Below are 57,671 nucleotides of genomic sequence, written 5' to 3'. Positions count from 1 at the left end.
TATTCATCTGTCTCTCCTTTTGCGATCAATCTATGAATAATTACTATAGTAGAATATAAAAGTTTTTAGTTAAAATTTTTATGCACACATACTTTCTTTAAATACCCTAAGTATTCGATTGTTAACCTTTTTTTATTTATGTTTCTTCATCTTTTTTTGAGAAAAAATGAGCGTTAAATACTGGAAGGACGGGGTTTAAGAGGGTTGGGGTCTTAGAAAGCGGGATTATTTTTCCAAAAAAATAACCACCGGTGAAGGGTGGTTATAATTAAAAGCTATATCTTTTTTACAAACTCGGACTTTAATTTCATCGCGCCAAATCCGTCAATCTTACAATCAATATCATGGTCACCTTCGACGAGACGAATTCCTTTTACTTTTGTCCCGATCTTAATAACAGAAGAAGTTCCTTTGACTTTAAGATCTTTAATAACAGATACAGTGTCACCGTCTTGAAGGATGTTTCCGTTGAAATCTTTTACAACCTTTTCTTCAGATTCACTCTCTGTTTCTGGAGCCCATTCATGAGCACACTCGGGACAAACGAGAAAAGCTCCATCCTCATACACATAAGCAGAGCTGCATTTCGGGCAGTTTGGTAGGTTAGACATCTATGTAGTCCTCATTTCTTATAGTTATTGTTCATTTTACCACACTAAAATTTAGCTAAAGATGACTTCAGCAGTATCGTTTTACTCGTAATCTTTAATGTGAACATCAAAAGTGCATTACGCTTTGAATCCACATACCTGTCCACTATAATTGAGTTATCATAATAATCAAACATCTAACATCATGGCTTTTCGTGTTTTGCAATTTTAAGTTCCAAAAAAGGAAGGGGAAATTGTAATGGAAAACAACAACAAGCCCGATCAAAAAGAACACACATCTGCAGGTCAATGTCCTGTTACACACCACAAGGATAGTGCGATTACGACTTCAAGAGCGCCACATGGTACGACAAATAAGGATTGGTGGCCGAATCAACTCAACCTGAACGTTCTTCGCCAGCATGACAAAAAATCGAACCCGATGGGAGAAGACTTTAATTATCGTGAAGAGTTCTCCAAACTGGATTACGATGCGCTGAAGAAGGACCTTCATGCATTGATGACGGACAGTCAGGATTGGTGGCCGGCGGATTATGGTCATTATGGACCTTTCTTTATCCGTATGTCTTGGCATGCGGCAGGTACATATCGTACGGCTGATGGACGTGGTGGTGGCGGATCAGGTTCTCAACGCTTCGCACCTCTAAACAGCTGGCCAGATAACGTAAATTTGGATAAAGCTCGCCGTCTGTTATGGCCGATCAAACAAAAATACGGAAACAAGATCTCATGGGCAGATCTCCTTGTTTTCACAGGTAACGTAGCCATTGAATCCATGGGGCTAAAAACGTTTGGTTTTGCTGGCGGTCGTGAAGATATTTGGCATGCAGAAGAAGATGTTTATTGGGGAACGGAAAAAGAATGGTTAGCGGACAACCGTTATTCGGGTGACCGTGAGCTTGAAGACCCGCTTGCTGCGGTTCAGATGGGTCTGATCTATGTGAATCCGGAAGGACCGAACGGAAAGCCTGATCCTCTCGCGAGTGCTCGTGATATTCGTGATACGTTCAGCCGTATGGCGATGAATGACGAAGAAACGGTTGCGCTTATCGCTGGTGGTCATACGTTCGGAAAAGCCCATGGCGCAGGGGACCCTTCTCTTGTAGGTGACGATCCGGAAGCAGCAGACATTGAAACACAAGGACTTGGTTGGCTGAGCCGTCACGGCAGCGGAAAAGGCCGCGATACCATTTCGAGTGGTGTTGATGGAGCATGGACGTCGAACCCAACACAATGGGATAATGGATACTTTGATCTTCTGTTTGGTTACGAGTGGGAGTTAACGAAGAGTAGAGCAGGCGCTTACCAATGGAGTCCTGTTGATATGACAGAAGAACACATGGCTCCAGATGCAGAAGACCCTTCAATCCGTGTGAAAACGATGATGACAACGGCTGATATGGCATTACGTATGGATCCAGAGTATGAAAAAATTTCTCGTCGTTATTACGAGAACCCAGAAGAATTTGCCGATGCTTTTGCACGAGCGTGGTTCAAGCTCCTTCACCGTGACATGGGGCCAAAAGTTCGTTATTTAGGTCCTGAAGTACCAGACGAAGATCTCATCTGGCAAGACCCGGTTCCGAGTGTAGATTATGATCTATCAACATCTGACATCGCTCAGTTAAAAGAAAAGATTCTAAATACAGGATTGTCTGTCAGTGAGCTCGTCAAAACAGCCTGGGCTTCAGCAAGCACGTATCGCGTTTCTGATATGCGCGGAGGTGCGAATGGTGCACGTATCCGCCTAGCTCCTCAAAAAGGTTGGGAAGCGAACGAACCTGAGCAGCTGGAGAGAGTGCTAGGAATCTATCAAGATCTACAAAACCAGCTCGACACGAAGGTGAGTCTTGCGGACTTAATCGTTCTTGGGGGAAGTGCTGCTGTTGAAAAAGCAGCAAAAGATGCTGGCTTTGATGTTACCGTTCCTTTTACACCTGGACGCGGTGATGCAACGCCTGAACAAACGGACGCTGTTTCGTTTGATGTACTAGAGCCGGTATCAGACGGGTTCCGCAACTACCAAAAGAAAGAATATAGTACAAGTCCTGAAGAAATGCTTGTAGATAAAGCACAGCTTCTAGGTCTTTCTGCACCTGAAATGACCGTCCTCGTAGGAGGTCTGCGTGTTCTTGGGACAAACTATAAGAATACGAAACACGGTGTATTCACAGACCGCGTTGGCACGTTAACGAATGACTTTTTCGTAAACTTGCTCGACATGGGCGTGGAGTGGAAATCAACAGGTTTTAACGAGTACGAAGGCCGCGACCGTAAATCAGGAGAAGTGAAGCGAACAGCTTCCCGCTTTGATCTTGTGTTCGGGTCCAACTCAGAACTTCGCGCACTCGCTGAAGTATATGCGCAGAACGACAACCAAGAAAAATTTGTACGCGACTTTATTGCAGCATGGGTGAAAGTAATGGACGCTGATCGATTTGATGTTAAATTAAAATAATAAATAATGAACGCACCTAATCACAATGTTTGATGCAGAATTTGCTGCTTCAGAGCTCTTGAAATTAGGTGCGTTTTTTGCCCATAAAAAAAGACAGGGTGACTCCCCGTCTTAAATGTCTAGCATGTATTTATTTACCGAAACGCTTTCGATAACCACATTTTCTGCAAAGTTCCTCTACCGCTTCTCTTCGTGAAAAACCATCCACGATATTTTTTGCTCGGTCACCTTCAATAATCGTTGAAAAGTGTGTATCATTGATATTTCCTAAGTTGATAACACCTTCTCCATCTAAACAGCAAGGAATGACCGTTCCGTTCGCCAAAATGCCCGCTTGATTGCGAAGACCGTAGCAGAATCCTTTTCCATCGTCCTCTTCTTCATGCAGTGCCGGCCATTTAAACTCGTAATCTTGATTGATGAAAATTTGATCCGCTAGTTTGATACCTTTACCCGGCGTGAGCTTTTCTTCAATTTTAAATCCGAGATTAAATTCGTTTTCAATAATCTCAAGCAGCTGACGGTTACGCTGTTTTTCCAAGTTTGTCGCATTGTCTTGCGTCAGGTTCCAAAGCCTTAAAGAAACAAATAACGAAGACTCTCTCGTTGCTTCTTGTACAAATGCAAGGATCGTTCTAACGTATTCTTCTTTGTCCGTCATACTCTGACCAACGTGGCCATCAAAGCTATGAAGGGAGAAATTCATCTGTCTGAGCGCAGGCTTATTGATGAGCTTGTCCCAGTTCTTTTTGATGAGTGTCCCATTCGTCGTGATATTAACTTTAAATCCTCTTTCATGGGCTATGTCCAATAACTGATCGATTTTTGGATGAAGCAACGGCTCACCTTTTACATGCAAATAGATGAAATCAGTATAAGGTTTGATCTGGTCTAAACGTTTCTTAAAATCATCAATGGAGATGAACTGTTTAGCTCGTTCAGTTGGAGGACAAAAATGACACGCCAAATTACAGATACTCGTAATCTCTATATAAAACTTCTTAAATCTTTTCATGGGTATTCCTCATTTCGCAAACTCATGATACATACACTAATACTCACTTAAGCCACAGTGCACATAAACAACCTGCTTTTTTAACTCTTTCTTATTAGAGCACAATTCATTAAAAAGATAAACGTGTTATGAGGAAATTAACAGATGAAAACGAAAGGTTGGTCGTTCGGTTGTTCTTTAAATATCTAAACGTAAACGCAAAAAAGAAGAGAAATCATCTCGTTTCCCTTCTTCGTCAGTCACTATTTCATCATCCTTTTTCTATCATCTTTGCGCTTGTATGAGTATTAGATATCGGCGCGTTTTTACCCACATATACAGAAACGACGACAATGACAGCAGTGACGAACGTCATCGTTGTGATTGATTCTTCTAAGAAAAGAGCTGAGAATATAATCATCAGAAACGGTTGTAAATATTGCAGCTGGCTGATCCGCGCAATTCCCCCTAATGCCATGCCCGCGTACCAAGCGACATAAGCTAAGAACTGGCTCACCACCGCTAAATAGATTAAACTGCTCCAAGCTTGTACGGGAGCATGTAACATCTCAGCAGAAATACTAAGCGCTACTGGAATAACAAAGATGGGTGCTCCTATTAGGATGGCCCATGCAATGACTTGCCAGCTTCCGATCTCCTTTGACAGCTTGCCTCCCTCTGCATAACTAAGACCTAAGATGATGACGGCCGCTAATATTCCTGCATCCTCAACTTGAAGAGAGCCAAAGCCTAGGGACCCTGCATATAAAATAACCGCTCCCGAACCAACCAAACTGGATATCCAGAACCGTATAGATAGTCTTTCTCCCGCTCTGTACATCGCGATACCAGCGGTTGCTAATGGCAATAGCGCTACTTCCACCGCACCGTGGGAAACCGGCAGCGTCTTCATGGCCCATGAAGTGAGTAAAGGAAAACCTAGCACTGCCCCTGCTGCAACGATCAGGATGCTTTTAAACTGCTGTACACTAGGTATTTTTTCCCGTCGCCCGATCAGGATAACGGCCACTAATAATGCAGCGATTACCGTTCTCCCTAATCCAACAATTGTGGTTCCGAAATGCTCAACAGCGATAGTCGTCGCGGGCAAGGTAAGACTAAAGCAGATCACACCCGCTAAGCCTAGATATAATCCTATCTTTTCTTTTTCCAATTTCCTTCCTCCCCGACTATAATGGATATAATCACATACTATTAGAACGTGATAGATGATACTATTGCTGTTTTCATCCACTGTCAGGGTACAGTTAGAGGAGAGTGAAGCAGGATTGAGTCCAAAATATAGAATCGTTTTAGAGGACATTAAGCAGCAGCTAATAGACGGGAAACTAGCAGCCGGCCATAAGCTACCCTCTATCCGACAGCTATCTGATACATATAACTGCAGCAAGAATACGATTATTAAAGCATACAATGAGCTGCAAAAAGAGCATTTGATATATACCGTGCCTCAAAAAGGCTATTATGTTGTCAATGCGTTTCGACGGCCTGAAGATCAGCCTGAAATGATTGATTTCTTATCTGCTGGACCGGATAAAACGCTGTTGCCTTACACTGAATTTCAACACTGTTTAAATCAAGCGATCGAACACTATAAGGAAGAAATTTTCACCTATACCGATCAACAAGGTCTTCCTTCATTGCGAACCCAAATTACTAAAAATCTTCAACTTTCTCAAGTGTTTACAGATCCCAAGCAGCTCGTCATCGTTTCAGGATCTCAGCAAGCGATTCATTTATTAACTTCTCTCTCTTTTCCTAATAACAAAAAGAATATTTTAATTGAACAACCAACCTATTTCGGAATGATTGAAACGCTTAAACTGAACGATGTGAAGACCTTTGGCATTGAATTATCCATGGACGGAATCGACTTAGAACACCTCGAATCTATGTTTAAAAATAACGAGATTAAGTTCTTCTATGTCATTCCTAGATTTCAGAATCCTCTTGGCCATTCCTATACGAATCGTGAGAAGAAAAGAATCGTAGAGCTGGCAGCTAAATATGATGTCTATATCGTAGAAGACGATTTTCTAGGCGGACTAGAACAGGATAAGAAAGCCGATCCGTTTTTCGCTTTTGATACATCAGGAAGAGTCATCTATATACAAAGCTTTTCAAAAGTCTTTCTTCCTGGGCTCCGAATTGCGAGTGTTGTCTTGCCCAACAACATGATTGAGAGCTTTTTGCGTTATAAGTTTAGCGCTGACTTTAACAGCCCCGTTCTCTCCCAAGGTGCCTTAGACATTTATTTAAAAAGCGGAATGTATTACAACCATCTGAAAAAGATTAAGAACACTTATTTTCATAAAATGAATGAACTCAAAAGGGCATGTGAACAGTTCCTTCCTAAAGGGACGCACTATACGAAGCCTGATACGGGTTTTTACCTTTCCATCTATTTGCCTCCTCACGTATCAGCCAAAAAGCTTACATCCCTTTTACGAATACAACACCTTTTACTTGATGATGGAGAAAGAATGTTTCTGCCTGAATTCAATCAAGACAACCTTATCCGCTTGTGCATTTCTCAAGTTGAAAAACATCAAATACAACCCGGAATAGAAAAAATAGCTCACACCATTCGTGAATTGAAAGACAGCAGGCATTTCCATCAAATATCGCTGATTTAATACTGCAATTTAAGATAGCCTTACATGCTAAAAGGACAGAAACACAGGAGTAAATGCGTTTCTGCCCTTTTATTTATTCATTCATAAACGTTACTTTGGCGATTTTTTATATGCATACAGGAAATATAGCAAAACAAACCAAATCGGTGTCAGCAATAACGCCGGACGAGTAGCTTCTGCCACAAGCAATACGATTAAAATGATCCCGAACAATGCGAGTACCACATAGTTAACGAATGGAGCAAAAGGTGCTTTGAACGTTGACTTTTTGTGCAGGTCTGAACGTGACTTACGGTATTTAATATGGCTAATTAAGATCACGCTCCACACCCAGATGAAACAGATGGCACTGATGGTTGTTACGATGCCAAAAGCCTGCTCTGGAATAAGCTTGCTGAGGAGTGCTCCCACTGAAACAACTACAGCCGAAACCCAAAGCGCGTTTCCAGGTACCGCATTTTTCGTTAGTTTCTTAAAAGATCGAGGTGCCTGCTCACTCTTGCTTAACGTAAATAAAATGCGACTCGTTGAAAATAATCCACTGTTGCAGGCAGATGCCGCTGATGTCAGCACAACAAAATTAATGATTCCAGCCGCAAGCGGAATTCCTATCAAGCTGAACGTTTTAACGAACGGACTTTCCGCTGCGTTTAGCTCTGTCCACGGATTGATGCATAGCAGCACGATCAATGCGCCAACGTAGAAAAATAGAATGCGAAGTGGTATTTTATTGATCGCAGACGGAATATTCTTTCTCGGATCAGATGTTTCTGCTGCCGCCACACCGACCAACTCCACTCCGACAAACGCAAACACAACCATCTGAAAAGAGAGTAAGAACCCAGTCATCCCATTAGGAAACAAACCTCCATGATCCCACAGATTGTTTATAGAGACCGTTCCCGCATCCGTCTGGTAGCCCATAACGAGTAGGACAACGCCAATCACAATCAACGCTAGAATCGTAATCACCTTGATCAAAGCGAACCAAAACTCCAATTCCCCGAAAAGCTTTACCGTTAACAGATTCAGCCCAAGTAAAAGAAGCAAACAGACAATCGCCGGGACCCACTGCGGTATGTCAAACCAATATTGAACATAAACACCGACCGCAATCACATCGGCCATCGCTGTCATGATCCAGCAGAACCAATACGTCCATCCTGTGATAAACGCAGCTCGCGGTCCTAGATAGTCTTCCGCAATATCGGTAAACGACTCATAGCCTTCCTTCGAAAGCAGCAGCTCTCCTAACGCTCTCATCATGAAAAACAGCGCGATCCCAACGATTAAATAAGCAAATATAACAGACGGCCCGGCAAGTTGAATCGCTTTTCCTGAACCTAAAAATAATCCCGTACCAATCGTTCCGCCAATGGCGATCAGCTGCACATGACGGTTAGCCAAATCCCTCTTCAACTCTTGCTGTGACACGTATGAATCCTCCTTCTAAGATGCAAATACAACGAAAAAAAGAGACTGGAAGAATCTCCAATCTCTTGTACATTAGAATATGAAAAAACATTCACTGCGCTATAAATGACAAGCACAACAATGTCAAAATTCAATACTCTTCTGTCCGTTTGCCTGAGATTGTGAACCCTTCGGCGCCGCTTAACATGCGGTCTCTCCAGAAGCTGCTCCTGCTGTAGTACGACCTACAGCAATCATAGCTTGCTATCTTTAATATATATTTCTAAATAATTCCTTATACTAGTACGAACTTAGGAGAATGTCAACCTATAACACAGTGTTCACTTTTTTTTATTAAACTTCATTAAAGCCAATGTGGCTAAAAAAATGATAAAAAATGTGCTAACCACTACTGTCCAGTTCATATCGTTCTCCTCTCACCCTTTATCTATCTCTCTACCCTGGAAAAGGAAAACAAAATCAATCAGGTAAATTGTGTCTTCTATCAAAATCAATAAAGCCAGAGACTTGATAATATCTCTGGCTTTTACTTGACGATCACTAGTGACGTGGCTTTTCTCTGAACCAGAGCGTAGCTATCCATTTCTCACCTTTTGTTAAGGGACGAGAACCATGAAGTGAAAGATAATGTGGGTGATCTGTATTTTTTATACAGTTTTCAAAAACGAGTAAACTCCCTTCTGTAGGAGCTACTTCAAAATTTAGCGATGGAAAAAACGTTTCTCCTCCTCCAGTAGTCACAGAGTTTAAATAGAGAAGGGCTGTTACGATTCGTTGTCCTCCATTCGATAAATATGTTCTCCCTAACTGAGTGGAGGGACTAAACGTATCATAATGAGCATCAAATTTTCCGCCGACCTGATACCTAACCACTTGTAACTGTTCTGCATGAGTAAGCGGCTTGTTTACGATAGAGGCAACGCGCTGTGCAATCTGATGAACCGTTTCATTTAACAGATGAGGAAGCCATGCTTGATCTGATTTTCGTATGTCCGCTGTTCCAACGACCGTTGACGGCTTTAAATGTTCTTTGGCTAAAGCTATTAATTGGTGACATTCACTAGTGCTCAATATATTTTCGTATTTCGCAACAAAAGGTATTTCACTGTAAACAATAGAAGGCTCTTTCAACTTAATCACCTACATATCCTAAATTTACAGCTATCCTATGCCCTACCCATAGTGACCGTGAACCTAAATTCTTTTTGTCGTTGACAGGAAACTCCGTTAGAATAAACTCGGTGTTGGGTTTATGGGGTAGTTCTTCTACATGTAATAATTTACGACTTTTTTAAACACTCACTAATGGAGTTTTATAATAAGACTAATACTGTACATTGTTTCATTTAATTAACTGATCTTCGGTGGTGTTAAATAAAATGGTAACTACTCCATGAAATAATAAACATAAAATAGTACACCCTGTGCAGGTTTTTACAATTTTGTTCAATTATTTTTATAAACAACATTATAAAATTAAAAAATGCCTGCCCCTTTTAGTAGTTGGGACAGGCCTCTGTGTTTGCATTTACTCATTTTATAGTTTCGGATACACGACGGTCCCATCCTCTTCAATGATTGGCATGGCTCCCCACTGTCCCAATTCATGAGGGACTATCCTAGGATCTCCCTTGGAATGAGGTATGAGATGACGCACATCCCATCCATTTGCCTGTAGCCAGTTGCTGATAAGCAGACGGTGGCATCTTGCCGGGTGATGTTCTGAACACATATAAACCAAATTAATGAAGCACGAGAACCGTCCCTGTGCTTCCGCTTCTCAAGAACTTTCTTGATCCTAGATAATCTTCTCATTCTCATGTTTTTTCAGGACAAGCATAAGATGGTAGAAGAATTAATTGAGAAAGGAATACCTATCTATGATCTCATTTCGAAAAATGCTAGGAGCCTCATTATATGCCACCATGTCCATCAGTTTTTGGGGAATATCTTTTGTCTCGACTAAAGCAGTGCTGGACAAGCTTGATCCCTTTACTCTTCTGGTCATCCGTTTTGGTATAGGTGCATTGTTTTTATTGATACTTATCCTTGTGAAAAAGAAACATTCCATGAAACTACCGATCCAGTATATCCCGCACTTAATTGTATTAGGGATTCTTGGTGTTTTTCTTCATCAGGTCATTCAAGCGAGCGCACTTCTATCTATTGATGCATCCTCTGCAGGCTGGCTCATTACGTTCTCTCCGGTTTTCACCGTCGTTCTTTCCATGGTCTTTCTGCATGAAAAGTTGACAGTTCCAAAGGCTGTTGGAATTATTTTGGCCATTAGTGGTGTGTTGTTGGTCACAACAGCAGGTGGAGACAGGTCCTTAGGATTCTCAATCAACATCGGGTATCTATTGATGGTTCTCAGTACTCTAAATTGGGCCATTTATTCAGTTTTACTAAAAAGCCTAAAGGTGCCATTGCCTGCATTGGTCCTCACCTTTTACATGAGTGCTTTGGGACTTTTGCTTACTCTCCCATTCATCTATCAGAATAAAAGCTGGGAAAAGCTTGCTCTTCTAGATGGAGTAGAATGGGCTCATCTTATTTTCCTTGGAGTCTTTGTATCCGGTATTGCCTACTGGTACTGGGCAAAAGCATTGGAGGTGTTGGAGGCCACTCAAGTATCGGTTTTCTTATACCTCGAACCAATCTCTACACTAATAGCAGCCGTGCTACTTCTACACGAAAAGGTTATTTTTACCAGTTTATTAGGGGGAGCAATCATCATTCTTGGGGTTATTTTCGTAAATGGTCATCTAGTTGGACTGGTGAATCGATGGAGTGCGAGGAGGTAGAGTTACTTCTTTTGATCTCTTTTTTAAAACAAACGGATAGCTTTGAATTACAAAATGTATGAAGCACCTTTATAAAAATTCTTCCTAATGTTGAAACTGTAAAGCAAAAAGATTTACTTCATACCAGTATAAATAAAATTTCCAATAATTTATGAAAATTCTCCTATTGAAAGAAGCGTCAAAGACATTGATTTGTACTGTGACGCTTCAAAAATTAAACTATGTGCTTACTTGTGATACGGTTCCCCACGATTAATCCGAAAAGCCCGATAAATCTGCTCAACAAGCACCAACTTCATCAACTGATGCGGATACGTAATCTTCCCAAAAGAAATCTTCTCATTCGCACGTTTCATGACAGCATCACTCAAGCCTAAAGAGCCTCCAATAACGAAGGCAACCTTGCTTTTCCCATAAGTCGCAAGCTGATCTAAATTCTTAGCCAAATCCTCAGATGACACAGCCTTTCCTTCAATTGCCATTGCAATCACATGAACATCTTGGCCGATCTTTGCCAAAATTCTTTCACCTTCAGCGTTTTTAACCATGATCATCTCTTGATCACTTAGTGTTTCCGGTGCTTTTTCATCAGGAACCTCGATAATGTCTACTTTTGCATAAGGTCCTAATCGTTTTAAATATTCATCGATACCTAGTTTTAAGTACTTTTCTTTTAATTTCCCTACGGAAACGATTGAAATATTCACTTGTTGAAAACTTCCTTTCAAATAAGTTATCCCCAGAACTTATCCACATATGCACAATTAGTGCTATATCTTGTAGGCGTTCATATGTTCGACACTTTATATACACCTTTGTTATCGCAGTATTCACAACCTGTTGATAACTCGTCATTCTCTGTTAGTAACTCTACTACAGGTGGCGTTTCAAACTCATCCACAATGATGTCAATCGCAAGCTCAGCATGGTCTTTGCAGCAAATAATAACCAAATCTTTTCACTCCTAACTTATCCACAATCCTTCTTCTTACACTAACGAATTTACAGCTGTGTGTAAACAATCCGCTACAATAAAGTTGTCCACATGTGGAATCAAACTCTTAATTTTTTTCTTTATAGGGTGGGTGGCTTTCAATTTCCTTTTCCTTTACTTCACCGACAAGTTGATTGTAGTGCAAGGTGCGAGACTCTAGGCTAGGACAAGCGGGCAGGTGAGACCCTTAAGGGCGCGAAGCGGCAAGGGGCTCACCGCCTGCCCCGCGGAAAGCGAGCAACCTGAAACGGAAAGCAACTCACTCTCAAAGTCGCCTAAGCACCAACAAACAAAAAAACAGGAGACCCTTAAGCCCCCTGTTTCCCGCTTTTATTGAGATTGCTTACCACCGCTCAATTCAACTTTCACGGTCTTCTTCTTTCCATCACGATAGAACGTCACATCCACCTCATCACCAATCTTCGCTTTTGTATAAAGGAATTTACGAAGTGCGATTGGGTCTTTGATCTTCTCTCCACCCATTTCGACAATAACGTCCATTTCCTTAATACCCGCGCGTGCTGCTGGTGAAGCTGATGTGATCTCCATCACAACGACACCTTCTTGTACGCTGTTTGGAATCTTCAGCGTTTGTTCACGCTGATACGTGTTCACTTGAGAAAGCGGAATGATGTTAACACCTAAGAACGGTCTGCGTGTTTCACCATACTTCTCAAGGTCTTCGATGATCGGTTTTGCCACATCAGAAGGGATAGCAAATCCGATTCCTTCTACTTCGTTCTGTGCGATTTTAGAAGAGTTGATCCCGATCACCTGACCGGAAATATTGATTAAAGCCCCGCCGCTGTTCCCCGGGTTGATCGCAGCATCCGTTTGAATAACTTCAGCTTGCCAATCTGGGTTTCCGTCTTGATCCAGATCAACTGGAATCGAACGGTCTGCACTTGAAACAACACCTTGTGTAACAGATCCAGGGAAGTTACCGAGCGGATTACCGATGGCGATAGCAGGTTCACCACGTTTTAAGTCACCCGATACTCCAAACTCCGCTACACTGTCGACTTTGCTGCCATCGATTTCAACAACAGCTAAGTCCATTAAAGGATCAGTTCCGCGTAATGTGCCTTTAAGCTTCGTTCCGTTGCTAAGCGTGATCTCAATTTGGTTCGCGTCTGCAACAACGTGGTCATTTGTTACCACATACGCCTTGTTGCCTTCTTTTTTATAAATAACACCTGATCCCGTGCCCGCTGGCTGCTGGCTCCAAAAATCGGTCTGCTGAATGTTGATAACTTCGACTACCGCGCCAGATGCTTTATCAACGGCATCCGTTACATTCGTAGTCAAATCCACATCCACTTTTCGCTGCTCCACATTTTCGTCAGTGCCTAGACCGTTTTGTTCCTCATTCGGAGGATACAGATTGTCTGGTAAGAGACCAGCTCCTCCTAGTGCAGGTACTGTAAACAAGACAAGCAAACCGCCTAGAATGGCTCCTAGCAAAGCTGGTAGAAACTTTCCTCCACGGTTTCCTTTTTGTCGAGATGGTTGTTGATAATCATCATCGTAATAACCCATACGTTCCTCACCGTTCCTTTCAACAATTAAATGGATGAAGTCATAACCTAGTATAAGCAATTAGTCCTGAAATTATGGACATTTTGGGTTATTTTTCATAATTTCCCACACTTATTGTTATTTCCGGAAACGGCTTACTTTAAACAAGTAAGTATTTTATACTAAAGCGAGCTTTGTTGGCTGACTCGCATCTGTATCGTGCAGAATCACTTGTTCACCCGCTGAAATATCATACGTTTTTAACGTCTGTTCAACTGCTAAACGAGCAATATCCTTCATGTTGTTATCTTTACTTAAGTGAGCAAGATAGATGTGTTTCGTCCCGTCACCGATTACATCAGCGAGAGCATGTCCACAATCTTCGTTTGAAATGTGACCATGGTCTCCTAGAATACGACGCTTAATGTTCCACGGATAACGTCCCATCATAAGCATGTTGATGTCATGGTTCGATTCGATCACAAGCGAGTGGCTGTCACGGATGATGCCTTTCATACGATCGCTTACATAGCCTGTATCCGTCATGAGCGCAAGCTTTCGGCCGTTATGGTGGAACACGTAAAACATCGGTTCCGCCGCATCATGAGACACGCCAAAAGATTCAACTTCTAGATCTTTGAACGTTTTCACACTTTCCATCTCAAACTCAAACTTTTGCTCGGTCGCCACTTCGCCAATCAAGCCGTTCATGGCATTCCACGTGTTTTTGTTCGCATAGATCGGCAGCTTGAACTTCCGAGCCAGCACTCCGAGTCCTTTTATATGATCGCTATGTTCATGCGTGACGAGGATGCCGTCAATGTCGGCCACCTCACCACATGCTGCTTTTTCAAATAATATTTGAATCTGTTTAGCACTTAAGCCTGCATCCACGAGCAAGCGTGTTTGTTCGGTTTCAACGTAAACGGCGTTTCCCGAACTGCCGCTTGCAAGAACGCTAAATTTTAAACTCATAACCGCATGTTCCTCTCTACTCTGCCTTTTCCGTCAAAACTTGAATGGAACTGTCAGTCGCATTAACTAAATACTGTCCGTCCTTGGTTTCTATGAACCATGTAGGGGTATAAACCTGAACTTCCCCTTCACCTACGAGGCTATAGTGGCCAAGCTCTACTTTTTGTATATGATCACCTTTTTGAAGGTTTGTTTCTAGTAATTTCTCAAGCGCCTTACTAGGTGAGATGATCTGTTGAAAAGCTCCCTGTCTCGTAATAAAGAGATAGGTCTGCGTAAAATTAGTAAGATTGCCCTTGTCATCAAGCTTGAACCTAATCATCCCGTTCGGCACATCGAAATCTTTTCCGTCAGAAACAATGCCAAAATTAGTAGGATTATAGAAGACTTTTTTCTCTTGATAGACTTGTGTAAACCAGACGATGTTGCTCTTTTTGTCCCACTCATAAAAAGCGTATTCTTTCCCGCGGGTAATGTTCTCTTCTGCAAATTGATTAAGCTCTGAAATCAGATCTTTCGTATCCTTTTTCGGCAGATCCATCGGTTTACTAAGATCATAGTGAAGAGTGATGTCTGTGCTCGCTTCCTTATCCAGCGATACGTTTTTTGCAGGAGATTTCTTCTCTTCTTCAGAGAACTTGTAACGTTGTGCACTGATCAAGGTTTGCTTTTCTTTATATTTCGGCAGCTTTTCCGAAAGGGATATTTCATTGTTCGCTAACCGCTCTTCTAATGGCTGATCGGTCAGCCTCGAAATATTATTGATATCATTCTTTAGATAAAGCTGATACCCCAAGAATAGGTTTAAGACGAGAAAGGTAAGGATAAAAATGCTTTTTGTTCGTTGCCAATTCAATTAGAATCCTTCCTTTCCAGTCGGTGAAAATAATGGTTGCCATCCCTTAGCATCATAGTTGATAAACCATTGTGGCTCTAGTTTATAGACATGTGGTTCCTTTTGCTTTCTCATGGTGAGTCCAATACGAACATCTTGAACATAGTTTTCGTTGTACTCTTTTTCTTCAAGCTCTCTTTTTACCTCTAATCCTGACTGAAGGGTGACCTTCTGTGAGAGATAAGACTTTTGATCAAGTTGTAACTGAACGAGGGAACGTTGATATTCTTTAAGCTCGTTTTCATACCACACTAAGTTCATTTGCATCTCAGGATCCAAAACAGGCAAATTCTCAGCAAAAAGCCAGAAGTTTGCGGAATACGTTGATAGACCGGAGAGTATATATGGGTTGCCCCAGCCAGCATGCGTATTGATATATTCTAAAGATTGATAGAGTGGCGAAATGTTTGGTGTTGTATTCGGATTTCGGTTCCCTGCAAAGTTTGTGAACGTGAAACGATTTTGCAATTCATTCACAACCATCGCCGCTGTTCCATCAGCATAAGTGATCTGATTTTTATCAGAAGCGGTTTTTACGGCTAACGGGTCTTTGAACAATGCTTTTTTATACATTTCATACGTATCTTCACCTGTTGCTTTTGAAAAGTACGTATAGCGAGTTAAAGAAAGAGAATCTTTAGGAAAGTAAAATCTTCTTAAGATCTCAGCTTGTCCCTCTTTCCCATCATCCTCAATATCATAATGAATATAAGGAATTAAGTTTCCTGTATCTACCCATTTATCCATATCTCTTATTAGCGGATTTAGTTGATTATTCATTGCCCTAATCTTTTGCATCTTATTTTGTTGATAAGAGACAAGATAACCCTCAATACTATCCGTCATTTTATCTTGATATAAAAAGATTCGATCCACGTTTTGTGGTTTAGTGGCTTGGATCTCGGATTCGATGGAGAAGACTTCTTTGTAAATATCCTGACTCATTCCTACTGGGAAAACAATCTCCACATATTTGTTATCTCTTAAAAACTTTTCATCGGGATCAAACGGCTGATTATTTTTAGAGCCTGTATCAAATGTGAATTTCGTTTCATTCAAGCCGTTATGAAACTCTTTAATCAAATTGTTCGCTTCAAGTCCATATAACTCATCTCCACTATGGTAGATCACCTGTGTAGGATAAACGAGTTGTTTCACGCTAGCTTCAACATCTACTTCCTGCTTCTTAACGATACGAGCTCCCTCTAGCGATGGATAGCTCGGTTTGAATGTCCATAAGCTCCATGTAAGAACAAGGCTCAATCCGATCAAGAAAGTGAGCGCGATCGACTTGATATGTTCATAGTTCTTTTTGAAAAAAGTGATCACTTCTTTTGCGTGTGTAATCCACTTTAACCAGTTCATTGTTGCAGCCCCTCCTTAACCTTTTTTAAAGGAAGAGTAAAGTGGATGGTCGTTCCTTGGCCCCATTCACTTTCTGCCCAGATGTCTCCGCCATGCGCAAGGACGATTTCTTTTGCGATCGCAAGACCTAGGCCTGTGCCTCCGATATCTCGAGAACGGGCACGGTCTACTCTAAAGAATCGATCAAAGATCTTAGAAACGTTATTCTTCGGAATCCCAACACCTTGATCGGAAATACTCACCTTCACTTTGCGCCCAATTACGGCCGCGTTGAAGGTGATCGTTCCACCTTCAGGAGAATATTTCATCGCGTTCGAGATGATATTATCAAGCACTTGTGTCATCTTATCCGTATCCAACTGAACGTTGATCTTGTGCTTAGGCAGGGATCTGGAAAGTTCGATGTTTTCCTTTTCCAGCATCTCAAAACGATCGATGATGCCGTTCAAGAACTCCACTAGATCAATCTCAAAAAAGTTAAATCGATAATCTTTGCTGTCCATTTTGGATAATTGAAGGAGATCGGTTACAAGCCTGATCATACGTTCTGTCTCATTCTGAGTAACCTCTAAGAAACGTGGAGCGATGTTCTCGTCTTGCCACGCCCCTTCAGCTAACGCCTCAAGATAACTTCTCATTGTTGTCAGCGGTGTTCTTAGTTCGTGTGAAACGTTGAATACAAACTCACGTCGCTCGTTATCGATCTGTTCTTGCTCCGTTACATCATGAAGAACACAAATAAGACCATTGATTGGCCCATCATCTTTTTGTATCGTGGAGAAGTTTGCTCGCACCACATAGTGCATATCATCCGTACTAAAATCGAGCAGCATGGATTCGTATTCGTTATAGAGCTCTTCCCATGTGTATTCCGTATTTAAACGCAATAGCTCCATCAGAGGCGTTCCTAGCGCGTTCTGTCTAGAAATATTCAGCATCTCTTCCGACCGGTCATTCATCAGGATGATCGCTCCGTCACGATCTGTCGCGATCACACCATCTGTCATATACGTAAGAACGGAACGCAGCTTTCTACGCTCACTCTCTGTAATAGCCGTTGCTTCTTGCAGCTTTGTTGTTAAGTTGTTAAAGGTCATAGCAAGCTGACCGATCTCATCATCTCCATACAGCTGAACCTTACGAGAAAAATCCCCTCTTGCCATTACAAGAGCTTGCTTTCTCATATCTGCCATAGGACGCGTGATCGTACGCGCCAAAAAGACCCCTAGCAGTCCGGTAATGATAAGAGCAATAACGGTTCCCGTCACGAGAATGCTATTGATACGTGCAATCTGTTTAAAGATGCCTTCGATAGAGGCTACTAAATAGATGGCACCAATGTTCTCACTTGTAGCATCGATCTTGATCGGTTTAGCGAGCACCATGACCCGCTCTCCTTCATGAAGCATGATCTCATCATCGACCGTTCCTTCAAGAGCCAGCTTGATTTTCGGGTTAAAGCTGATCTGCCCCACCAACTGCCTTTTATTACTCGCAAGTACCATGCCATCTTCGTCAAGCACTTGAATTTCTTTCTCTTCGAACTCCTCATCAATTAACGCTTGAATATCTTCTTCAAGCGTTAGAGGAGGTTCACTCGTTTCATCTTTTTTGACCTTGTATCGATCTTTATCCTTCAACTTCTGCTCAATGTTGAACTCTAATAAGTTCACTCTATCGTAGAGTGATTTAGAAAAGCTCTGCCGAAGATCAGATTCTAAGTTGTTGATAAAATAAACACTGATCACTTGCATGGCTATTAAGATGAGCAAAACATAAATCAATACAAACTTAACGTGTATTGATTTAAAAAAATTGACTTTATCCATCATGACTACTCCTGATCAGGATTTCTTAAGTAATACCCCACTCCACGTCTTGTGATGATCCATAATGGGTGACTTGGATTGTCTTCTACTTTTTCGCGAAGACGACGGACCGTAACATCGACTGTTCTAACATCACCAAAATAATCATATCCCCATACCGTTTGAAGCAAGTGTTCACGTGTCATCACTTGTCCGATATGTTTTGCTAAATAATGCAGCAGTTCAAATTCGCGATGTGTTAACTCAATCGTCTCACCACGTTTGGTCACGATATAAGCATCTGGATGGATCGTAAGAGAACCGATCGTGATCTCATTGTTCTCATCGACTTCACGCTCAGATTCCTGTTGATGACGGCGCAGGTTTGCCTTCACACGTGCGATTAATTCACGCGTGCTGAACGGCTTCGTCACATAATCGTCCGCACCAAGCTCTAAGCCTAATACTTTATCAATTTCAGAGTCTTTCGCTGTAAGCATGATGATCGGCATATCGTACTTTTTACGAATCTCACGACAAACTTCCATACCGTCTTTTAGAGGAAGCATGATGTCTAGTAAAATCATATCCGGCTTCTCTTTTTCTACCTTTTCTAACGCATTGATGCCATCATACGCGCAGCTTACAGTAAAGCCTTCTTTTTCAAGATTAAACTGCAGAATATCTGCAATGGGTTTTTCATCATCCACAACGAGAATTTTCTTATCCATGGGAACGCTCCTTCTTCGGAAACTCTATTTTATATATAGCAGAATATTTTGTAGTATCGATTATATGGTATCTCTACTATTTTATCACAGTTGAAACTTTCTCCATACTACTAGCAAAACCTTCTAATTTTAGACAAAGAAAAGTTGGTTTCACATAAGATCACCGTCGAAAGTTCGCTGTTTGAATTACATCCTGAAAAATTATTGTATTAGATTTGAGCGTGAAAAACCTCCCAGGAAGCTATTGTTCCTAAGAGGTTTGTTTATTATTTATCTTCATTGCAATGTTGGTTGTAGTGTAGGATGCGAGACTCCTGTGGGACAGGTGGGCAGTCCGAAGAGTGAAGTGGCTCGTTCAGACCCGACAAGCAAAAGATGAATGGATTAGAAGGCGCACTTTGCCTTCTGAGCCATTTAACTTTTGACCTCGAGGGTCTAGCCACTGCAACTTGACAGGTGAGACACTTAAAAGTGAAACGTACGAATGTGGCTCACCGCCTGCCCCACGGAAAGCGAGCATCTGAAACGGAAATCAACCTACTTTCACATTATTTTAATTTTCACTTACAAAATCAGCTGGATCTTTAAGAACACCGTTCTCATACACTTCAAAATGCAAATGAACACCAGTCGATTGACCCGTTGAACCCATCACACCGATCTTGGACCCCTTCTGCACCACAGCACCTGCTGAAACAGAAACAGAATCAAGATGTGCATAAATGGTTCTCATGCCGTTATTGTGATCGATGATGATCTTGTTTCCATAATCACCATCCCATCCTGCAGAAACAACTCTACCGTTGTCAGCAGCTAGAATTGATCGTTCTGAAGGTCGAGCAATATCCATCCCTTTATGCTGTTTACCCCAACGCGTGCCTTTATGGCTGGAAATGTATCCACCTACAGCAGGCCATGAAAGAGTGCCTGTCCCTTTAGAAGGAATCACTTTCGTACCAATCTTTTGGATTTCTGTAACCGGTGCCTTCACTTGCTTCTTCTCTAAAATCTCTTTTTGTAGCACTTGCTTATCAGCTTTTCTCGTTGTATACGTAATATCTTCTAAGCCAACTTGCCCTTTTTGAACCGTTTTGACCTGTCCTTTTTCTAACGTACTATCTTCTTGTTTCTCAACCTGGAAAGGGAGTTCGTTTTGAACGCGTGTTGCTTCATACACAAGGACTTGGGTAAAAGGCTTTTTCTCTGTAACCGTTACTGCCTGTCCTGTACGAACAATAGGTACTAACATAAGTCTAGGGTTCAGCGTGAAAAACTGATCCATCGTTAAGTGATATTGTTCTAGGATAGATTGAACCGTTTCTCCTTTTTGAACCATATGCTCTTTTTTGTTTAGACTGCCTTCTTTTAAAGAAGAAATGGCATCATCTACCGTAACGAGCTCACTAATAGATGTTTGGGCTTTTTGAATAAGAACTGGCTCTGAAAAGTCGATATCTACCACTTTACGTTCTCCCGGCTTTAAGTCCGGTACTTCAAGCTTTTCATTCTCAGCTTTCTTTTTTTCAATGTCATCGAGCTCGGCCTTTGAAAGATGTTCTAGCTTTAACTTCAGCAACGTATCCTTCGCTTCTTTTTTGCTAGAAACATAAGCAACAGTTTGCCCACCAACGACTAAGCGATAAGCTTCAACTTCAACCGTTAGCTGCTCCTTCAAGTTCTCTCTTACTTCCTCATTATCAAACTCTGGTCTGAACATCTTTTCAGGCTTAAGCTCGATAGATTCTCTCACCGCAAAAGCAAAGTTACTCTTTTTCCCTTTTGCTTGTTGGAGAATTTGGTCGACTGTCTCATCGACAACACTTTCATCACGAACCGTTCCAACCTTCTTTCCGTCTACATAAACGTGATACACCGTTTTAATCAACTGGTTATCATCGCTGCTAGCGGATGTATTCGATGGATTCAGCGTGAATGCTGATACTATTAAAATCACTGCAACAAACTGCAGTGCGATATATTTAATCAATCTTTCAGTGGTTTTTCGACTGTTCACTTTTTCTATTTCCCCCTAAAGATTCTCTCTGTGATCTCTAAAATACGCCTAAAGACCTACTACTTTTTATGCCTTTAGCACCTCTAGTATCCTATCACAAGGAATTTCGCTTTGTCAGAATTTCAGGGATTTTGTAATGCAACTGTAAATAAACGACATAAAAAAGAGTATAAATTCACCGATTTATACCCTTTTTTAACACCTATTCCGTTATTTTGATGCGCTCTTTAATATCTTCTTTTTGAACATACACAACAAGGAAGCTGATCGGAATCAAGAGCAGCGTCTCTAGCCATTGCTTTTCAAACAGCCAGTAGAAGAAAGGTGTGAGAGCAAAAGCAAAAAGTCCCGCTACGGTTAAACTTCTTTTAATCCCATAAAAGAGTAGAAACGCAGCTGCTACAAGGGCAGCCGATATCGGGTGAAAAATAATCATCCCCCCAATAAAGGAAGCCACTCCCTTCCCCCCATGAAAACGAAGAAAGATCGGATAGAGATGTCCTATAATCACGGCTAAAAAACCGAGAAGCTGTATATATGGTGGATATTGAAATTGTATCCCTGCCCAAACGACTGCTGCCGCTTTTAGAATATCACCAGCTAACGTGAGTACGAATCCTGATGGCCCTAAAACTCTGCCAGCATTCCGTGCTCCTATATTTCCGCTGCCTAACAAGCGTAAATCAACGCCTTTTATAAGCTTTGCTACAAGAAACCCTGTCATGATGCAGCCAACAAGGTAACTCGCGATCAAATACAGCGCCCATTCAAATTCCATCTGTATGATCACTACCTTCCTCATCCCAATTGATACACTATATTCGAACGATTGAGTACTTATCCCTCTTTAACAGCATTAAATGTCTATCGTAAGTGTGAAAGTGTTATAAATCTTAGTGTGAAGAAGCTGAATGGTTCTGTGCATTAATCTCTGCCCGCTTATTTGGAGGTCTATCGGTGTTGTTTTTGTGGGGAAAGGGGCTAGCACATATACCTAGGAGGGTACTCGAAATAAAAATTAAGCTTATTCTGGATGGAATTAAGTTAAAACGAAAAAAAATTAAGTCAAAATCGATCGCAATTAAGTCTAAAAGACAAAATAAAGGCCATTCGATCATTTTCGACATTCCCGTCTCCGCTCCATACCCCTCACCAAAGTCTGCCACACAAACACAAATAAAAAAAGCATGCTCCCTTTTCAAGGAACATGCAACATGTTTTAGGATTTAAAGTAAAATGGTGGCTCGAGACGGAATCGAACCGCCGACACGAGGATTTTCAGTCCTCTGCTCTACCATCTGAGCTATCGAGCCATAAAAGTGGCGGACCCGACCGGGGTCGAACCGGCGATCTCCTGCGTGACAGGCAGGCATGTTAACCACTACACCACGAGTCCACTTTTAAATGCTTTTATTTACTTTAAAAGAAAAATGGTGACCCGTACGGGATTCGAACCCGTGTTACCGCCGTGAAAGGGCGGTGTCTTAACCGCTTGACCAACGGGCCACTTTTTTTAAAAAAAGTGGTGAGCCATGAAGGACTCGAACCTTCGACCCTCTGATTAAAAGTCAGATGCTCTACCAACTGAGCTAATGGCTCGTGCTTTGTTTTAAAACGTTTGTCGTTTTTTCACGACAAGTGTTACTTTATCACGATATCGAAGCTTTGGCAATATGTTTTCTATATATTTTTCAAAAAAACTTTCAAATGCTTAAAAATACTCACGAAAGCATTCCCCATTCATCAAAAATAAAGCCCCTCGTTTCAACAAGGGGCTACTAGTTATTTAAGCAAATACGCCACGTACCATATTTGTTTGTGCACGATCTGGTCCAACAGAGAAGATAGAAAGTGGAATACCAGTCACTTGCGAGATGCGCTCTACATAATGACGCGCGTTTTCTGGAAGCTCACCAAGATCCTTCACACCTGTAATATCTTCTGTCCAACCTGGCATCTCTTCATAAACAGGCTCACATTGAGCAAGCTCTTTAAGGCTCGCTGGGAATTCATACGTTAGTTCGCCTTTGTATTTGTAGGCTACACAGATTTTCAACGTTTCGATACCTGTAAGAACGTCGATTGAGTTCAAAGAAAGATCCGTGATTCCTGAAACACGACGAGCATGACGCACAACCACTGCGTCAAACCAACCTACACGACGAGGACGTCCCGTCGTTGTACCGTACTCACGGCCAACTTCACGAATTTGGTTACCGATCTCATCATGAAGCTCAGTTGGGAAAGGACCATCACCAACACGTGTTGTATAGGCTTTTGAAACACCTACAACATGGTTGATCTTAGACGGACCAACACCAGAACCGATTGTTACTCCCCCTGCGATTGGGTTTGATGACGTTACGAAAGGATATGTTCCTTGGTCGATATCAAGCATAACACCTTGTGCACCTTCAAAAAGAACGCGACGGCCATCGTCTAGTGCATCGTTCAGAACAACTGATGTATCCACTACATATTTTTTAATTTGTTGACCGTATTCATAATACTCATCTAAGATCACTTCTTTTGTGAATCCTTCTGATTCGTAGATGCGTTCGAACAAACGATTTTTTTCCGCCAAGTTGCGCTCTAACTTCTCTTCAAATTCTTCACGATCTAAAAGGTCAGCGATACGAATTCCGATACGAGCTGCTTTATCCATGTAAGCTGGACCAATACCTTTTTTCGTCGTGCCGATCTTGTTCGCTCCCTTGCTTTCTTCTTCCAAGATATCTTGACGAAGATGATAAGGAAGGATGACGTGCGCACGGTTAGAGATACGAAGGTTGTCCGTACTTACTCCGTGGCTATGAAGGTAAGCAAGTTCTTCAAGAACTGCTTTCGGATCGACAACCATTCCGTTTCCGATCACGCAAATTTTATCTTTATAAAAGATTCCAGATGGAATAAGGTGAAGCTTATACTTCTTTCCTTCAAATACGATTGTATGACCAGCGTTGTTTCCGCCTTGGTATCGAGCTACTACTTCTGCTTTTTCTGAGAGATAATCAGTAATCTTACCTTTTCCTTCATCTCCCCATTGTGTTCCTACTACTACTACTGATGACATGGTTGCACCTCCATGAAATTAACGATTGACGAATTTATCATCTAATCTTGAAAACCATGCTTAGTTTAGCAATATATCTGATAGAAGTCAATTAAAAACACGAACATTAAAAGAAAAAAACAATATTTTCGTTCGTAATAATTTCACACTTCTATAGCCAGAAGATCAAAAACCTTATCGTATCCTGTAGTATTCACCTTTTTTAGGAGGTACGATTACTTGCTTATCGAAAAATTAATGGTGGCTTATATGGATACAAAAGCGAACCACATTTATTATCTAGATAGAAATGAACAAACGATATTGCTCGATGCGATCGAGCCCGGTGGTCTCCCCAACCTAGAATTTTTAGATGCAGAAGAGCCAGAACGATTTATAGAGATTCCAAAAGTGATGAGCGTAGAATCTTTCAGCTGGATGGTGGAATTTGAGAGCTTCCATCAAAACAGCGAACTGCTTCACGCATTAAATGAGGAAGAGCCTTTTGAACGTTTTACCAAAAAAGTGAGTGAACTGAATCTCCATGAAAAATGGCAGGCGTTCAAAAAAAATAAAGTACAAAGCAGAATAGAGATGTGGTTAACCGAAAATAAAATCAAAGAAATACAAAAGCAGCCGGAATAATTCCTAGCTGCTTTTCTTTATGCGCCTGGCGGTATGGCACTCTCATCGTGCCGCCTGTCCAGGTTAACGAACTTGTTATATTCTTTTACGAAAGCGAGCTCTACCGTTCCTGTTGGACCGTTACGCTGCTTAGCGATGATGATCTCGATGATGTTCTTCGCTTCTGTTTCTTTGTCGTAATAATCATCACGATACAAAAAGGCTACGATATCGGCATCCTGCTCGATGGAACCTGATTCACGAATATCAGACATCATCGGACGCTTGTCTTGACGAGATTCAACTCCACGAGATAGCTGTGAAAGGGCAATAACCGGCACTTCCAGCTCACGCGCAAGTGCTTTAAGGGAACGAGAGATCTCAGAGACCTCCTGTTGGCGGTTTTCGCCTGATTTCCCGCTACCCATAATGAGTTGAAGGTAATCGATCAAAATCATTCCTAGGCCTTTCTCCTGCTTCAGACGACGGCATTTCGCTCGAATATCGTTAATACGAATACCCGGTGTATCATCAATGTAGATACCAGCCGCTGACAAGCTTCCCATAGCCATCGTAAGCTTCTGCCAGTCTTCTGGTAACAATGACCCTGTACGAAGACGCTGTGCATCTAAATTTCCCTCTGCACAAAGCATACGCATAACAAGCTGCTCAGCACCCATCTCTAGACTGAAAATCGCCACGTTCTCATCTGTTTTTGTCGCAACGTTCTGTGCGATGTTCAAAGCAAACGCGGTTTTACCTACGGATGGACGAGCGGCAACGATGATCAGATCATTTCGCTGAAACCCAGCCGTCATTCGGTCCAGGTCATTAAAGCCGGTCGGAATCCCCGTTATATCACCTTTACGGTTATGAAGAGCTTCAATGTTGTCGTAAGCGTGAACCAAGACATCCTTAATCGCTGTAAAAGCGCTCGTGTTCTTACGGTTCGCTACTTCTAAAATCGACTTCTCCGCTTCGTTCAGAATCGCTTCTACTTCTTCTTCACGCGCATAGCTGTTCGCGGTAATATCAGTCGCTGTACGGATCAAACGGCGAAGCAGAGATTTCTCTTCAACGATCTTGCTGTAATACTCAATGTTCGCAGCCGTCGGAGAACTATCCGCCAACTCTGTTAAGAAGGATAAGCCGCCGACTTCATCCAGCTGGTTCTTGTCCTGAAGCTCTGACGTAACAGTAATAAGATCGACCGGCTCACCTTTTGCATTAAGATCGAGCATCACGCGATAGATTCTTTGGTGAGTGGCACGGTAAAAATCTTCAGGAAGCAGAATCTCAGATGCCGTAATAAGAGCTTCGGGCTCTAAAAAGATCGCACCAAGAACAGCCTGCTCCGCTTCAATATTCTGCGGCGGTATACGATCAGCAAATAAATCACTCATAGTAGTTCCTCCTTTCCTTACTAATAATCGTTCATATATGGTTTAAAGCTTTAAATTAGTTTGGTTTTGGCTCCAAGTATAGGTTGATCAGAGTGTAAGATGCGAGACTCCTGGGGGATCAGCGGGACAGGTGAGACTCTTAACAGCGCAAAGCGCTAAGAGGCTCACCGCACGCCCCCCGGAAAGCGAGCATCTGAAACGGAGATCAACGCTTTCTCGGCCCGCAAAAAAACCGGGATAACCCGGCTCTTTTATTCTTCTGTTACGTGTACCTTTACAGTTGCTGTAACTTGTTGATGAACCTTGATCGAAACATTCGTATACCCAAGGGCCTTAATCGGCTCAGGAAGCTCGATCTTACGCTTATCGATCTTGATTCCTTGCTCTTTCAAGCCATCAGCGATCTGTTTACTTGTCACAGATCCGAAAACACGGCCACCTTCACCTGTTTTCGTTTTAATCGTAACGGTCATCTCAGCAAGCTTTGCTTTTAACGCTTCAGCCTCTTCCAATTGAGCTTGTTGTTTCTTCTCTTCGCTCTTCTGTTGACCTTGAAGTGTCGCCATCGCGCCAGATGTAGCTTCTGAAGCTAGGTTCTTCGGAAATAAGAAGTTGCGTGCGTATCCTTCAGAAACGTTCTTAACTTCACCTTTTTTGCCTTTACCTTTTACATCTTGAAGAAAAATTACTTTCATTCCTCTTCTCCCCCTTCAATATACTCATCAATAATACGTTTTAAATGGATTTCTGCTTCATCAATCGAGCTGTTCTCAATCTGGCAGGCAGCATTCGTAAGATGTCCTCCGCCTTCCAGTCTCTCCATGATCATCTGCACATTGATGTCCCCAAGCGAACGGGCACTGATGCTCACTCTGCCATCAATACGATTGGCAATAACAAAGGATGCTTGAATACCGTTCATGGTTAAAAGTATATCTGCTGCCTGAGCGATCACGACTTGATTGTATGCATCCTCAGGAGAGCTTTTGGCAATAACGATGCCTTTTTTATAGACTTCCGAACTCTCAATGAGCTTGGAACGTCTTGTATACGTGTTTAAATCTTCTTTTAAGAACTTTTGAACAAGAATCGTGTCTGCCCCATGCGCTCGTAAATAAGACGCAGCATCAAACGTACGAGAACCTGTTCTGAGGGTGAAACTCTTCGTGTCTACAATAATACCGGCAAGAAGGGCTGTGGCTTCAAGCATGCGCATCTTGAGTCTCTTCGGCTGGTATTCGAGAAGTTCGGTCACGAGCTCTGCCGTAGAGGAAGCATAAGGCTCCATGTACACAAGAACAGGATCTTTAATGAACTCCTCACCACGTCTATGGTGATCGATGACCACGACATGATCAAGCTTGGATAACAGCTTTTCTTCAATAACCATCGTCGGTTTATGTGTATCAACCACGACGAGAAGTGTGTCTCGCGATGCAAGCTCTAGCGCTTCTTCAGGCGAGATAAAGAACTTCCAAATCGATTCTGTTTCTTTTAGTTCGTCCATCAAACGCTGAACGCCAATGTCGATATTCGCTTGATCAAGCACGATATATCCATCTTTTCCATTCACTTGCGCAACTTTTAAGATCCCGATCGCAGAACCGATAGAGTCCATATCCGGATTCTTATGCCCCATGATGATGACCTTGTCGCTATCTGCCACCAATTCACTTAATGCATGGGAGATGACGCGAGCACGGACGCGGGTACGTTTTTCAACAGGATTTGTCTTTCCTCCATAGAAACGTACTTTTCCGTTCGTTTGCTTGATCGCAACCTGGTCGCCTCCGCGTCCAAGAGCAAGATCCAAACTGGATTGAGCTAGCTGTCCGAGCTCAGGAAGCGAAGATGTTCCCGCTGCAACTCCAATACTGAGCGTAAGAGAGATATTCTGCTTAGCTGTAGACTCTCTCACTTCATCCAATACGCTGAATTTGTTCTTTTCCAACTCATAAAGAATTCGTTGGTTAAATACAGCTAAAAACCGCTCAGAAGACGTACGTTTAAGGAAGATGCCATGTACGTTCGCCCATTCGTTCAACACAGACGTAACTTTTGAGTTGATCGTTGATCGAAACTGGTCATCGAGTCCTTGCGTTACTTCTTCATAGTTATCGAGATAGATGATCGCCATGACCGTTTGTTCTTCATCATACAAACGCTCAAGATCTAACTGCTCGGTTACATCAAAAAAGTAAAGCAGTCTATCTTCTTTCTTAAAGTTCACTTGAAATCTATGTGTGTTAATCTTAATAACTTCTTCCTTCGCATCACTCTTGATATGAGGAATCAGTTCTTCTGAAACATGGTTTAGAGAATGGCCGATAAAGGACTCTTCTTCAATAAGGGCTCCCATGTATGGATTGGCCCATTCGATCTTAAAATCCTCATCATACAAAATAATCCCGATCGGCATTTCCATCAACGCTTCTTCTCCCACCTTCTTCAAGCGGTGAGAAAGCGTAGAAATATAATCGCCTAGTTCCTCCTGAAAACTAGCTTCGGCTTTCATGGCATAATAAAACAAACCACCGAGCAGCACGAAGCCTGCCATTCCGATCATCCAATGAAAATACGTGATGATGCTTACCAGAACAACAGAAGTTACAAATAAGGCGATGACGGGATAACCATGCCACCGTTTTAGTAAAAACTTTGGCATACTTTCAGCTCCTACTGTTTGGGTTTCAACCGTTTTTTAATCATAAATCCTAAATCAATTATACCTAAGAATTTAACGACTTCCAGAGGAATCGGCAAGATAGAGCTCAGCAAAAACAAGAGTATAATCAACAATATGATTCTTTTTCTCTTCCAATTCTTTATCCAGGCATAATAAAAAATAACTGTGAAACCTTGTATTATAAGTACAAACGATAATATCATATACAAATTTATCGTTACAATATATAAAGACGTACCCTTTTCAGGCATACTAAATGTTAAAACAATCGCTATAATATAATACCACAAAAACGATTTTGGCAGGTTCCACTCACGAAATGGAGGGAACGATGGCACATCATAGCGCATTCTTTTCATCAACATTCTTGCGGCGATATGCGTTAAGAAAGCAAGGATAACAGCTCCCCCGATAATATATGTTGGAAGCATCATTGGAATCAATTCCGCTTGCTCTCTAAGCCTTTCGATCTGGCTAGGGTCTTGTCCACCTGCTTTATAAAAATCTTCTGCTGTACCTATCGCACTTTGAAACTGAGATTCTAATTCTTTAACAAAATTAATGCCCATGAATACTTGAGCGATCGCAAGCGTTCCTAACATGTTCACGATGTTAGACAAACTCGCACCGAGCAGAACCGCAAATGCAGATTTTTTTCTTCTATAAAGTTCCCCCATCACGATTCCGGTCAAACCAGCAAAGAGGGTGACAATTATACCGTTAAGCCCCGCAAAAGCCAATGAAACGCCAAACGTGACCGCCCATAAAAGTAATCCCGCTTTAAGATCTTGCCGGTACAAATAAATGATAAACGGAAGCGGCAAAATAAATAACGAGACCAAGCTAAATAACGGTATGTACATACTGATCAAAAAAAGAAGCGTATAAATGCCCGAAACAACGGCACCTTCCACCAATACTCTAGTATTGCGCATGATTCACCTCATAAATTCTTCATATGTTCTAATTGTAGTGACATAACCGCCGTAATTCAACTTAAACGCTAATTCTAGCATAGACGTACTTGAAGCGAAGTAAACAAATTATGGAAGGTTTGCTTGAGTGGGGTGAAAAATAGGTGATATTCACCTGTTTCTAGGGTAAATATGTGTGAATAGGTTATCTGATTGATGGGGGAAGGCACTACTGTGGTTTAATAGAGGGTGACTCAGCCATTTCACACCCGTTTTTCATACTTAATGAAGAGGAATCCAAAAGTTTTGAGCTCCAATCCACAAATTTCCTGCCTGAATCCTAAAGTTTTAGCTGTTTATCCACGAGTTTTAGCCTTTTATCCGCGAGTCTACAATCCTCGACAAAAGTCGACGCGCCTGCGACCTTCTATTATTACAAAAAAAACGCAGCCAGGAAAACCCAGCTGCGCTCTTTAAACGATCTTATTCAGATACATATGGTAACAATGCCATGTGACGAGAGCGTTTAATCGCACGAGTCAATTGACGTTGATATTTAGCAGATGTACCAGTTACACGACGAGGAAGAATCTTACCGCGCTCAGAAACGAAACGCTTTAAAAGATCAGTGTCCTTGTAGTCGATGTAAGTGATTTTGTTTACAGTGAAGAAACAAACCTTACGACGCTTTTGGCGTCCACCACGACGTCCAGCCATAGTTGGTCCCCTCCTTTAGATTTATTTTATATATTCCGATTCATAGTTTACGTTAGTTTAAAATGGCAAATCGTCATCAGAGATGTCGATCGGCGTGCCATCATTTGCAAACGGGTCATCGTTGAAGTTATTACGTTTTGGATTCTGCTGTTGCTGTCCTCCAAATCCGTTGTCACTTCCATAGCTGCGGTTCTGATTTTGCTGCCCAAATCCGCGGTCATTTGATGGTCCACCAAAGTTGTTGCTGTTGCCTTGATATTGCTGGCCTCCAGCATTAGCGTTTTTAGGTTCAAGGAATTGAACACTTTCTGCCATTACTTCAGTAACATACACTCTTTGACCCTGCTGGTTCTCGTAAGAACGAGTTTGCAAACGTCCATCCACTCCTGCAAGCGATCCCTTTTTCAAGAAGTTCGCTACATTTTCAGCGGGCTTACGCCATACGACACAGTTAATAAAATCTGCTTCGCGCTCACCTTGCTGATTCGAAAAAGGTCGATTAACAGCAAGCGTGAAGTTAGCAACTGCCACACCGTTTGGAGTGTACTTTAATTCTGGGTCTTTTGTTAAACGTCCCACCAGTACTACTCGATTTAGCATTCAGAACCACTCCTTAAAGGATTAATTTCTTTCGTCTACGATTGTCATGAAACGAAGAACATCTTCGTTGATCTTCATAAGACGGTCGAATTCATTAATCGCTTCGTTTGGAGCGTTAACTTCCAATAGCGTGTAATATCCATCGCGGAAGTCATTGATTTCGTAAGCTAAACGCTTTTTACCCATTTCCTTTTCGTTCGCGATCTCCGCACCGTTGTCAGTTAGGATGCTTTTCGCACGCTCTTTCGTTGCCTTAAGAGCTTCCTCTTCGATATTCGGACGGACGATGTACATAATTTCGTACTTTTTCATTCCGTTCACCTCCTTTTGGTCTAAGCGGCCCAAAAAATTTATTTCGGGCAAGGAGAAAATCATCATAACAAGATTTGTTGACAATTAACTCACAATAAAGAATTATATCAAAACATCTTGCATAAAACAAGCATCTCTTAAAAGAAAGCATAAAAAAGAGGAAAAGCGATTGCTTTTCCTTGGTTTTTCTAGATTACTTGGGCTGTATTCTTTAAATTGCTCTGAGATTAGTGTTGTAAAAAACTTCACTGACTAGTTGATTGTAGTGCAAGGTGCAAGACTCCTGGGGGATCAGCGGGACAGGTGAGACACCTAACAGCGCAGAGCGCTAGGTGGCTCACCGCACGCCCCCCGGAAAGCGAAGCACCTGGAACGGAAATCAACGACTTTCAAAGTTTATTTTTTTAAACATTAAAACGGAAATGAACAACATCTCCATCTTTCATCTCATATTCTTTACCTTCAAGACGAACTTTACCTTTTTCTTTAGCAGCTGCCATGTTCCCTGCAGCCATCAGATCATCATAAGCTACAATCTCTGCACGGATAAATCCTCTTTCAAAATCCGTGTGAATGATACCCGCACATGCAGGAGCCTTCATGCCTTTACGGAACGTCCAAGCGCGAACTTCTTGAACACCTGCTGTAAAGTAAGTAGCTAGACCTAGTAGGGAATAAGAAGCACGGATCAATTTATCAAGACCCGCTTCTTCGATACCGAGTTCACCTAAGAATGCCATCTTTTCGTCGCCATCAAGCTCTGCGATTTCTTCTTCCACTTTTGCACAGATAACGATAACTTCAGCATTTTCACGTGCCGCGTATTCTTTAACGGCTTCAACGTGCTCGTTCGTTCCTTCTAGAAGCTCATCTTCGCTTACGTTAGCCACGTAAAGGATCGGCTTCATTGTAAGAAGGTGCATCGTGTGAACAATCTTCTTCTCTTCAGGTGTTAGATCAACACTTCGTGCCGGAAGTTCTTGCATCAGAGCTTCTTTGATCTTTGAAAGAACAGCAAACTCCGCTACCGCTTCTTTGTCTTTAGACTTCGCAAGCTTTTCAACACGTGCAACACGCTTGTCGATCGACTCTAGATCAGCAAAGATAAGCTCAAGGTTGATAACTTCAATATCATCGATCGGATTCACTTTACCGTGTACGTGCGTGATGTTTTCATCATCAAAACAACGAACAACTTGAAGGATCGCATCTGTTTGACGGATGTGAGATAAGAATTTGTTTCCTAGTCCTTCCCCTTTACTCGCACCTTTTACGATTCCTGCGATATCTGTGAACTCAAAAGTTGTAGGAACTACTTTTTTCGGTTGTACCATCTCTGTTAATTTTTGAAGACGGTTGTCTGGTACTTCAACGATTCCAACGTTCGGATCGATCGTACAGAACGGATAGTTAGCAGATTCAGCACCCGCTTGTGTAATAGCATTAAACAATGTAGATTTACCAACGTTCGGTAAACCAACGATTCCAGTTGTAAGAGCCACTGTTCATTCACTCCTCTGTTTTATATAAAGCTTAGAAATCCTAAGACTTTTCATTGTAATAAAAAAATATCCTTCCCAATTATAGGTTTTATCCTCTTAAAAAACAAGAAGAACCGGGTCGTATAACCCGGCTCTAATGTTTGATCATTTCATTATTAAGTTTTGTTTCACGTGAAACAAAACGTTACTCACCTGGAGATGCTAAAACTTTTTTTATTTTCTTAGCGAACTCCGCTCTTGGCAGCATCACACTATGCTGACATCCCATGCACTTAATCCTGATATCAGCACCCATTCGAATTACTTTCCACCGATTCGTTCCACATGGATGCTGTTTTTTCATTTCTACTTCATCGTGAAGTTGAAATTCTTTTTGTTGCATAATCAGCTCTCCCTTATTTATGTTCTTTTGGTAATGGTTCTTTTTGATACGTGACCATTTTTGGATATGGAATCTCGATCCCCGCAACTTCAAGCTCGTGTTTTAGCGTTTTACGAAGTTCACGAGCGATCTTAAAGTGTGTCATCGGAAGGACCTCTGCCGTAACGCGAATCACTACTTCTGATGCACCGAGCATCTGAACGCCTAATACTTCTGGTTCTTTGACCATCTCAGGATAGTTTGGCTTAGCGTTCTTCACAACTTCTTGAATAATATTTTGAGCTTTATCGATATCCTCTTCATAAGCAATGCTCAAGTCAACGACTGCAATGCTGTTATGAACAGAAAAATTCGTAACTTCTGTGATAGACGAATTCGGCAGGATATGCAATTCTCCTGTCCAACTTTTAATTTTTGTCGTTCTTAATCCAATTTCTTCAACGGTTCCTTCAAAGTTTGTGATTCGTACCGTGTCTCCAACAGAGAACTGATTTTCAAAGATGATGAAAAAACCTGTAATGATATCCTTCACCAGACTTTGAGCACCAAAACCAATCGCTAAACCAACCACTCCAGCACCGGCAAGGATCGCTTTAATGTCTACACCGAACTCCGTTAGGATGGTTAAGATCGCTACAAAGTAAATAACATATGAAGCAACATTATCTAACAGTCTAAATAGGGTGTTCTCTCTTCTCTCACTTAAGCGCAGAGGAGATTTGAGTCGAACTTTAAACACATTAGCGATCGCTGCTTTTACAATATATTTGAAAATTATAGCGAGTATAATGATGCCTACAATTTTTAAGCTAGTCGTAGCAATGCCTGTCCACCATTCTTTATCGGAAAAAATCGTGACGGCTTTCTCTGCAGTTTCCGGTAAGTTCGCACCTGCCAATGGATCATCTTCCTCTCTTTGATTATGAAATTATTTAATCAGCTTTTACTGAGAATATCAAATGTAATTACGTAACCTGCTTTAAGAAAAACTTCTAGAGTTACGAGTGCAGGGGAAACGGGTATAGACTTTAAACAAAAGTCTGTGATTATTGTATTCTACCATGTATAAGAAAAGGATTTCTTCCGTATACTAGTAGAACCATTATAAAGGAGAGGATGTCATGTTCCTCAAACGGAAGCTGGGATTAGGGAAACCCATTCAATATAAATTGCATCACGAAGACAAGGAAGCGATGCTTAGAATCACCGAACAAATTTTACCTATGCTTCCGGAATCAGCTCATCAGCCCGTTGTCGTTGTCTGTATAGGCACAGACAGATCGACAGGTGATGCATTAGGTCCTCTAGTTGGTACCAAGTTGCATAACAAAGATACATTCCCCTTCTTTGTTTACGGCACACTAGATGATCCTGTTCATGCGGTGAATTTAGAAGAAAAGTTAAAGATGATCGCTACTGAGCATCCAGGTGCTTTTGTTATAGGAATTGATGCTTGCTTAGGTCGATTAAACCACGTTGGCATGGTCTCGATCAACGATGGACCTGTTAAACCAGGGGCTGGCGTTAACAAACAGCTGCCGCCTGTTGGTGATATGCACATTACAGGTATCGTAAACGTCAGTGGTTTTATGGAATACTTTGTTCTTCAAAACACACGACTCAGCATTGTCATGAAGATGGCTGATTTGATCGCTGATTCTCTTCATATGGCTTGTTTACGTAAAAAGATTCAACAAAAAAACATGATTGTAAGCACAGAATCTCGTTCACAAGACATTTACAAAATTCAATAGCAAAAGCCGCTTCTAATATTAGAATAGAAGCGGCTTTTTTTGTTTACATCAATCCATGAGAAAACGCTAGAATGCTCTCCCATTTTTCAACGATAAAAACTAAAATCGTTGCGATGAGTAAACCTGGGAGAAGGTTTGCCACACGAATTTTAGTGATGCCAAGTAAATTAAGTCCGATCGCGACGATCATGATCCCACCCGTTCCTGTGACCTCAACGATAAGAGCATCCATCAATTCCTGAGAAACGAAGCGATCGATTTGTGTAGCCATCAAAGCAATCATCCCTTGATATAAAACGACAGGTATAGCGGAGAACATGACTCCTATACCGAGCGTTGAGGTAAACAGGATGGCACAGAAACCATCGATCAGCGCTTTTGTATAAAGAACGTCATGCTGTTGTCTAAGACCACTATCTAGGGCTCCCACGATAGACATCGCTCCTACAACAAACACGAGTGTAGCCGTAACAAAACCGGTAGCAACCGATCCCTTGTCTTGCTTTCCTATCTTCGTCTCGAGCCACTTGCCAATCGCGTTCAATCGCTCTTCAAGATTCCACCACTCACCGAGAGCGCCCCCGACCGCCAAGCTTGCGATCACAATTAAGAACTGCTCGCTCTTCAGACCCATTCCGATCCCCAAAATCGTTACAGCTAATGCCATCGCTTGTAAGATCGTATCTTTATAGCGATCAGAAATATTCGTCCAAAATAAACCTAAAAAGCTTCCTGCAATAATTGCAATACCGTTAACTATCGTTCCTAACAGTGACATTTTTCTATGCTCTCCTATCTAAGTAGGTCATCTATGATCTTTGATAAGCTTGATTCAAGATGGTTACTCTCGTTTATACGTTAGCATTGAAAGTTGATCTCCGTTTCAGATGCTCCAATCAACTTCACAATGGTGAATTTTAATATACATATTTAGAAACTGTTCATCAAAACTCTTTTAGAAAGAGTAAAAAAGAAAACCACCTTAACGATGGTTTTCTGCTTATTTTTCTAATAGCTCTAAAATGCGTTCCAGGTCATCTTGTGAAAAGAATTCGATCTCAATCTTCCCTTTTCGTTTTGATTTCTTAATCGAAACGGATGTGCCAAATCGATCGCGTAAAGATGATTCTTTTTCTTGGAAGAAAACGTTCGCTGGGACTGTTTTTTTCTTTGTTCCACGTGAAACATTCATGTTAATATCAAAGATTAATTTCTCAAGCTGTCTCACGTTTAAGTTTTCATTGATTACGCGATCAACGACAAGCTGCATCTTCGTCTTTTTCTTAAGACCTAGCAATGCTCGTCCATGCCCCATTGATATTTGTCCGTTGGATAGAAGTTCAAGAACAGGTTTTGGCAGCTGAAGCAAACGAATATGGTTTGCGATATGAGGACGACTCTTTCCAACTCGAGAAGCTAACTCTTCTTGTGTCAGTTTTAAGTGTTCCATCAGCTTCTGATAGGCTTGAGCCTCTTCAACAGGATTCAGATCTTCACGCTGCAAGTTCTCGATCAGAGCAACTTCCATCATTTTTTGTTCGTCATAATCTTTTACGATTACAGGGATCACTTTCAATCCGGCTTCTGAAGCGGCGCGGAATCGTCTTTCCCCAAGAACGATCTCAAATCCTTTAATACTTTTTCGTACAACAATGGGTTGAAGAATGCCATGTTCGATAATGGATTCTTTTAATTCTTCAATGGCTTTTTGGTCAAAAACTTTTCGGGGCTGATACGGATTTGGCCTTAGCTCTGATATACTGACTTCTTTGATCTGCTCTTCTTCCCCTGCTTCTGTTGGAGGAAAGAAGGCATGTAGCCCTTTACCTAACCCTTTCACCAATGCCGATCACTTCCTTCGCAAAATCTAAATAAACATCAGCACCTCGGGATTTAGGATCGTAGATGATGATCGGTTTCCCATGACTCGGCGCTTCTGATAGTCTAACGTTTCTTGGTATGATGGTCTCATACACTTTATCTTGAAAATATTTTTTTACTTCTTCAATGACTTGAATCCCTAAGTTTGTACGTGCATCCAGCATGGTAAGCAGCACACCGTCAATCATCAGATCAGTATTTAAATGCTTTTGTACGAGTCGTACTGTGTTTAAAAGCTGACTTAAACCTTCTAGCGCGTAATACTCGCACTGAACAGGTATGATGACTGAGTCAGATGCTGTTAATGAGTTGATGGTAAGCAGTCCTAATGATGGTGGACAATCGATAATTATAAAATCGTAATTGGCACTTACCTTTTCTAACGCTCTTTTCAATCGAACTTCTCGAGAGATCGTTGGTACGAGTTCGATCTCAGCTCCAGCAAGCTGTATCGTCGACGGGAGGATATGTAAACCTTCACAGATGGTCTCGACGATCACGTCTTTTACTTCTACATCCTCGACAAGAACATTGTAGATACACTGGTCGATATCCCCTTTATCTACACCTACGCCACTTGTTGCGTTCCCTTGAGGATCTATGTCTACGAGCAATACTTTTTTACCGAAATATGCTAAGCATGCACCAAGGTTGACCGACGTAGTCGTTTTTCCGACTCCGCCTTTCTGGTTGGCTACTGCAATGGTCTTGGCCACGTTGTCACCTACCTCACTTAAAAACATTCATTATCTATTATTCTATCACGAAGAAAATAAAATAACGTACGGAATTACAGAAAAAGAAGGATTTATTTTGTTGGGTTTTCTACTTATTGATTGTAAATCTGTCTGCTGCAGGAATTTAAGTGGGAAAGAGTTGTAGAAGTAGCATTTTAGGGGTCATAAGTAGATTATTTACTATACGGAGAGGGGTATCATCCTTAAGAATCCCTTAAATTCTAGCATCAATTCAGGAAATTTCCGAATTAATCCCGCGAATTCTTGTCATATATCCGCATGTCTACATCAATCGACATTGACCGACTGCCAGATACCCCACACCCATTCCATTTCAGTCAGCACCCAGCATCATCAAAACAACAAACCATCAAAACAACAAAAAAACCACCAGCTCCTATTCAAGCTGATGGCCTTCTCTTTTTATTTTTTGGGAATACGAATCGTGAACTGATAGAACTCCTCATGTTCTTCTTCTTCTGTGTCGATAGAAAGTCCGCTCTGTACGACCATGTCTACCGATTGTCTTACCGTATTGATCGCGAGTCGCATATCTTTGCTATACGATTTACGGCGTGACTGAGGTTTCTTTTCTGCTGTCTCAGATTCGATCATTCGTTTCACACGTTCTTCCGTTTGCTTCACATTGAGTTGCTTTTCGATGATTTCTTGAAGAACGGCCTCCATCTTTTCAGGAGATTTCAAAACGATCAATGCACGAGCATGACGTTCTGTTACTTTTTTCTGCAAAAGGGCATCTTGAATAGACTGCGGAAGCTTTAACAGACGCAGCTTGTTCGCAATCGTAGACTGACCTTTACCCAACTTTTGAGCAAGGCCTTCTTGTGTGAGTCCGTGCAGTTCTAGAAGCTTAGCATATGCCATCGCTTCTTCGATAGCTGTCAACTCTTCTCGCTGAAGGTTCTCAATAAGTGCTACAGAAGCCGTTTGAGAGTCGTCCATCTCTTTTATGATTGCCGGGATCTTTTCCCATCCAAGCTTTTGGACAGCACGCCACCTACGTTCGCCCGCGATCAGCTCGTATTTGTCGTCGCCGATACCTCGAACAACGATGGGCTGAATGATTCCGTGAGCTTCAATCGTCTGTGATAACTCTTCAATTCGTTCATCTATAAAAACCGTACGAGGCTGAAACCGGTTGGGTATGATTCTTTGAACCGGAAGTTGAAGTACTTCTTCGTTGTCGTTTTTTTCAGCTGGTTCTGGATCTAAGGTTTGCTGGCTCTTTTCGCCGATGCCGAATAAACGTGAAAAAGGATGCTTCATGCGAATACACCACCTTTTGTAATCTGCCTGTTAACTAATTCTTCTCTCTAGTTCAATAATCCTGCAAGTCTGTAAAAATCTTTCTTTTATGTAACAGCTGTGTTTCACATAGAAACACAGCCTAAGATTATGAAATAGGAGATTTGTTTGGTGTTCCTGGTTTACGCGGAAATTTCTTTGGTGTTTCTTTAACTTTATCAATGACAATGATATTGCGTTCGCTCTCCTCGATCGGTAATACGAACGAATGAATATCTTTTACTTTACCGCCTAAAAGTTTGACCGCTTTTTCTCCGTCTCTCACTTCTTCAGGAAGGTTAGCACCTTTCATTCCTAAGAAGTGTCCACCAATTTTCACGAGTGGCAGACAGAGTTCGGAGAGTACCGATAGTCTAGCAACCGCACGAGCTGTCACAAGATCGAACGTTTGTCTGAACTCCGGACGGTGAGCAAAAGTCTCTGCACGGTCATGATAAAGTGACACTTCTTCTAAACCAAGTTCATCTACAACATGCTGTAAGAAGCCGATGCGTTTATTCAGAGAATCAACGACAGTTAGCTTGATTTCTGGGAATGCAATCTTAAGTGGAATAGCTGGAAATCCTGCTCCAGCCCCAACATCACACACCGTGATGTCTTGACTAAAGTCAAAATAAAAACCTGCCGTCACAGAATCATAAAAGTGTTTTAAATACACTTCTTCTTTTTCTGTGATCGCTGTAAGGTTCATTTTTTCGTTCCACACAACGAGCAAGTTATAATACGTTTCAAACTGTGAAAGCTGCTTTTCAGATAAGTCGACTCCCTTTTCTTTTAAGGAAGTTTGAAACAATTCGATATTCATGATTTTCACGTTCCCCCTCAACGGGCGATCTTCGCCAGTTTACCTTGTTCGAGATAGATCAACAGAATCGAGATATCTGCTGGGTTTACCCCTGATACACGTGATGCCTGCCCTACAGAAAGAGGCCGAACTTCGTGAAGTTTTTGTTTCGCTTCTGTCGCTAGTCCATTGATTGCCATGTAATCAAGATCTACGGGAAGCTTCTTGTTTTCCATCTTGCGCATCTTTTCAACTTGTGCGAGCTGTTTATCAATATATCCAGCATATTTCACTTGGATCTCTACCTGCTCCATCACTGTCTCTGGCAATGCTGTTTCAGCTGGGACAAGCTTATGAATGACTGGATATGTGATTTCAGGGCGCTTTAACAAGTTAGCCGCTGACATAGGTTCTTTTAACGGAGTCGATTGTGACTCTGCAAGAACTTGCTGCACGATTTCACTCGGTTTGATCGAAACATGCTCAAGTCGATCTATTTCCTGCGCAATTAATGCTTTCTTCTCTTCAAAGCGTTCGTAACGATCTTGTGGTATCAGTCCGATTTCATGACCTTTTTTCGTTAATCGCAAATCTGCGTTATCGTGTCTAAGAAGTAAACGGTACTCTGCACGCGATGTTAGAAGGCGATAAGGTTCGTTCGTTCCTTTTGTGATCAAGTCGTCGATCAAAACTCCGATGTACGCTTCTGAACGATCAAGCACAAGAGGCTCTTTATCTTGGACTTTTAACGCTGCGTTGATTCCCGCCATAAGTCCTTGACCCGCTGCCTCTTCATATCCGCTCGTTCCGTTCAGTTGTCCAGCTGTAAATAGACCGTTCACGCGCTTCGTCTCAAGAGATGGCCAAAGTTGAGTTGGAACGATCGCATCATACTCAATCGCATATCCTGCACGCATCAACTCTGCTTTTTCAAGACCAGGAATCGTTGCTAAAATTCGTTTCTGCACATCTTCCGGAAGACTTGTTGAAAGACCTTGAACGTATACTTCTTCTGTATTGCGTCCTTCAGGCTCTAAGAAGATCTGATGTCTTGGCTTATCATTGAAACGGACAATCTTATCCTCGATCGATGGACAATATCTCGGTCCAGTACCTTCGATCATTCCGGAATACATCGGTGAACGATGAAGGTTTCCGTTGATCAACTGATGCGTTTCTTCACCTGTATACGTTAGCCAGCAAGGAAGCTGATCTGTGATGAACTCTGTTGTTTCATAAGAAAAAGCACGAGGTACATCGTCACCAGGCTGAATTTCTGTTTTTGAATAATCAATCGTCTTGCTGTTAACACGCGGAGGTGTTCCTGTTTTAAAACGCACCATATCAAAACCTAACTCTTGCAGATGATATGACAAGTTGATAGAAGGAGCCATGTTGTTCGGGCCGCTCTCATATGCGAGTTCTCCGATGATGATCTTCCCTCTTAAGTACGTTCCGGTTGTAAGTACGACCGCTTTTGCCGCGTACTCTGCTCCGGTTTTTGTGATTACCCCTCTACATTCACCGTCTTCGATGATCAGACGCTCTACCATCCCTTGACGCAACGTAAGGTTCTCTGTGTTTTCCATCGTTTTTTTCATTTCATGCTGATACAGATATTTATCCGCTTGCGCGCGCAGCGCACGTACCGCTGGGCCTTTACCTGTGTTCAGCATACGCATTTGAATATGTGTCTTGTCGATGTTGCGCGCCATCTCTCCGCCGAGTGCGTCAACTTCACGAACGACGATCCCTTTAGCCGGTCCGCCTACTGACGGATTACACGGCATATAGGCGACTGTATCTAAGTTCAATGTTAAACATAATGTTTTAGCGCCCATACGTGCAGAAGCAAGTGCTGCTTCAACACCCGCATGTCCAGCACCGACTACGATCACATCAAACGTATCTGCTTTATATCCCATCGTTTTTACCTCCTTTTTTTATTTTCCTAAACAAAATTGAGAGAACAATTGGTCGATCAGACTCTCTGAAACCGTGTCTCCTACGATTTCCCCAAGTATCTCCCAAGCTCTTGTAATATCGATCTGTACCATATCTATAGGTAGATCCGCTTCAATGCCGCCGAGTGCCTCATCAATATGATGAATCGTCTGCTGCAGAAGTGCGATGTGCCTAGAGTTGGATACGTATGTTAAGTCTTGCGCTTCGATACCGCCTGCAAAGAACAAGTTTGCGATCGCTTGCTCTAGTTCATCGATTCCCTCTTCTTTTACTAAAGAGGTTGCGATAACAGGTGAGTTCTCTGCAAGTTTCTTTACTCGATCCATATCTACTTTCATTTCAAGATCTGTTTTATTAATAATTACGATCTTATCTAGTCCTTCAGCTGCACGGAACAAGTTCTCATCTTCATGTGAGAGCACTTCATTCCCATTGATAACAAGAAGAATCAAATCTGCTTCTTTTAGTACTTTCCGCGACTTTTCAACACCGATCTTTTCTACGATGTCTTCTGTCTCACGAATTCCCGCTGTATCCACCAAACGTAACGGCACGCCTCTAACGTTCACGTACTCTTCGATAACGTCACGTGTTGTTCCAGCAATATCCGTAACGATCGCTTTATTCTCATGAACGAGTGCATTCATGAGCGATGACTTACCTACATTCGGTCTTCCAATGATCGCCGTAGACAATCCTTCACGAAGGATCTTACCTTGACTTGCCGTCTGCAATATTGATTCAACTTCTTTTTTTACAGTGAGCAGATTGTTATTCAATAAAGCATGAGTCATCTCTTCTGCGTCATACTCTGGATAATCGATGTTCACTTCTACATGGGCGATCGTTTCTAAAAGAGTTTGTCTAAGACGCATGACGAGTGAAGATAAACGCCCTTCCATCTGGTTGAGGGCAACATTCATCGCTCGGTCTGTCTTCGCTCGAATCAGATCCATGACTGCTTCCGCTTGAGAAAGATCGATCCTGCCATTTAAGAATGCTCGCTTCGTAAATTCTCCTGGCTCCGCTAAGCGCGCTCCTTGCTGAAGAATCAATTGAAGGACTCTATTTACAGAAACTAATCCTCCATGACAGTTGATCTCAACAACATCCTCCCGCGTGAACGTACGCGGTGCACGCATCACGCTGATCATAACTTCTTCTACCGCTTGATCGAGTTTCGGGTCGATCAATTTTCCGTAATGAATCGTATGTGTATCAACTTCAGAGAGACGTTTTGTCCCACTATAAACTTTATCTGCAATGGACACTGCGTCAGGTCCGCTCAACCGAACGATGGCGATTGCCCCTTCTCCCATAGGTGTTGAGATCGCTGTTATCGTGTCAAATTCCATTGTTGTTTCACCTCGGCTTTCCTCTTTCATACGCTCTATATAAATTACCTTTAGTATGGCCTTAAATACTTACTGTGATAAGGTTCTTATAAAAATGGACATAAATATCCACAATAAAAAATAGTGTATCGCATAATGTCCTCACAGTAAAGAAAACGAGGCTGAAATAAAGCTTATAAACGAGCATAAATGTGCTCGCTTGATCGACTAAAATGCGTGGTTGTATCGGTATTTGTTAGTTGATGGACCCAAACAAAAAGCTTCAGAGGATAGCCTCTGAAGCTTTTTTTATCTTTTGCTTGAGGATGTCGGGCGGATTACGACCTTACGAAAAGGTTCTACCCCCTCAGACGTAGTCTCAACATCTCTGTTTTCTTTGAGTGCTAAATGAATCACTTTTCGTTCGTTGGCAGGCATCGGCTCAAAAGCAAAGCTTTTCTTTGTGAAAAACACCTTTTGTGCAGAATGCTCGGCTAAACGCTCGAGTGATTCTTGTCTTCTGGTACGATAGTTTTCAGCATCAAGCACAATTTTCACATGCTTGCTTGCAGGATCAGAGTTTGCAACCATATTCGTTAAAAGCTGAAGCGCATTAAGCGTTTGTCCACGTTTTCCAATTAAAATCGCAATTTTGTCACCGGATAAATCCAGCACAAGATGATCATTTTCCTGTCGCTGTGTGATGGTAACGGGCACTCCCATTTTGGATGTAACATCCTCTAGGTAGTCGATCGCGGATTTAACAGGATCAGCTTTCACTGTTACTTCAACAACTGCTGGCTTCCCGCCAAGTCCAAAGAAACCTTTTTTGGAATCTTCTAGAACGGATATCTCTACTTGATCTTTTGAAGTCTGAAGTTGTTCTAGTGCTGCTGCTACTGCTTCTTCAATCGTTTTCCCTGTTACCTGTACCTTTTTCACTTTTTAGCTCCCCCATCAACTTGGTTTTCTTTCTTTTTCATTGGGGTCGTAATGAAATATGTCTGTCCAATCATGAATATGTTACCGATCACCCAATATAGAGATAGTGCAGCTGGGAAATTAATCGCAAACACAACGATCATTACTGGCATGATGTATAAAAGCATCTTCATCTGTGGGTTTGGATTATCCATTCCACCCATCATGATCTTTTGTTGTAAGAATGTCGTTAAACCGGCTACTAACGGTAAGATATAAAATGGATCCGGATCTCCTAAGTCAAACCAAAGGAAATTATGGTTCGCGATTTCACCCGTACGCATGATCGCATGGTAGAAACCTAAAAGAATCGGCATTTGAATCAATAAAGGTAAACAACCAGCAAGCGGGTTAACTCCGTTCTTCTGGAATAAAGCCATCGTTTCTTGCTGTAATTTCTGTTGTGTGTTCGCATCTTTAGACTTGTACTTTTCGCGAAGCTTTTGAATTTCAGGTTGGATCTCTTGCATCGCTTTTGAACTGCGTGTTTGCTTAATCATTAATGGAAGAAGCGCAGTACGGATGATTAATGTAACAATAATGATCGCTAATCCGTAGTTTTCACCAGTTAGGGTCGCAAAGTATGTGATCAACCATGATAACGGATATACAAAATATGTGTCCCAAATTCCAGTGCTGTCACTAGTAATAGGATCATTCATCGATCCACATCCAGATAGGACAGCCATGAGTGCGAAAAGGGCAATCAGTAAACCTATTTTCTTACGCACACTCTTATCCTCCTTAAAATCATAAATCTTATCTCAATTATTTATTGTCCCTTTTTTCAGGCACGAGGTCAACGCCTCCGGGATGAAAAGGATGGCACTTTGAAATTCTGACAAAAGTTAGCCACATTCCTTTAAATACACCGTGACGCCTGAAAGCTTCTATACCGTAATGCGAGCAGGTCGGATAAAAGCGGCATGAAGGCGGTGTTAGCGGAGAAATCCATAGCTGGTAAAAACGAATAATCCCTATAAATAAGGACCTCATTTTTTTTTACACCCTCTTTTTTAAAACGTTCGCTCTGTTCAAAACATGAAGCAGACTTTTTTCCATCTCGTGAAAGTCCATGTTAGCAGTAGGTATTCTCGCGATAACCACGTAATCCCTGCCTGAAAGAAGCTGTTCACTATATTTATGGAAGATTTCTTTAACCGATCGTTTAATTCTGTTTCTCGTAACGGCTTTTCCAACTTTTTTGCTGACAGAAAGTCCGATTCGAAAAACACGCTGATCTTCTTTTCTTAAACTGTATATTACAAATTGGCGATTAGCCGTTGATTTTCCTTTTTTGAAGACTTCTTGAAATTCCTCATTTTTTTTGATGCGTTGTTCTTTCTTCATTCATTTAACACTCCATCAATTATGCAATCTCATTCCAAAGTCTTTTGTAGCGATCATCACCCAGTATCGGCCTGTTTGGTTCATATAAAACCATTAACTTCGAAAAAACGCCTTCGTACAGAAAATACGGACTCGGAGTGAGCAAAATTCTCTCTATAAAAGTAAAAAAAGACCACTGATGTCAGTGGCCTATGCGGATAACACTTTTCTTCCCTTTTGACGACGGCGAGCTAGAACTTTACGACCGTTCTTAGTAGCCATACGTGCACGGAAACCATGTACCTTCTTACGCTTACGGTTGTTCGGTTGAAATGTAGGTTTCATGTATATTACACCTCCCTGAGGATATCTCTTATAAAAGACAGTCTAATAAAGTATAATGACTGACCCTTAATTTTGTCAAGCTGGATTTTATCTTTGTGTTTTTTTGCAAGTTTTTTGCCTTTGAAAGTGAGGATGTCTGTTTCGAAATGCTAGTGAAGTTCTTGAAAGTAGTTGATTTCCATTCCAGGCTACTCGCTTTCCGCGGGGCAGGCGGTGAGCCACTTGCCGCTATGCGCCCTTAAGTGTCTCACCTGACAGCTTGTCCCGCAGGAGTCTCGCACCCTCCATTCCAATCAACAAACCAAAGAAGTAAATAAAAAACAAAACACTCTTTTAAAATCACACCAAAGAAAGTTTGCAGAGCTGACGATCCACTACAGCTTCCCAATTATCACAGGACAACAATAGCTCCATAATAATCCTTCTACAAGCTTCACCAAAATCTTCATCACCTAACCTGTGGACATCTTTTTCGACATGGTTTTCATTATCCACACCAATTATCGACACGTTTTACACAAAATCTAGTGTTGTGGACAACTTTTCTACACAAGGTATGGGCGTTGTGGATAAGTAACAATAACTCGTTGCCAAGCCTGATTATTTTTGATATGCTAGTTGTGTTTTAACTCGTTAACAACCTGCAACACTAATAAAGTTATTCACAACCTGTGGATAAACTTGTGGACAGGTTTCAAAAGCTGTTATAAAGGTTGTCCACAGATACGGTTTTACTGTTCATAATCCTATTATCTACTATATTAATTATCATTCACATAAGGTGTGGACTTTTTATTTTTATTCATAGGTATTCACTGGGTGTACAATTCTTATACAACAGGGAAATGACTGCTGAAATAGGATGATTCGAAAGAGATAAGGGGGGTAAATTGGTTGGAAAACATAAACGACCTATGGTCCAAAGCACTTGCTGCGATCGAAACAAAAGTCAGTAAGCCTAGCTTTGAGACTTGGTTAAAATCAACAACGGCTCATGCTTTACAAAATGATACGCTTGTCATTACTGCGCCAAATGAGTTTGCCCGTGACTGGCTGGAATCCAGATATGCAGGTATCATTTCAGAGACGCTCCTAGACGTAACAGGAGCAGCACTTGACGTAAAGTTCATCATTCCACAAAATCAGACAGAACTAGACTTAGATCTGGAACTTTCCATGAAAAAAGCCCCAAAAGCAGCAAATGAGCCTCACGAAGAAGTTTCCCAAAGTATGTTGAATCCGAAATATACGTTTGACCGATTCGTTATCGGCTCTGGAAACCGTTTTGCTCATGCCGCTTCATTAGCTGTTGCTGAAGCACCAGCAAAAGCTTACAACCCGCTATTTATTTATGGGGGCGTTGGTTTAGGAAAAACGCATCTTATGCATGCGATCGGCCATTATGTATTAGAACATAATCCTGGGGCGAAGGTTGTTTACCTGTCCTCAGAAAAATTCACGAACGAGTTCATCAATTCGATTCGTGACAATAAAACCGTTGAGTTTCGCAACAAATTTCGCAGCGTGGACGTGCTTTTAATAGATGATATTCAGTTCCTTGCAGGAAAAGAACAAACGCAAGAGGAATTTTTCCATACGTTTAACGCGCTTCATGAAGAAAGCAAACAGATTGTTATCTCTAGTGATCGACCTCCAAAGGAGATTCCGACATTAGAAGACAGACTTCGTTCTCGGTTTGAATGGGGACTTATTACGGATATCACACCTCCTGACTTAGAAACGCGTATTGCGATCTTACGTAAAAAAGCAAAAGCAGAAGGACTAGATATTCCAAACGAAGTGATGCTTTATATAGCGAATCAGATCGATACGAACATTAGAGAACTAGAAGGAGCACTCATTCGTGTTGTTGCTTATTCGTCTCTCATCAACCAAGATATGAATGCAGATCTTGCAGCAGAAGCACTTCGAGACATTATTCCTTCTGCAAAACCAAGAACACTCACTATTCATCACATACAAGAAGTAGTTGGTAAGCATTACAATGTAAAGTTAGAGGATTTTACAGCAAAGAAACGAACAAAGTCTGTTGCTTTTCCTAGACAGATCGCGATGTATCTTTCTCGTGAGCTAACCGATAATTCTTTACCTAAGATCGGTGAGGAATTTGGAGGTCGCGACCATACAACGGTCCTTCATGCTCATGAAAAGATCTCTACTATGCTGATTACGGATCATGTTTTACAAAGAAAAGTGCAAGAAATTCACGATCAGCTGAAATCGAATTAAATAAGTAGCACTGAATACTGTGAATAACTGCAGTCACTTTATACACAGTCTGTCCACATGTGGATAGGCTGTTCTATCTTTGTTTTCTAGGGTTATCCACACATTCACAGCGCCTAGTACTATTACTACTATTTTTTTAAAAGATTTTAATAAATATCAGGGGGGCAAAATAATGAAAGTTAAGATTCAATTAAACCAGTTGATCGAAGCTGTTCAAGATGTAATGAAAGCTGTATCTTCAAGAACAACAATACCGATTCTAACGGGGATTAAAATGGAAGTAACCTATGACGGTGTTCATCTGACTGGTAGTGATTCTGATATTTCCATTGAACGACTGATACCGGTTGAAGAAGGAGATCTTGTACATATCGAAGTGAAACAAGAAGGAAGCGTAGTACTTCCAGCTCGTTATTTTTCAGAGATCGTTAAAAAACTTCCGAATGATTCTGTTGAGATTGAAGTAGGTGAGCGTTTTGAAACGACTCTTCGTTCAGGCGCTTCTGAATTCAGCCTTTTAGGATTAGACCCTGAAGAATACCCGAGATTACCTCAAATCGAAGAGAACTTAGTGTTTGAGATTCAAAGTGATCTTCTAAAAGCAATGATTCGTCAAACTGTCTTTGCGGTGTCCACCTCAGAAACACGCCCTATCCTAACTGGTGTTAACTGGACGTTAACTGATGGTGTTCTAAACTGTATTGCAACAGATAGTCATCGTTTGGCTGAACGTAAAATGCCGATCGATTCTCAAAGTGAAGAGCTTTCTTTTCAGAACGTCGTGATTCCAGGAAAGAGTTTGAACGAACTTTCGAAGATTCTTGATGAAAATGCTGAAAAAGTACAGATCGTTGTAACGAACAATCAGATCTTGTTCAAAGCTAAAAACATCTTATTGTTCTCAAGACTATTAGATGGCAACTATCCGGATACATCAAAATTGATTCCTTCGGAGAGCAAAACAACTTTCGTCTTGAAGACAAAAGAATTCTTACAAGCGATCGACCGTGCTTCTTTATTAGCGAGAGAAGGAAGAAACAACGTCGTGAAACTGGCAACACTCGATAACCAAACAATCGAACTTTCTTCAAATTCCCCAGAGATCGGTAAAGTATTTGAACACATGATCGCAGAGGAAATTGAAGGAGAAGAGCTGAAGATCTCATTCAACGCAAAATATGTGATGGAAGCTCTAAAAGTTATGGATTGCACAGAGATCAGCATCCTGTTTACAGGGGCGATGAGACCGTTTCTTATCCAACCCGTATCCGACGATTCGATCCGCCAATTAATTCTACCTGTAAGAACTTACTAAAATATAAAGCTGCCGGAATCACCGGTGGCTTTCTTTTCTTTCTAAGTCAAACGTTTTTTGGAGAAACTAGTAAGAGTGATATGTTTTTACTAATATTTTCACAACAGATTTTAAGAATTTTAATTTTGAATTTTGTTTATTTAACATCATCGAATATTGATCGGAGTGGAAGGTGCGAGACTCCTGCGGGACAAGCGGTCAGGTGAGACACTTAATGGCGCATAGCGGCAAGTGGCTCACCGCCTGCCCCGCGGAAAGCGAGCAACCTGGAACGCAGATCAACCTTTCAAACACACCAGAGAAACAACCAGGAGGTTTTTTAAAAATGGAAAACGTAAAGATCAACACCGAATTCATCACCCTTCAACAACTGTTGAAAACTACCGATGTCATCCAATCGGGAGGAATGGTAAAATGGTATTTAGCAGAACATGAAGTTCTTGTGAACGGAGAACATGAAACACGCCGAGGTAAGAAACTATATGCGGGTGATGTCGTGTCCATTCCAGAAGTAGGAGAGTTCAAGGTAACAACGGAATAGGGGGTATCCCTTTGCATATCGAAAAGCTTCAGCTTAGGAACTACAGAAACTATAAAGAACAGTCTCTCGAGTTCGAAAATAAGGTCAACGTTTTTCTAGGTGAGAATGCACAAGGAAAAACAAATGTTATGGAATCGATCTATGTTTTGGCCATGGCACGATCCTATCGGACAGCAAAAGATAAAGAGTTGATATCTTGGGACGAAGAATATGCTAAAATAGAGGGTAGCATCAAAAAGAGAAACAGTTCTTTTGATTTAAGTCTCGTCATCTCACAAAAAGGAAAAAAAGCGAAAATCAGCCGCATCGAACAACGCCGGTTGACCGATTACGTTGGACATCTAAATGTGGTTATGTTTGCACCTGAGGATCTTAATCTTGTAAAAGGCAGTCCACAGGTGCGTCGTCGTTTTATTGACATGGAGATTGGCCAAGTGAACGCGGTTTATTTAAATGACCTTTCTGTGTACCAAAAGATTTTGTCTCAGCGAAACTCTTTATTAAGAGAGATGTATCGCAACAAAAGTCAGCAGAACATGACGATGCTCGAGATCTTAACCGAACAGCTTATTGATAAAGCAGCCAGAGTGACGTTGAAACGCATGAAATACATGGAGAAACTTCAAAGTTGGGCAGAACCGATCCATCATGGGATATCCAGGGGGTTGGAAACGTTAAAAATTCATTACAAACCGACTATAGAGGTATGTGATGAGCTCGACTTGTCGAAAATGATAGAAGCGTTTCATCTGAAGTTTGGTAAAATAAAAGAAAAAGAGATTGACCGAGGAACTTCTTTATTTGGTCCTCATCGGGACGATCTGCTTTTTTCAGTGAACGGAAAAGACGTGCAGACATTCGGATCTCAAGGACAACAGAGAACGACTGCTCTATCTTTGAAACTCGCTGAGATCGATCTGATCTATTCAGAAGTCGGGGAATACCCGATCCTATTGTTGGACGATGTGTTATCTGAACTAGACGATTTCAGACAATCACATCTTTTAAATACGATTCAAGGTAAAGTACAAACCTTTGTTACAACGACTAGTGTGGAAGGGATACACCACGAAACACTCGAGAAAGCCGCAACTTACAAAGTTCATGCAGGCTCTATAGAACGTTTGAAATGAGGTGAGGACATTGCTTTTGCATTTAGGTGATGAAGAAGTCATTCATTCAAAAGATGTGTTGGCGATATTGGATATCAATGCGTTAAAGGCTTCTGAGTTAGCTTTAGAGTTTCTTAAAAAGCATGAGAACAATCAGACATTGACCGATTTAAGCGGAAATGCTGCAAAATCCGTAATCATTACAGATAAAACGATCTATCTATCTCCTCTTTCTGCCTCTACGTTAAAAAAGAGAGCCTCTGATCGCCTTGAACTTGAAAATGGCTGGAATATAAAATAAAGGTTTTATAAATAAAGCGTTTTTAAACCGGAATGAAGGTGAACGAATTGACGACTGAACAACAGTTAGAACAACAGCAAAATTATGATGAAAGTAATATCCAGGTACTCGAAGGTCTTGAAGCCGTCCGTAAACGTCCAGGGATGTATATCGGTGCTACGAACGTACGCGGTCTTCATCATCTAGTATGGGAGATCGTCGATAACTCGATCGATGAAGCCCTAGCAGGTTATTGTGACACGATCCAAATTACGATTGAAGAAGATAACAGCATCACGGTAGAAGATAACGGACGTGGAATCCCAGTAGGTATGCATGAAAAGATGGGAAGACCAGCTCTAGAAGTTATCATGACGGTTCTCCATGCCGGAGGAAAATTTGGCGGTGGAGGTTACAAAGTATCAGGCGGACTGCATGGTGTTGGTGCCTCAGTAGTTAACGCTTTATCCACGATGCTTGAAGTAACCGTATCTCGTGATGGTAAGCTGCATTATCAGTCTTACGAACGCGGCGTGCCGACTGCAGATCTTAAAGTGATCGGCGAAACAGACAAGACAGGTACTCGTACTCACTTCAAACCAGACCCTGAAATTTTTACTGAAACATTAGAATATGATTTCCCTACACTCTCAAACCGTATTCGAGAACTTGCTTATTTGAACCGTGGTCTTCGCATCATCGCTGAAGACAAACGCGGTGAAGAGCCAGTTGTTAAGGAATACCACTATGAAGGCGGGATCAAATCTTATGTGGAGCACATCAACCGCACGCGCGAAGTGCTGCATGAAGAACCGATCTTCGTTGAAGGGGAAAAGGACGGCATCTCGGTTGAGATCGCGTTCCAATACAACGACAGCTACGCAAGCAACATCTATTCGTTTGCGAACAATATCAATACACATGAAGGCGGTACGCACGAGTCAGGGTTCAAAACAGCTCTTACGCGTGTGATCAATGATTATGGCCGTAAGAACAATCTGTTCAAAGACAACGATACGAACTTAACGGGTGAAGATGTTCGTGAAGGTCTAACAGCGATCATCTCGATCAAACATCCTGATCCTCAGTTCGAAGGGCAAACGAAAACGAAGCTCGGAAACTCTGAAGCAAGACAGATCACAGAATCCATCTTCTCAGAGACGTTTTCATCTTTCATGCTAGAGAATCCGGTCGTTGCTAAATCGATCGTTGAAAAAGGGATGATGGCACTTCGTGCGCGTGTTGCTGCTAAAAAAGCACGTGAATTAACACGACGTAAGAGTGCGTTAGAAGTATCGTCGTTGCCTGGTAAACTGGCAGACTGTTCTTCAAAAGATGCAAGCATCTCTGAGATCTATGTGGTTGAGGGTGACTCTGCCGGTGGATCGGCTAAGCAAGGACGTGACCGTCATTTCCAAGCGATCTTGCCACTTCGCGGTAAGATCATCAACGTTGAAAAAGCACGACTTGATAAGATTCTTTCTAATAACGAGGTTCGTGCGATCATTACTGCTCTAGGAACAGGAATCGGTGATGAGTTTGATATTACGAAAGCTCGTTATCATAAGATCATCATCATGACAGATGCCGATGTCGATGGTGCACATATCCGTACGTTGCTTCTAACGTTCTTTTTCAGATATATGCGTCCGATCATTGAGCACGGCTATATCTATATCGCACAGCCACCGCTTTATAAAATACAGCAAGGTAAGCGTATCGAGTATGCCTACAACGATAAAGAGCTTGAAAAGTTACTGGCTGAACTTCCGCAAGTTCCTAAGCCGCAGCTTCAGCGCTACAAGGGTCTAGGAGAGATGAACCCATCTCAGTTATGGGAAACAACAATGGATCCTGAGACACGTACATTGCTACAGGTTGAAATGAAAGATGCGATGGCAGCGGATGAAACGTTCGATATCTTAATGGGCGACAAAGTTGAACCGCGCCGTGACTTCATCCAAGAAAACGCACAATATGTGACGAACTTAGATATTTAAGCAAGGCACGCATGCGTTAAGCAGTTACGTTAAAGTACAACATCATATAAAATGCTTAGCGGTTACGCCGCGAAAGCTGAACATAAAAGATACTGAAGCTGGACAAGGTCCAGTTTCGGTGCGTTTAAGCGCCGAATGAGGGGGCTTTAAAAACCTGTTCTAAAGGGTTATGGAGGTAGAATGAATGTCTGAAATGGAACGTTCCCGGATTAAAGAAATTAATATTAGTACGGAAATGAAAGCATCATTCATGGATTATGCCATGAGTGTTATTGTCAGCCGAGCTTTGCCAGATGTGCGTGACGGATTAAAGCCTGTTCACAGACGTATTCTTTATGCGATGAACGATCTTGGTATGACGGCTGATAAAGCATACAAAAAGTCTGCTCGTATCGTTGGGGAAGTAATCGGTAAGTACCACCCTCACGGTGACTCTGCTGTATACGACACGATGGTTCGTATGGCACAAGATTTCAACTTCCGCCACATGCTGATCGACGGCCATGGTAACTTCGGTTCGGTCGACGGCGATGCAGCGGCAGCGATGCGTTATACAGAAGCACGTATGTCTAAGATCGCCATGGAGATGGTGCGAGACATCAACAAAGACACGATCGGTTACAAAGACAACTATGATGGATCTGAACAAGAACCGGTTGTCTTACCTGCTCGTTTCCCGAACTTGCTCGTTAACGGTGCTGCAGGTATCGCGGTTGGTATGGCGACGAACATTCCCCCGCATCAATTAGGTGAAGTGATCGACGGTATATTAGCAGTAAGTGAAAATCCGGATATCACGATTCCTGAATTGATGGAAATTATCCCAGGCCCAGACTTTCCAACGGCAGGTGAAATTTTAGGACGTGAAGGAATTCGTAAAGCGTACACAACTGGAAGAGGTTCTATCATTATCCGCGCAAAAGCAGAAATCGAAGAGATGCCAAGCGGAAAACAAGCGATTATCGTAACGGAGCTTCCTTACCAAGTAAACAAAGCTCGTTTGATCGAAAAGATCGCTGAGCTCGTTCGCGACAAGAAGATCGAGGGTATCACGGATCTTCGTGATGAGTCTGACCGTAACGGTATGCGTATCGTGATGGAGATACGCCGTGATGCGAATGCGAATGTTATTTTAAATAATTTATATAAACAGACAGCTCTACAGACAAGCTTTGGTATCAATATGCTTGCCCTTGTTGATGGCCATCCAAAAGTTCTTAACATCAAAGAGTGTTTGTATCATTACCTGAAACATCAGCAAGTCATCATCCGTCGCCGTACGGAATTTGATCTTAAAAAAGCAGAAGCAAGAGCTCATATCCTAGAAGGTCTTCGTATCGCACTTGATCACCTTGATGAAGTTATTGCACTTATCCGTGGATCAAGAACAACGGATCTTGCACGTGAAGGCTTAATGGAAAAGTTTGAACTAAGCTACGAGCAATCTCAGGCGATCTTAGATATGAGATTGCAGCGTTTAACAGGTTTAGAGCGAGATAAGATCGAGAACGAATACAACGATCTGGTTGCTTTGATTACAGAATTGAGAGCGATTCTTGCAGATGAAGAAAAAATCTTGGAGATTATTCGTACAGAGCTTATCGAGATCAAAGAAAAGTACGACAACCCTAGACGTACGATCATCTCTGTAGGATTTAATAGTATTGAAGACGAAGATCTGATTCCTCGTTCAAATATCGTTATTACATTAACGAACAAAGGCTATATCAAGCGCCTTCCGATTTCTACTTACCGTTCACAGCGTCGTGGTGGTAAAGGAATCCAAGGAATGGGCACGAGTGAGGATGACTTTGTTGAACAGCTGTTTACGACAAATACACACAACTATATCCTGTTCTTCACAAATAAAGGGAAGGCTTATAGGCTAAAAGGCTACGAGATTCCTGAATACGGAAGAACAGCAAAAGGTATCCCGATCATCAACTTGCTGCAGATCGAGCAAGGTGAAACGATCTCTGCTGTCATTCCTGTAGAAGATATGGAAAGTGATGAGATCTACCTGAACTTCATGACGAAGCAAGGAATCACGAAGCGTTCTCCGTTATCAGCTTATAGCAACATTCGTAAAGGTGGTCTTTTCGCGATCAACCTACGTGAAGAAGATGAGTTGATGGGCGTTCGTTTAACAGATGGAACAAAAGATATCATCGTCGGAACGAAACAAGGAATGTCGATCCGTTATCAAGAGACTGACGTTCGATCGATGGGTAGAACCGCAACAGGTGTTAAAGCGATTACTCTTGGTGATGACGATGCGGTTGTAGGTATGGAAGTCTTAGATGAAACACAAGATATCTTAATCGTTACAGACCGAGGTTACGGAAAACGTACACCTATGAGCGAATACCGTCTTCAATCACGTGGTGGTAAAGGAATTAAAACCGTAAACATCACAGAAAAGAACGGTCCGGTTGTTACACTTAAGACCGTAACGGATGAAGAAGACCTCATGATCATTACAGCAAAAGGAATCATCATTCGCATGAACATCTCAGGCATCTCCCAAATGGGACGAAACACTCAAGGTGTCAGGTTGATGACCATGAATGATACGAATCACGTAGCAACAGTAGCTGTTGTAGAACGTGAGGAAGAAACGGATGAGTTGCTGGATGAGGAAGGTAACCCAATCATCACAGAAGGTGAAGAAAGTATAGCACCTGCTGAAGAAACTACAGCTCCAGAAACAGATACAAACGAAGAGAATAACGAATAATTTCTAAAAAGAGGAAAATGTAGATTCATTTTCCTCTTTTTTATATGTAAAATAAAATTATGACCTTCCAAATAAAAGGAGCTTTTTTGTATGAAGATAAAAACGAGTCAAGCTAAGGCCGGGCAATTGCTGGTTCAGGATGTCTTCTCCATGACGAATCAGCCGATCGTCAATAAAAACACGAGATTGAATACCGAGCACCTGCGCGTACTTACTCGTTTTCAAATCGATGAGATAGATGTTTTGAATGAATCATCGTCTGGTATGAATACAACACAACGAGTAAAAGACCCACTGAGTAATAGAAGCGATGCGACGACTTCAGAAGAACGATTCCAAATCCATAAGCCTGGTAAAGATGAGCTCACTTTTCCAGCACTATATATGCAAACGGTAAAACGGTATAAACAATTGTTCACAAACTGGCAATCTGGTAGTCCCGTCGATATGCTCGAAGTACGCCAAAGTGTTCTACCTGTATTAGAGATGGGATCGACTGTACCGAAAGAGATCCTATTGCTGCACCACTACGCTACAAGTGCTGATTATATGTATCACCATTTGATCGCTGTAGGCATCCTAAGCACGTTCTTAGCTAAAAAGTTAAACTTCTCTAGCGGAGACTGCATACAGATCGGTCTAGCCGGTGTGCTGTCCGATTGCGGAATGGCAAAAGTCCAGCCCACTTTATTAAAAAAGAGCGGGTCATTAACAACAGCTGAATTTGATGAAGTAAAGAAACATACGATTCAAGGCTATAACATGCTGAAAAAGATTCCCTCTATTAAAGAAGGTGTTCTTCTCGGTGTTCTTCAACATCACGAACGAACAGATGGATCAGGCTATCCTCTAAAAGTAAAAGGAAATAAGCTTCATCCATTTAGTAAGATTCTAGCGGTTGCTGATGTCTACTTAGCCATGACTGCTGAGCGACCTTACCGAAGCAAGCAATCTCCGTTCAAGGTGCTTGAGATGATGATGAAAGATCAGTTTGGGAAATTTGATCATCAAGTGATGCAAGCCATGTTAGCCGGACTTTCTACTTTATCAGTGGGCAGCCGTGTCAGACTTACAAACTATGATATCGGTGAGATCGTATTTATAGAAGAAAGCCAACCGACCAGACCAATGATTAAGTTAGAGGAAAGCGGCGATATCATCGCACTTAAAAATCGTAACGATCTATTTATAGAAGAGCTTCTATCCTAGGATAGAAGTTTTTTAAATTTAGGTATTGCCACGGGTTGGTAACCGTGGTAAACTAATCAAGCTGTCTTAGAAAACAGCACATTACAAACTGTTAGCGCGATGAAATGTTTCACAATGAAATGTTTTTGAAAAAGTTTTAAAAAGCTATTGACTCTAGCGCTTCAGCGTGGTATATTATTAAAGTCGCCAAAACAAAACGGCGCATGAAACACACAGTTCTTTGAAAACTGAACAAAAGAAATAGGTAAGGAATTAAGAATTAATTCCGTCAGTTTTAAAATCGAGCAAGACAAACACTTTTATGGAGAGTTTGATCCTGGCTCAGGATGAACGCTGGCGGC

52 protein-coding genes, 4 tRNA genes and 1 riboswitch (1 of these 57 running past the window's edge) are annotated in these 57,671 nt (G+C 41.7%); of the genes, 13 read left to right on the top strand and 43 right to left on the bottom strand.

Annotation, left to right across the window (positions count from 1 at the left end):
* A protein-coding gene (locus tag ACFS5O_RS04080; RefSeq protein WP_205724800.1) for a UDP-N-acetylmuramoyl-L-alanyl-D-glutamate--2,6-diaminopimelate ligase crosses the window boundary here: on the bottom strand, positions 1-7 show its beginning. It extends 1,556 nt beyond the left edge of the window; the window shows 7 of its 1,563 coding nt (coding positions 1-7); it begins with the start codon at positions 5-7; its stop codon lies off the left edge, out of view.
* Positions 8-275: 268 nt separating this feature from the next.
* Positions 276-611: a zinc ribbon domain-containing protein YjdM gene (locus ACFS5O_RS04075; protein ID WP_205724799.1), complete on the bottom strand. Its 336-nt coding sequence runs from the start codon at positions 609-611 to the stop codon at positions 276-278.
* Between the two features lie 238 nt (positions 612-849).
* Here ACFS5O_RS04075 and katG point away from each other — a divergent pair, with 238 nt between their 5' ends.
* Positions 850-3,069: a catalase/peroxidase HPI gene (katG, locus tag ACFS5O_RS04070; protein WP_205724798.1), complete on the top strand. Its 2,220-nt coding sequence runs from the start codon at positions 850-852 to the stop codon at positions 3,067-3,069.
* A gap of 130 nt (positions 3,070-3,199) precedes the next feature.
* Here the strand turns inward: katG and ACFS5O_RS04065 are convergent, their stop codons facing one another.
* Together ACFS5O_RS04065 and ACFS5O_RS04060 are read right to left on the bottom strand one after the other, a co-directional pair.
* Positions 3,200-4,084 carry a radical SAM/SPASM domain-containing protein gene (locus ACFS5O_RS04065; RefSeq protein ID WP_205724797.1) on the bottom strand — a complete coding sequence of 295 codons (885 nt, stop codon included), beginning with the start codon at positions 4,082-4,084 and terminating at the stop codon, positions 3,200-3,202.
* A gap of 250 nt (positions 4,085-4,334) precedes the next feature.
* Positions 4,335-5,237, bottom strand: coding sequence for a DMT family transporter (locus ACFS5O_RS04060; RefSeq protein WP_318300094.1), 903 nt, complete (start codon positions 5,235-5,237; stop codon positions 4,335-4,337).
* 115 nt (positions 5,238-5,352) lie between these two features.
* Between ACFS5O_RS04060 and ACFS5O_RS04055 the strand changes: the two genes are divergently transcribed.
* Positions 5,353-6,720 carry an aminotransferase-like domain-containing protein gene (locus ACFS5O_RS04055; RefSeq protein ID WP_205724795.1) on the top strand — a complete coding sequence of 456 codons (1,368 nt, stop codon included), beginning with the start codon at positions 5,353-5,355 and terminating at the stop codon, positions 6,718-6,720.
* Positions 6,721-6,810: 90 nt separating this feature from the next.
* On the opposite strand, the gene ACFS5O_RS04050 is transcribed toward ACFS5O_RS04055, so the two are convergent.
* Entirely contained in the window at positions 6,811-8,154 is a 1,344-nt protein-coding gene (locus tag ACFS5O_RS04050) for an amino acid permease (protein WP_205724794.1), read from the bottom strand.
* 131 nt (positions 8,155-8,285) lie between these two features.
* Positions 8,286-8,364: riboswitch (glycine riboswitch) on the bottom strand.
* A 330-nt stretch (positions 8,365-8,694) separates the two neighbouring features.
* Positions 8,695-9,294, bottom strand: coding sequence for a prolyl hydroxylase family protein (locus ACFS5O_RS04045; RefSeq protein ID WP_318300093.1), 600 nt, complete (start codon positions 9,292-9,294; stop codon positions 8,695-8,697).
* Positions 9,295-10,034: 740 nt separating this feature from the next.
* Between ACFS5O_RS04045 and ACFS5O_RS04040 the strand changes: the two genes are divergently transcribed.
* Positions 10,035-10,958: a DMT family transporter gene (locus tag ACFS5O_RS04040; protein WP_205724793.1), complete on the top strand. Its 924-nt coding sequence runs from the start codon at positions 10,035-10,037 to the stop codon at positions 10,956-10,958.
* 227 nt (positions 10,959-11,185) lie between these two features.
* Here the strand turns inward: ACFS5O_RS04040 and rlmH are convergent, their stop codons facing one another.
* The 15 genes from rlmH to ACFS5O_RS03965 form a co-directional block, all read right to left on the bottom strand.
* Entirely contained in the window at positions 11,186-11,665 is a 480-nt protein-coding gene (gene rlmH, locus ACFS5O_RS04035; protein ID WP_205725457.1) for a 23S rRNA (pseudouridine(1915)-N(3))-methyltransferase RlmH, read from the bottom strand.
* A gap of 80 nt (positions 11,666-11,745) precedes the next feature.
* Positions 11,746-11,910 carry a CxxH/CxxC protein gene (locus tag ACFS5O_RS04030; RefSeq protein ID WP_066399497.1) on the bottom strand — a complete coding sequence of 55 codons (165 nt, stop codon included), beginning with the start codon at positions 11,908-11,910 and terminating at the stop codon, positions 11,746-11,748.
* A gap of 372 nt (positions 11,911-12,282) precedes the next feature.
* The gene (locus tag ACFS5O_RS04025) at positions 12,283-13,491 is read right to left on the bottom strand and encodes a S1C family serine protease (RefSeq protein ID WP_205724792.1); all 1,209 of its coding nucleotides are present in this window, start codon (positions 13,489-13,491) and stop codon (positions 12,283-12,285) included.
* 156 nt (positions 13,492-13,647) lie between these two features.
* Complete coding sequence (locus ACFS5O_RS04020; protein ID WP_205724791.1) at positions 13,648-14,445, bottom strand: MBL fold metallo-hydrolase; 798 nt, start codon at positions 14,443-14,445, stop codon at positions 13,648-13,650.
* 16 nt (positions 14,446-14,461) lie between these two features.
* A complete protein-coding gene (locus ACFS5O_RS04015) occupies positions 14,462-15,301 on the bottom strand; it encodes a two-component system regulatory protein YycI (RefSeq protein WP_205724790.1) in 840 nt (279 codons plus the stop codon).
* The gene (locus tag ACFS5O_RS04010) at positions 15,302-16,705 is read right to left on the bottom strand and encodes a YycH family regulatory protein (protein ID WP_205724789.1); all 1,404 of its coding nucleotides are present in this window, start codon (positions 16,703-16,705) and stop codon (positions 15,302-15,304) included. It abuts the gene before it with no gap.
* Positions 16,702-18,534, bottom strand: coding sequence for a cell wall metabolism sensor histidine kinase WalK (gene walK / locus ACFS5O_RS04005; protein ID WP_066399505.1), 1,833 nt, complete (start codon positions 18,532-18,534; stop codon positions 16,702-16,704). The genes ACFS5O_RS04010 and walK overlap by 4 nt, the downstream gene beginning before the upstream one ends.
* A gap of 5 nt (positions 18,535-18,539) precedes the next feature.
* On the bottom strand, positions 18,540-19,244 hold the full coding sequence (yycF, locus tag ACFS5O_RS04000; RefSeq protein WP_066244253.1) for a response regulator YycF: 705 nt from the start codon (positions 19,242-19,244) through the stop codon (positions 18,540-18,542).
* 553 nt (positions 19,245-19,797) lie between these two features.
* A complete protein-coding gene (locus tag ACFS5O_RS03995) occupies positions 19,798-21,258 on the bottom strand; it encodes a peptidoglycan DD-metalloendopeptidase family protein (RefSeq protein ID WP_205724788.1) in 1,461 nt (486 codons plus the stop codon).
* Between the two features lie 202 nt (positions 21,259-21,460).
* On the bottom strand, positions 21,461-22,048 hold the full coding sequence (locus ACFS5O_RS03990; protein ID WP_205724787.1) for a glycerol-3-phosphate acyltransferase: 588 nt from the start codon (positions 22,046-22,048) through the stop codon (positions 21,461-21,463).
* A 447-nt stretch (positions 22,049-22,495) separates the two neighbouring features.
* Positions 22,496-22,571, bottom strand: a tRNA-Phe gene (locus tag ACFS5O_RS03985).
* A 7-nt stretch (positions 22,572-22,578) separates the two neighbouring features.
* Positions 22,579-22,654, bottom strand: a tRNA-Asp gene (locus ACFS5O_RS03980).
* 35 nt (positions 22,655-22,689) lie between these two features.
* Positions 22,690-22,764: transfer RNA gene (locus ACFS5O_RS03975), tRNA-Glu, on the bottom strand.
* Between the two features lie 17 nt (positions 22,765-22,781).
* Positions 22,782-22,857 (bottom strand) — tRNA-Lys (locus ACFS5O_RS03970).
* A gap of 187 nt (positions 22,858-23,044) precedes the next feature.
* Positions 23,045-24,331, bottom strand: coding sequence for an adenylosuccinate synthase (locus tag ACFS5O_RS03965; RefSeq protein WP_205724786.1), 1,287 nt, complete (start codon positions 24,329-24,331; stop codon positions 23,045-23,047).
* A gap of 219 nt (positions 24,332-24,550) precedes the next feature.
* Between ACFS5O_RS03965 and ACFS5O_RS03960 the strand changes: the two genes are divergently transcribed.
* On the top strand, positions 24,551-24,955 hold the full coding sequence (locus tag ACFS5O_RS03960; protein WP_205724785.1) for a UPF0158 family protein: 405 nt from the start codon (positions 24,551-24,553) through the stop codon (positions 24,953-24,955).
* A 17-nt stretch (positions 24,956-24,972) separates the two neighbouring features.
* On the opposite strand, the gene dnaB is transcribed toward ACFS5O_RS03960, so the two are convergent.
* The 10 genes from dnaB to ACFS5O_RS03910 form a co-directional block, all read right to left on the bottom strand.
* Complete coding sequence (gene dnaB, locus ACFS5O_RS03955) at positions 24,973-26,337, bottom strand: replicative DNA helicase (protein WP_066244236.1); 1,365 nt, start codon at positions 26,335-26,337, stop codon at positions 24,973-24,975.
* Between the two features lie 251 nt (positions 26,338-26,588).
* Entirely contained in the window at positions 26,589-27,032 is a 444-nt protein-coding gene (gene rplI / locus ACFS5O_RS03950; RefSeq protein WP_197195446.1) for a 50S ribosomal protein L9, read from the bottom strand.
* On the bottom strand, positions 27,029-29,002 hold the full coding sequence (locus ACFS5O_RS03945) for a DHH family phosphoesterase (RefSeq protein WP_205724784.1): 1,974 nt from the start codon (positions 29,000-29,002) through the stop codon (positions 27,029-27,031). The genes rplI and ACFS5O_RS03945 overlap by 4 nt, the downstream gene beginning before the upstream one ends.
* Before the next feature lie 11 nt (positions 29,003-29,013).
* Entirely contained in the window at positions 29,014-29,958 is a 945-nt protein-coding gene (locus ACFS5O_RS03940) for a YybS family protein (RefSeq protein WP_205724783.1), read from the bottom strand.
* Between the two features lie 462 nt (positions 29,959-30,420).
* Positions 30,421-30,654: a 30S ribosomal protein S18 gene (gene rpsR, locus ACFS5O_RS03935; protein ID WP_066399523.1), complete on the bottom strand. Its 234-nt coding sequence runs from the start codon at positions 30,652-30,654 to the stop codon at positions 30,421-30,423.
* 57 nt (positions 30,655-30,711) lie between these two features.
* Positions 30,712-31,254, bottom strand: coding sequence for a single-stranded DNA-binding protein (ssb, locus tag ACFS5O_RS03930; protein ID WP_205724782.1), 543 nt, complete (start codon positions 31,252-31,254; stop codon positions 30,712-30,714).
* 21 nt (positions 31,255-31,275) lie between these two features.
* Positions 31,276-31,566 (bottom strand): 30S ribosomal protein S6, encoded by a 291-nt coding sequence (gene rpsF, locus ACFS5O_RS03925; protein WP_066399533.1) that lies wholly within the window; start codon positions 31,564-31,566, stop codon positions 31,276-31,278.
* Between the two features lie 404 nt (positions 31,567-31,970).
* Complete coding sequence (gene ychF / locus ACFS5O_RS03920) at positions 31,971-33,068, bottom strand: redox-regulated ATPase YchF (protein WP_144696568.1); 1,098 nt, start codon at positions 33,066-33,068, stop codon at positions 31,971-31,973.
* 184 nt (positions 33,069-33,252) lie between these two features.
* Positions 33,253-33,450 (bottom strand): DUF951 domain-containing protein, encoded by a 198-nt coding sequence (locus tag ACFS5O_RS03915; protein ID WP_137791311.1) that lies wholly within the window; start codon positions 33,448-33,450, stop codon positions 33,253-33,255.
* A 13-nt stretch (positions 33,451-33,463) separates the two neighbouring features.
* Positions 33,464-34,348 carry a mechanosensitive ion channel family protein gene (locus ACFS5O_RS03910; protein WP_231607313.1) on the bottom strand — a complete coding sequence of 295 codons (885 nt, stop codon included), beginning with the start codon at positions 34,346-34,348 and terminating at the stop codon, positions 33,464-33,466.
* 223 nt (positions 34,349-34,571) lie between these two features.
* On the opposite strand from ACFS5O_RS03910, the gene yyaC reads away from it, so the two are divergent.
* Entirely contained in the window at positions 34,572-35,204 is a 633-nt protein-coding gene (gene yyaC, locus ACFS5O_RS03905; RefSeq protein ID WP_153236843.1) for a spore protease YyaC, read from the top strand.
* A 43-nt stretch (positions 35,205-35,247) separates the two neighbouring features.
* Here the strand turns inward: yyaC and ACFS5O_RS03900 are convergent, their stop codons facing one another.
* The 12 genes from ACFS5O_RS03900 to rpmH form a co-directional block, all read right to left on the bottom strand.
* A complete protein-coding gene (locus ACFS5O_RS03900) occupies positions 35,248-35,982 on the bottom strand; it encodes a DUF554 domain-containing protein (protein WP_205724781.1) in 735 nt (244 codons plus the stop codon).
* Between the two features lie 222 nt (positions 35,983-36,204).
* Entirely contained in the window at positions 36,205-37,047 is an 843-nt protein-coding gene (locus ACFS5O_RS03895) for a ParB/RepB/Spo0J family partition protein (RefSeq protein WP_205724780.1), read from the bottom strand.
* Positions 37,028-37,801, bottom strand: coding sequence for a ParA family protein (locus ACFS5O_RS03890; protein ID WP_066399544.1), 774 nt, complete (start codon positions 37,799-37,801; stop codon positions 37,028-37,030). Before ACFS5O_RS03890 ends, ACFS5O_RS03895 begins: the two co-directional genes overlap by 20 nt.
* Positions 37,802-38,245: 444 nt before the next feature.
* Positions 38,246-39,109 (bottom strand): nucleoid occlusion protein, encoded by an 864-nt coding sequence (noc, locus tag ACFS5O_RS03885; protein WP_066399545.1) that lies wholly within the window; start codon positions 39,107-39,109, stop codon positions 38,246-38,248.
* A 127-nt stretch (positions 39,110-39,236) separates the two neighbouring features.
* Entirely contained in the window at positions 39,237-39,953 is a 717-nt protein-coding gene (rsmG, locus tag ACFS5O_RS03880) for a 16S rRNA (guanine(527)-N(7))-methyltransferase RsmG (RefSeq protein ID WP_205724779.1), read from the bottom strand.
* Between the two features lie 17 nt (positions 39,954-39,970).
* Positions 39,971-41,857: a tRNA uridine-5-carboxymethylaminomethyl(34) synthesis enzyme MnmG gene (gene mnmG / locus ACFS5O_RS03875; protein WP_205724778.1), complete on the bottom strand. Its 1,887-nt coding sequence runs from the start codon at positions 41,855-41,857 to the stop codon at positions 39,971-39,973.
* 18 nt (positions 41,858-41,875) lie between these two features.
* A complete protein-coding gene (gene mnmE / locus ACFS5O_RS03870) occupies positions 41,876-43,252 on the bottom strand; it encodes a tRNA uridine-5-carboxymethylaminomethyl(34) synthesis GTPase MnmE (RefSeq protein ID WP_205724777.1) in 1,377 nt (458 codons plus the stop codon).
* Positions 43,253-43,540: 288 nt separating this feature from the next.
* Positions 43,541-44,173, bottom strand: a complete 633-nt coding sequence (jag, locus tag ACFS5O_RS03865) for an RNA-binding cell elongation regulator Jag/EloR (RefSeq protein WP_205724776.1) — start codon at positions 44,171-44,173, stop codon at positions 43,541-43,543.
* Entirely contained in the window at positions 44,170-44,943 is a 774-nt protein-coding gene (spoIIIJ, locus tag ACFS5O_RS03860; RefSeq protein ID WP_066399557.1) for a YidC family membrane integrase SpoIIIJ, read from the bottom strand. The genes jag and spoIIIJ overlap by 4 nt, the downstream gene beginning before the upstream one ends.
* A 37-nt stretch (positions 44,944-44,980) precedes the next feature.
* Positions 44,981-45,208: a membrane protein insertion efficiency factor YidD gene (yidD, locus tag ACFS5O_RS03855; RefSeq protein ID WP_082861542.1), complete on the bottom strand. Its 228-nt coding sequence runs from the start codon at positions 45,206-45,208 to the stop codon at positions 44,981-44,983.
* 6 nt (positions 45,209-45,214) lie between these two features.
* A complete protein-coding gene (gene rnpA, locus ACFS5O_RS03850; RefSeq protein WP_205724775.1) occupies positions 45,215-45,562 on the bottom strand; it encodes a ribonuclease P protein component in 348 nt (115 codons plus the stop codon).
* Between the two features lie 189 nt (positions 45,563-45,751).
* Positions 45,752-45,886, bottom strand: a complete 135-nt coding sequence (gene rpmH / locus ACFS5O_RS03845) for a 50S ribosomal protein L34 (protein WP_007201576.1) — start codon at positions 45,884-45,886, stop codon at positions 45,752-45,754.
* A gap of 894 nt (positions 45,887-46,780) precedes the next feature.
* On the opposite strand from rpmH, the gene dnaA reads away from it, so the two are divergent.
* The 8 genes from dnaA (at position 46,781) to ACFS5O_RS03805 (ending at position 57,330) form a co-directional block, all read left to right on the top strand.
* Positions 46,781-48,136, top strand: a complete 1,356-nt coding sequence (gene dnaA / locus ACFS5O_RS03840) for a chromosomal replication initiator protein DnaA (RefSeq protein ID WP_066399562.1) — start codon at positions 46,781-46,783, stop codon at positions 48,134-48,136.
* Positions 48,137-48,308: 172 nt separating this feature from the next.
* The gene (gene dnaN / locus ACFS5O_RS03835; RefSeq protein ID WP_066399565.1) at positions 48,309-49,451 is read left to right on the top strand and encodes a DNA polymerase III subunit beta; all 1,143 of its coding nucleotides are present in this window, start codon (positions 48,309-48,311) and stop codon (positions 49,449-49,451) included.
* 325 nt (positions 49,452-49,776) lie between these two features.
* Positions 49,777-49,992, top strand: coding sequence for a S4 domain-containing protein YaaA (yaaA, locus tag ACFS5O_RS03830; RefSeq protein ID WP_066399568.1), 216 nt, complete (start codon positions 49,777-49,779; stop codon positions 49,990-49,992).
* Between the two features lie 11 nt (positions 49,993-50,003).
* Positions 50,004-51,125: a DNA replication/repair protein RecF gene (gene recF / locus ACFS5O_RS03825; RefSeq protein WP_066399570.1), complete on the top strand. Its 1,122-nt coding sequence runs from the start codon at positions 50,004-50,006 to the stop codon at positions 51,123-51,125.
* Between the two features lie 10 nt (positions 51,126-51,135).
* Positions 51,136-51,405, top strand: coding sequence for an extracellular matrix regulator RemB (gene remB, locus ACFS5O_RS03820; protein ID WP_066399572.1), 270 nt, complete (start codon positions 51,136-51,138; stop codon positions 51,403-51,405).
* A 32-nt stretch (positions 51,406-51,437) separates the two neighbouring features.
* Entirely contained in the window at positions 51,438-53,384 is a 1,947-nt protein-coding gene (gyrB, locus tag ACFS5O_RS03815; protein WP_205724774.1) for a DNA topoisomerase (ATP-hydrolyzing) subunit B, read from the top strand.
* Between the two features lie 184 nt (positions 53,385-53,568).
* Positions 53,569-56,121 carry a DNA gyrase subunit A gene (gyrA, locus tag ACFS5O_RS03810; RefSeq protein ID WP_205724773.1) on the top strand — a complete coding sequence of 851 codons (2,553 nt, stop codon included), beginning with the start codon at positions 53,569-53,571 and terminating at the stop codon, positions 56,119-56,121.
* Between the two features lie 90 nt (positions 56,122-56,211).
* Positions 56,212-57,330, top strand: coding sequence for an HD-GYP domain-containing protein (locus ACFS5O_RS03805; protein ID WP_205724772.1), 1,119 nt, complete (start codon positions 56,212-56,214; stop codon positions 57,328-57,330).
* Positions 57,331-57,671 lie beyond the last annotated feature (341 nt).

Origin of the sequence: Fictibacillus nanhaiensis, assembly GCF_042686385.1 — a bacterium.
Taxonomy (GTDB): domain Bacteria; phylum Bacillota; class Bacilli; order Bacillales; family Fictibacillaceae; genus Fictibacillus; species Fictibacillus nanhaiensis.
This window is presented reverse-complemented; position numbering and strand designations above follow the sequence as displayed.

Coding starts and splice junctions, on each gene's coding strand:
- ACFS5O_RS04075 (WP_205724799.1), bottom strand. CDS start 611: ATGTCTAACCTACCAAACTGCCCGAAATGCAGCTCTGCTTATGTGTAT.
- katG (WP_205724798.1), top strand. CDS start 850: ATGGAAAACAACAACAAGCCCGATCAAAAAGAACACACATCTGCAGGT.
- ACFS5O_RS04065 (WP_205724797.1), bottom strand. CDS start 4,084: ATGAAAAGATTTAAGAAGTTTTATATAGAGATTACGAGTATCTGTAAT.
- ACFS5O_RS04040 (WP_205724793.1), top strand. CDS start 10,035: ATGATCTCATTTCGAAAAATGCTAGGAGCCTCATTATATGCCACCATG.
- ACFS5O_RS04025 (WP_205724792.1), bottom strand. CDS start 13,491: ATGGGTTATTACGATGATGATTATCAACAACCATCTCGACAAAAAGGA.
- ACFS5O_RS04020 (WP_205724791.1), bottom strand. CDS start 14,445: ATGAGTTTAAAATTTAGCGTTCTTGCAAGCGGCAGTTCGGGAAACGCC.
- ACFS5O_RS04010 (WP_205724789.1), bottom strand. CDS start 16,705: ATGAACTGGTTAAAGTGGATTACACACGCAAAAGAAGTGATCACTTTT.
- walK (WP_066399505.1), bottom strand. CDS start 18,534: ATGGATAAAGTCAATTTTTTTAAATCAATACACGTTAAGTTTGTATTG.
- yycF (WP_066244253.1), bottom strand. CDS start 19,244: ATGGATAAGAAAATTCTCGTTGTGGATGATGAAAAACCCATTGCAGAT.
- ACFS5O_RS03965 (WP_205724786.1), bottom strand. CDS start 24,331: ATGTCATCAGTAGTAGTAGTAGGAACACAATGGGGAGATGAAGGAAAA.
- dnaB (WP_066244236.1), bottom strand. CDS start 26,337: ATGAGTGATTTATTTGCTGATCGTATACCGCCGCAGAATATTGAAGCG.
- rplI (WP_197195446.1), bottom strand. CDS start 27,032: ATGAAAGTAATTTTTCTTCAAGATGTAAAAGGTAAAGGCAAAAAAGGT.
- ACFS5O_RS03945 (WP_205724784.1), bottom strand. CDS start 29,002: ATGCCAAAGTTTTTACTAAAACGGTGGCATGGTTATCCCGTCATCGCC.
- ACFS5O_RS03940 (WP_205724783.1), bottom strand. CDS start 29,958: ATGCGCAATACTAGAGTATTGGTGGAAGGTGCCGTTGTTTCGGGCATT.
- rpsR (WP_066399523.1), bottom strand. CDS start 30,654: ATGGCTGGACGTCGTGGTGGACGCCAAAAGCGTCGTAAGGTTTGTTTC.
- ssb (WP_205724782.1), bottom strand. CDS start 31,254: ATGCTAAATCGAGTAGTACTGGTGGGACGTTTAACAAAAGACCCAGAA.
- rpsF (WP_066399533.1), bottom strand. CDS start 31,566: ATGAAAAAGTACGAAATTATGTACATCGTCCGTCCGAATATCGAAGAG.
- ACFS5O_RS03915 (WP_137791311.1), bottom strand. CDS start 33,450: ATGCAACAAAAAGAATTTCAACTTCACGATGAAGTAGAAATGAAAAAA.
- yyaC (WP_153236843.1), top strand. CDS start 34,572: ATGTTCCTCAAACGGAAGCTGGGATTAGGGAAACCCATTCAATATAAA.
- ACFS5O_RS03900 (WP_205724781.1), bottom strand. CDS start 35,982: ATGTCACTGTTAGGAACGATAGTTAACGGTATTGCAATTATTGCAGGA.
- noc (WP_066399545.1), bottom strand. CDS start 39,109: ATGAAGCATCCTTTTTCACGTTTATTCGGCATCGGCGAAAAGAGCCAG.
- rsmG (WP_205724779.1), bottom strand. CDS start 39,953: ATGAATATCGAATTGTTTCAAACTTCCTTAAAAGAAAAGGGAGTCGAC.
- mnmG (WP_205724778.1), bottom strand. CDS start 41,857: ATGGGATATAAAGCAGATACGTTTGATGTGATCGTAGTCGGTGCTGGA.
- mnmE (WP_205724777.1), bottom strand. CDS start 43,252: ATGGAATTTGACACGATAACAGCGATCTCAACACCTATGGGAGAAGGG.
- yidD (WP_082861542.1), bottom strand. CDS start 45,208: ATGAGGTCCTTATTTATAGGGATTATTCGTTTTTACCAGCTATGGATT.
- rnpA (WP_205724775.1), bottom strand. CDS start 45,562: ATGAAGAAAGAACAACGCATCAAAAAAAATGAGGAATTTCAAGAAGTC.
- rpmH (WP_007201576.1), bottom strand. CDS start 45,886: ATGAAACCTACATTTCAACCGAACAACCGTAAGCGTAAGAAGGTACAT.
- dnaN (WP_066399565.1), top strand. CDS start 48,309: ATGAAAGTTAAGATTCAATTAAACCAGTTGATCGAAGCTGTTCAAGAT.
- yaaA (WP_066399568.1), top strand. CDS start 49,777: ATGGAAAACGTAAAGATCAACACCGAATTCATCACCCTTCAACAACTG.
- gyrB (WP_205724774.1), top strand. CDS start 51,438: ATGAAGGTGAACGAATTGACGACTGAACAACAGTTAGAACAACAGCAA.
- gyrA (WP_205724773.1), top strand. CDS start 53,569: ATGTCTGAAATGGAACGTTCCCGGATTAAAGAAATTAATATTAGTACG.
- ACFS5O_RS03805 (WP_205724772.1), top strand. CDS start 56,212: ATGAAGATAAAAACGAGTCAAGCTAAGGCCGGGCAATTGCTGGTTCAG.